The organism is Bradyrhizobium sp. Rc2d (assembly GCF_900099855.1).
Taxonomy (GTDB): domain Bacteria; phylum Pseudomonadota; class Alphaproteobacteria; order Rhizobiales; family Xanthobacteraceae; genus Bradyrhizobium.
On sequence record NZ_FNCU01000008.1, the window covers coordinates 1 to 55,757 of the forward strand.

Genomic DNA, 55,757 nt, shown 5'->3' on the forward strand with positions numbered 1-55,757 from the left:
AGACCGCCCGGATCATCTGGGCCATGCTGGTCAAAGGAGAAACCTACCGAGACCGCGCGAGCGCGCCGGCTGCGGCCTAGTTGAGGGGCAACAGCCGCCGCGCTCGCGCTCCATGCCTATCGGAAGGGCACTAAAGGTGTGATGGCAAATGGTCTGGAAACCGGGATCGAAACACTCCGCATCGTCATCGCGCGTCACAGCGCGCCGCAATGATTGGAATTCGATCAGCGATCTCCATCAGGGCCCGCGGTCAATGGCCGCTTCTCGAGGCCGTATACATGACCGCTCCCCGATTCATTTGCTGAAGCACCAAAAAGCCCTTGCCGAGAGGGGGCCGTCCATACATGACGACGGAGAGAGCGGGTGTCTGCCACATCCCCCAATCACTCCCCCAGCGTCGCCTCCACGAACCCGCGCGGATCGTCGCAAAATTCACGCATGACCCGATAATGATCGGTCTGCTCCACCGTAACAGGCTCAAGTCCATATTTTCCCAGCCGCAGCAGCTGCGCGTTGGGATAGGCCATCAGCAGAGGCGCGTGGGTTGCCATGATCACCTGGCAATTGCCGGAGAGATCCATGCGATGCAGGAGCTTGAGGAAGTCCATCTGCCGCGCCGGCGACAGTGCCGATTCCGGCTCATCGAAGATGTAGATGCCCTGCTTCTGGCAGCGCTCCTCGAAGAAGACCAGAAAGCCCTCGCCATGGGAAAAGGAGAGATAGTCCGGAGCTTCCTGGACGCTCGCACCAAACACGCCTTCCATGGCTTGCGCGGCGCTCACGGCCGAGCGGTCGAGATAGCGGGCAACCGAAAAGAATGTCTCCGCGCGGAAGAACCAGCCGTCGGTCACCTTCGGGACCCACGCGGCCCGCAAGGCAGACGACAGCTCTTCGCCGGTGATTTCGATGCCGCCGCCGTCGATCTCCTGAAAGCCCTTGCGGCCGCCGGTGCTGGCAAAGCCGGCCATCCCCGCGATGCCTTCGAGAATGGTCGATTTCCCGGTTCCGTTCTCGCCGACGATGATCGTGACAGCGGACTCGAAGCTGTGATCGAACTCATCCCTGAAGACGGGAAGGCAGAACGGATAAGCCTCCCAGTCCTCGACCCGCGAGCGATCGAGCCAGACACGCCTGAGATAGGGCGCGCGCAGTGTGGTCTGTCGACGTCGTGTCCGGCTCATGCCCCTGCCCCGCTCCGTCCCCGCCGAAATCTTCAAAGGAACATACCAGGAACACAAAATGCATGGAAGTGGCATCTGCGGAAGGTCGCAAGCTTCGGTCGTGCCTTAGCCCAAGGATTAGCCCAAGGATTAGCCCATGGCCTCCAGAACCAGCTCCATCGTCATCAGCACGGGATTGTCGCCGCGCACCAAGCGGCCCTCGGCGAGGCCGCCGGTGTAGTCGATCAGGGCGACGTCGAGTGCTGCTTCGAGCGCGCCGGACGAACCGGCCTCGATCGCGCCGCACGCTATTGCCAGCTCAGTGGCGAACGGCTCGGTTACGCCGCCATGGGTGAAGCGCGCGCCGATGGTCGAGCCGACGCCGCCGTGGAGCTTGGCGCGGGCAATGCCGTGCGCGCGACAGAATGCTTCGAGACAACCGGCAAAATCCTGGTTCGGCCGCAGCCGCATCGCAAACGCTCGGCTCGTCGCCTGCGCACCGGTGCTCGCCGCCGCCACCGGACCGAACAGCTTGAAATTGGTCTCCGGATCAGGCTCGGCCGTGAACATCGCACCATCGAGACCGAACGCTTCGACGGCGAACGGCTCGGCGACAACAGTCTCGTCCGGCAGCATGTGGCCGCCGCTGGCGCGGCCATCGGCCTCGGTCCACAGCCCGTGGCAATGAAAGAACGGCGCGCCGTCACGCATGCCCAGCGTCATGCTGCCGAGCTTCGTGCGCGTCACGCCCTTGGGCCGGAACGTATCGCTGTAGAACGCAGCGTTCTCGCCAGTCTTCGACAGCGCCGGCATCACATAGGCGAACGGCCCAAGCGCGCCAGCGCCAAAATTGAGCACGCCGCCGGCAAAACCCTCCGCGGCAAAACCGCGGCGCGCTGCTTCCAGCAGCGGCAGGCCGGCTTCAAGCGTGAACGCGAAGGCGCGTCCCCTCGCCTCCACCCATTGGATGCGTTCTGCGCTAGGCGCGCCCGGCTGCTTGATGCTGCGCATGACGCCCGCTCAGCCTGCCTTCGTCTTGTCGAGATCGAGCAGGCCTCGCGCCTCGAGTTCATCACGGACCATGCGTTTTGGAATCTTGCCGTAGCCGGACTTCGGCAGCGCCTCCCAGAAGAAGAAGCGCTTCGGCATCTTGTAGCGCGGCACCTTCGGCGCGAGGAACGCCGCCATCTCCGCTTCACTCACCGGCTTCGCGCCCTCGCGCGCGACGCAGACGGCAACGCCGACCTCACCCCAGGTCGCATCGGGCACGCCGAGCACGGCAACCTCGCCGACGGCCGGATGCGTCAAGATCTTCTCCTCGATCTCGCGCGGATAGATGTTGGAGCCGCCGGAGATGTACATGTCGGAAGCGCGTCCCGTGATGTAGACAAAACCCTCCTCGTCCATGTGACCGAGATCGCCGGTGCGGAACCAGCCGTTGCGGAACGCCTTCGCATTGGCTTCAGGGTTGTCGTAGTAGCCGGCAAACACCGCGGGGCCGATCACGCAGATCTCGCCGCTCTGGTTGGCGGCAAGCTCGCGGCCGTCGTCGTCCTGAATCGAGACCTGCATGCCGGTGCGCTCGAAGCCGCACGTGCCGATCTTCGCATGCGGGCCGTCCTCGGGATCGTGCAGCGCGGCCGGCAGCACCGTGATGTTGCCGGTGACTTCGCCAAGGCCAAAATACTGCACGATCACCTTGCCGAGCTTCTTCAGCGCCGCCTTCTGGTCCTCGCGATACATCGGCGCGCCGGCATAGATGACGTGGCGCAGCGAGGAATGATCGTATTTGTCGGCGGCGGGATGCTCGACCATCATCTTCAAAATGGTCGGCACCGTGAAGAGATTGCTGACGCGATGCGCCTCGATCAGGCGGAACGCCTCGTTGATGTCGAACTTTTCGGTCGGCAGCAGCACGGTGCGTGCGCCGCGCGCGGTCTGCATCAGCTGATGCACGCCGGCACCGTGCGACAACGGCGCCACCACCAGCGAGGCATCCTGCTCCGTCGTGCCGGGCGTCAGATCGGCGAGATGATTGGTGACGACGAATCCCATCTGGCCGTGGGTCAGCACGGCGGCCTTGGAGCGGCCGGTGGTGCCGGAGGTGAAGAAGAACCAGCAGGGATCGTCGTGCTCGACCGCGACGTTCTCCACGGCAGCGCCGGCTTGCGAGACGATCGCGTCAGCCACCGAGCGCTCGCCGAACGCGGCCTTGCCTTCGATGCTCCAGGTGAATTCCAGCGCACCGCCGCTCACGGCCGCAGCGTGCTCGGGAAAATCGATATGGCACAGAAACGCCTTGGCGCCGGAGGCCTGCGCGAGATAGCTGACCTCATCCGGCATCAAGCGGAAATTGGTGGGCACCCAGACCGCACCGAGCCGGAACGCGGCGAACATCGAAAAGAACATCTCGTCGCCATTCTTGGAATGGACGAGGATGCGGTCGCCCTTGGTGATGCCGCGCGCGGCGAGCGCCGCCGCCAGCGCCGAGACCTGCGCATCGATCTCTCGCCAGGTCCAGGACTTGTCACCCCAGACAAAGCCAGGTCGCGATCCATGCCGCCGCGCATTCTGGGTCAGCATGTAAGCGAGATTCATGACGCGGCGGGACATGCGCAGGGGCTGCATCGGGTTTCCTCTTCGACGGCGGGCGGCACGCGAGCCACCCGCTTATTGCAGTCCATTTATCGCGACCGAACGCGCCCCCGCAAGGCCGCCGGCCGCGTGGCCTGCCCTACGGCTCCCTGAAGGCAAACGGCTTCGTCGTGATGGCCCTCTCCTTCACACAGGTCTGCGCACCAAAGCCGCCGCAATAGCTGCCATGCAGATCGAAGCGGATGACGCGCGAAGCGCCGTGCCTGGCCGAGTTCGGCTTGATCTCGTAGCTGCGGACACGACCGTCGAAGACGAGACGCACGTCCCCACCCGGCAACGCCACCAGGATGTTCATGGTGCAGCCGCCGGTTCCGCAATAGATGGTCTCGCGCTCGCCGCATTTGGCGCCGCTGAAATCGACGATGTAGTCGTCACGGCCGTCGCCGGTCAGGTCGATCTTGCGCACCGTGTCCGACGCGAAGGTCACGGTGCCGCCGTCCTGGCTGTCGCATTCCTCATTGGCGTAGCGCAGCGCCCTCTGCACGCCGGGCGGATAGTCGGACGGACTGAAGGGTCTTGCGTCTTCAGCGCGCGCGGCGGAGGCGAAGAGAGCGACCAGGAGGATCAGATAGCGCATACGCCTCTGTCGCCGGCGCGGGCGCAATCGTTCAGGGAATTTTAAACATGACCGGCGCAACCTCGTTCAGTTCTTGCGTTCAGAGTGTCACATCATGGTCAAAGCGCCCGCCGTCCTCCTGCTTACGCTCGCGCTTGCCGGATGTGCCGTGGCCCCGCAAGCGCATCTGGCCTCAGATCCCGCCTTCAAGCCCGCGCGCTATGCCTGGGATGGCGCCGGCGAAGATCCCAACCGGCCGTACGCAGCGTCCGGACCTGCGCGCACCGCAGCCCGATCCGAGCACGACCGATCGCACGGCGGACTTCAGCCCTCTTCGAAGGAATGGTGGCAGGCGCAGGACGGCACCGACGCCGAGCAGGACGCCAAGGTCAATCGCTCCCTGGTCATCTGTCAGGGTTGCCTCGGCCCGCAGCCGCAGCCCGAAGATTCCAGGCTCGCCAAAGCCGCCGATTGAACCGAACTGCCCTCGTGGATCGAGCGGCGTCCGGACTACTCAGATCTCGTCACGCGCTAAAGACACAGGCCCGCCACCCGCGGCCGGCGGGCCTGCCGATATCTACGGCCTATTGTCCGTGCCTGAGCATATCCTGGTCATTCAGATCCCAGTCCTGCCACAGCTGCAGTATGCCGAGCAGCACCACCACCGCACCGAGGCTCGTGTGGTAGATGCGGAGAAAGCCTTCACCGGAATAGCCGATCACGTAAGGCGAGGCGATGAGCCAAAGTCCGACCAGGATCGTCGTCACCTCTTGCCAGCGCTGCAAGGCAACATATTCGAGCTGGCTGATGCCAAACACGACCAGACCGACCGCGACGGCATTCAGGATCATCGTTTCGTGTCCAGTGACCGGCTGATCCTGGATGGGAAACCACGGCGAAGCCACGATCAGCGCGCCGAGCAGCATCCCGCACCAGTCTTCCCATGTTCGATGAGTACCCAAGAAACCAAAATCCGACATCGTACCCTCCTACAAGAGGCATACGTCTGCGGCTGGCAATCATGACACTCCGAATGTCTAGCGACCCTGCCGGCCGCATTCGGGCGTATGTCCTCTCAAGGACGTGGGAACCGCCGTGGGGCTTGCAAGGGCAATACCGAGGATTATTTGCACTCGCTGCATCATGCTCGCAGAGCGAGACTTCCATACTGCACTGCGGCCGCAAGGACGCGCGTTTGCAGATATCTCCCCTGCGGCAATCTCCCTTGGTCTCACCTTGGCAAGGGCGGGGTCAGCCTCCTAGATCAGGACGCAATCTGCACTTCGAAGGATCCCGCATGGCGGCTTCGGTACGCGACAACAAGGACAGGAGCCGCTTCGAGCTCGATGTCGGCGGCGACATCGCCTTCGCCAATTACCGGCTGACGCCGTCGGCCGTGATCATCACGCACACCGAAACGCCGCGCGCTCTGCGCGGCCGCGGTATCGGGTCCGAACTGGTCAAGGGCGCGCTGGACTTGATCCGCCGCGACGGCAAGAAGGTGATCGCCGGCTGTGGCTTCGTCGTCGACTATCTCGACAGGCATCCGGAAGATGCGGATCTCCTCGCCTGAACGTAAAAGGGCCCGCGAGATCGCGGGCCCTTGCGGTACGACCGAGCGATCGGTCAGTGCTTGATCTCCGGCGGCAGCTTACCGCCATTGGCGGCGAGCTTGGACATCACCTGCTTGTGCAGCCAGACGTTCATGCTCGCCGAGTCGTTCATATCGCCGGTGTAGCCCAGCTCCTTGGCGAGATCCTTGCGCGCAGCAAGGCTGGAATCGATGTCGAGCGCCTTCATGAGATCGACGATGGAGGTGCGCCATTCCAGCTTCTCGCCCTTGTGCGCAGCCACCGCCTTGTCGACGATCGCGGCGACGTCGACGGCTGCCATGGGCGCGGCAGCCGGCGCCGATGTGCCCGGTGCGGCCCCTGCGGGCGCGCTGCCGCCAGGCGCGACAGCAGCCGGCTGGCTGCCGAAGATCGCGCTCATGATTTTCCCGAAAATGCTCATGTCTGCTCCCCGAAAAGGATCCGTTGGAAGGGCCTTGAGTGGCACTATAGACGAGGTTCGTGCGTTACGCCCGCGAAGTTCTGCGAAGCAGCACGCAGCATCAGCTTATCTGCGGCGAAATGACGACCGAATGACATCGGCGAGGTTTGCACTGCGTCATCGAAATTCGCCCAAGCGTGAGGGACAGGACTCGGAATTGGGAGTACGCTTGCCGTTCAGCTCGCGATGCCATCCGGAATTCGCGTCTGGTCGGAATCGCGATCGTTCAAAGAAGGCGACCACTTGCGCCGTTGCCGGCGCGAGATCGACCGCATGGCAAGGGAGCAACCGACCATGGCCACACTCTACCAGGGCAATGTCCCCAGCATGGCCCGGACCGCGGAAGCGGCCGGACCGGTGATCCGAACCATCCGACTGTCCGACCTGCACGATGCGCTGAAGCGCGGCTGGGAGGACTTCAAGGCCGTTCCGAGCCACGCCATCATCCTCTGCGTGATCTATCCGGTGCTCGGCCTCGTGCTCGCCCGCGTGGTGATGGGCTATTCGGTGCTGCCGCTGCTGTTTCCGCTGGCCGCCGGCTTCGCGTTGATCGGGCCCTTCGCCGCGCTCGGTCTCTACGAGCTCTCCAGCCGGCGCGAACGCCATGAAGAAGCCACCGCCTGGGACGCCATGGAGGTGCTCCGCTCGTCCTCCTTCGGAGCGATGCTCGGCCTCGGCACGCTGCTGCTCGCTCTGTTCGTAACCTGGGTCGCGACCGCACAAGCGATCTATGTTGCGGCGTTCGGCTATGAGGGCGTGACCGGTATCTCAGATTTCATCACACGCGTGCTGACCACGCAGCAGGGCTGGTGGCTGATCGTGGTCGGCTGCGGCACCGGCTTCCTGTTCGCGCTCGCCGCGCTCTGCATCAGCGCCGTGTCGTTCCCCTTGATGCTGGACCGTCATGCCGGTGCATTCGAGGCGATGGTCACCTCGCTGCGCGTCGTCGCAAAGAACCCGGCGCCGATGGCGGCCTGGGGCTTGATCGTGGCGGTGCTGCTGGCGCTCGGCACGATCCCGGCGTTCCTCGGCCTCGCCGTGGTGATCCCCCTGCTCGGCCATGCCACCTGGCACCTCTACCGCAAGGTGATCGTGTCCGATCCAGGTGCACGTCCAGTGCCGCCTCCGCCGCATCGTCCGCGCAAGCCGGCCGCCGACTTCCCCGCCAACCTCTTCCCCTGGCGGAACAACACGGACGCCTGACGATATCGTGACGTGCGACCCTGCCCGGCTCGGGCAGGGTCGCACTGTCACAGCCTTGCTTTGGCCGCGGTTACAACCGAGATTGTGCTCGCCGGTCAGACCACTTCACGGAATCCATTTCATCTGATGACCACGACGATTTCTCGTCTCGCTCTTGCAGCCCTCGCCCTCTCCGCGTCCATCCTGTCAGTCCAGCCAGCGCTCGCCGCTGTTGCCTGCGGCTCGGGCAATTTCGACGCCTGGCTTGCGGACTTCAAAACCGACGCTGCGGCCAAAGGCATCTCGCAACAGGCCATTGCATCGGGGCTCGCCGGTGTGACGCTCGATCAGGGCGTGCTCAACCGCGATCGATCGCAAAAAGTCTTCACCCAGACCTTCGAGGAGTTTTCCGGCCGCATGGTGCCACCGCGCCTGCAGCGCGGCTCCAACATGATGAAGCAATACGGCTCGGTGCTGTCGCGCATCGAGCAGGCCTACGGTGTCCCTGGCGAGGTCTTGGTCGCAATCTGGGGCCTCGAGACCGATTTCGGCGTCAACACCGGCAAGTTCGCCACCATCCGCTCACTGGCGACACTGGCCTATGACTGTCGGCGCGCCGAGCAGTTTCGCGGCGAGCTGATGGATGCATTGCGCATCGTCCAGCGCGGCGATCTTGCACCCGCCGACATGAAGGGCGCCTGGGCCGGCGAGCTTGGCCAAACCCAGTTCATGCCGTCATCCTGGATGAAGTACGCGGTCGATTTCGACGGCAACGGCAAGCGCGATCTCCTGCACAACGCGCCCGACGTGCTCGCCTCCACCGCCAATTATCTCGCCGGCTATGGCTGGCAGCGCGGTAAGGATTGGCAGCCGGGCGGTCCGAACTTCGCGGTGCTCCAGCAGTGGAATAAGAGCGAGGTCTATTCCAAGACCGTCGCCTATTTCGCCACTCAGCTGGCCCGCGCGCCTTAAACCCTCGTTTTGCCGTTCAGCCAATTTCCGAAGCGAATCGGCAGATCTTATTATGAATTAATATTCATTTTTATGGCGACCGCCGTGCATGCGATTCGTGCATATCTAACTCGGGTCCAGACGCTGGATGAACTCCTTGCAGGTACGAGGAACTCCATCATGTATTAAACTGCATGATCCGCAATAACCCCGTGAATTCACGGGAATTTATGGCACCAAATTGCTTGTCTTGCCCGCGGCTTGAGCGGGAATGCCGTCGGGTTAATCGCCGGTTACCAGTGCTATGCATTCTTCGCTTAGCTGCATCGCAACATCGGAACTTTCGCACTGCACCACTCTCTCCTATATTCATTTCAACGATGAGGCCCGGGCAAGGGTTGAATCGAACTACAGGAGACTACCAATGCTGCTCTCGCTCATCCGCATGATCCAGGCTTTCCGGGACTATCAGCGCAATGTTGCCGAGCTGTCCCAGCTCAGCGATCGCGAACTGGCCGACATCGGCCTTGATCGCTCGGACATCCCGCGCGTTGCCGCCGGCCAGTATCAGGGCTGATATCGTTCAGCCCTTCACCGGACGAACCGATAGCGCCCGCCTCGTGCGGGCGTTGTCGTATCTGATGGCAGAAAACTCGATCTCGGCGATTCCACTGGACGCCGAAAAGCGCTACCTGTCCGCCCCATGACAGGATCCCAATCCAACATCGTGCACGTGATCGGCGCCGGCCTTGCCGGTTCCGAAGCCGCCTGGCAGGTAGCCAAATCCGGCGTGGCCGTGGTGCTGCACGAAATGCGGCCGACCCGCATGACCGAGGCGCACCGCACCGACGGGCTCGCCGAGCTCGTCTGCTCCAATTCGTTTCGCTCGGACGACGCCGCCAACAACGCCGTCGGCCTGCTCCATGCGGAGATGCGCCGGCTCGACTCGCTGATCATGCGCGCCGCCGATGCCAACCAGGTGCCCGCGGGCGGCGCCCTGGCCGTCGACCGCGACGGCTTCTCTGCGGCCGTCACCAAGGCGCTGAACGACCATCCCCTGATCGAGATCGCACGCGGCGAGATCGCAGGCCTGCCGCCGGCCGACTGGAGCAATGTCATCGTTGCGACCGGCCCCCTCACCTCTGCGCCGCTGGCTGATGCCATCCGCGAGCTGACGGACGAGAATGCGCTCGCCTTCTTCGACGCGATCGCGCCGATCGTGCATCGCGACTCCATCGACATGTCGGTGGCATGGTTCCAGTCGCGCTACGACAAGATCGGTCCTGGCGGCAACGGCGCCGACTACATCAACTGCCCGATGACCAAGGAGCAGTATGACGGCTTCGTCGCGGCACTGATCGCCGGCGAGAAGACCGAGTTCAAGGCGTGGGAGACCAACACGCCCTATTTCGACGGTTGCCTGCCGATCGAGGTCATGGCGGAACGCGGCCTCGAGACGCTGCGCCACGGTCCGATGAAGCCGGTCGGCCTCACCAATCCGAACGATCCGACCACAAAGCCTTACGCGATCGTACAGCTGCGCCAGGACAACAAGCTCGGCACGCTCTACAACATCGTCGGCTTCCAGACGAAGCTGAAATACGGCGAGCAGCAGCGCATCTTCCGCACCATTCCGGGATTGGAGAAGGCCGAGTTCGCCCGCCTCGGCGGCCTGCATCGCAACACCTTCCTCAATTCGCCAAAGCTGCTCGATGGCCAGTTGCGCCTGCGCGCGCAGCCGCGGCTGCGCTTTGCTGGCCAAATGACGGGCTGTGAGGGCTATGTGGAATCCGCCAGCGTCGGCCTGATCGCGGGCCTCTACGCGGCCGCCGATGCGCGCGGCGAAACGCTGGCGAGTCCGCCGGGCACGACGGCGCTGGGATCGCTGCTCGGCCACATCACCGGCGGCCATATCGAAACCATCGAGCCCGGCACGCGCTCGTTCCAGCCGATGAACATCAATTTCGGCCTATTCCCGCCGCTCGCGACCGTGCCGACCAAGAAGCCCGACGGCACGCGGCTGCGCGGCAACGAGAAGACGGTGGCCAAGAAGCAGGCGATGAGCGCACGCGCGCTCGCCGATCTCGATCGCTGGATCGCCGATCACCTGCGCATTGCCGCCGCGGCGTGAGTTTTCGATGAGCCTCCCCCAAGACGACGCCGCGGCACTCTCGGCGCGCTGGACCGAGGGCGTGCTGCTCAAGCGCGACGTGTTCTCGACCGTCGAGCGCGGCCGCTTCCGCAGTGAGGACGGCGAGGTCGACGCGGTGCTGCGCCGGCTCGACGAGGTGCCGTGGTGGTCGTTCCTCCTGGCACGCCATCTGTTCGCCCGCGAGAAGCGCGCGCTGGCGCTCGCCAAAGGCCTCAACGTCGGTCCGAAGTTGCTGTGGGGCGGACGCCGCGCGCTGGTGCGCGGCTTCGTTGATGGCGTCGCGCTGCATCTGGCCAAGCCGCATGGCGACCTCGCCTATTTCCGCTCGGCCAAGGCCGCGCTGCGCCGGCTTCGCCGCGCCGGCATCTGCCACAACGATCTCGCCAAGGAACAGAACTGGTTGGTCGGACGCGACGGCCATGCCTATGTGACCGACTTCCAGCTCGCCGCCTGCTTTGCGCGGCGCGGCCGGCTCTACCGCATCCTTGCCTATGAAGACCTCCGGCATCTGCTCAAGCACAAGCGCTCCTACGCACCGGACGCACTGACGCCGCACGAGCGGAAGATCCTGGCGAAGAAATCGTTCGCGGCGAGCCTGTGGCTTGTCACCGGCAAGAAGGTCTATCGCGCCATCACCCGCGGCCTGTTCAACTTCACTGATCGCGAGGGTGGCGGCCGCCGGCTCGTCAACGACGCGCCGGTGCTGGCGGCACTGATCCGCAAGAACCCGGCCGTGCGCGACACCGCCATCGTCGCCTTTGCCGACCGCCGCTCCGGCGTCGGGCTCTATGCCTTCGTCGAAGCCGATCAGGCCGTGCTCGAAGGCGAGCTACGCAACGAGCTTGCGGCCGCCAAGGGCCCGAAGCCGCCGGAACACATCCAGGTCGTGCACGCCCTGCCCCGCGACACCAGCGGCAAACCGCGCACCGAGATCCTGCAACTGGTCGCCATGAACCAGCTCGACCTGATCGAGCCGATGATGAAGAACGATCAGGACCGCGCCTTCCTCAAGGCCATCCTCGAGCAGCGCAAGAACCTGCGCGACCGCTTCAATTTCGAGGCGGATCTACCAACGAGCTAGGGCCTGGCGCGCCTTGAAGCGTCCACATTGGCGATAGAGAAGCGGTCGGAAGGCAGAGTTGGTGGGGGTCATGGGCGCTCGGGGGACGGTGATGCATCGTGTGGTCGGCGGGGTGATCGCCGGCCTTCTACTGCTGGCCATCACACCCGCAATGGCCGAGTCCCCCGCCGAGCTGATCTCGAGCTTCCGCCTCAAGCACGGCGAAGTCCGTGTCGTCCGCGATTCAACCCTTGATCGCATCGCCATGGACCAGGCCCGCGCGATGGCGACGAAGGACGATCTCAGCCACGACGCACTCGGCCCGTTCAACCGCCGTGTGGCGCCAGCCGGCGCGGGCCGTGCCGCCGAGAACATCGCCTATGGCTACGACAATTTCGAGAAGACCCTGGGACAGTGGATCGACTCCTCCGGACACCGCAAGAACCTGTTGCTGCACAACGCCTCCCGCGTCGGCATCGCGAGCGCCAAGAATGCCAGCGGCAAGCGCACCTATTGGGCGATGGTGATCGCCGGCGATTATGAGCCGAAGGGCAAGAGAAAGAAGGACAAGGAGCCGCTGGTTGCCGTGAAGCGCGAGGCCGTGCCCACGAGCAAGCCCAAATCCAGCGGCTGCCACATCAAGCTGCTCAGCCTCTGCATCTGAGGCCTGACAATTTCAGCCGCGCCGCCTCGATCGCGGCCACGTCGATCTTGGTCATCCCCATCATTGCGTCGAAGGCGCGCTTGGCTTCAGGGCCGCCGGCCGCCAGCGCCTCGATCAATACGCGCGGCGTGATCTGCCAGGAAACGCCCCATCCGTCCTTGCACCAGCCGCAGGCGCTTTCCTGCCCGCCATTGCCGACGATTGCGCTCCAATAACGATCTGTCTCCTCCTGATCGTCGGTAGCGATCTGAAACGAGAAGGCCTCGTTGTGTTTGAACATGGGCCCGCCGTTGAGACCGAGACAAGCAACGCCAGCCACTGTGAATTCGACGGTCAGCACATCGCCGGCCTTGCCGGACGGGTAATCGCTGGGCGCGCGGTGAACGGCACTCACGGCGCTAGCGGGGAACGTCTCGGCGTAGAAGCGGGCCGCCGCCTCGGCGTCCTTGTCGTACCAGAGGCAAATCGTGTTCTTCGCCATCGCGGGTCCTTTCAAATTCCTACCAAATCACGCCCTCTATCATCATAACATCCGGATCGGCATGCTCCAGCCGCGGCATCTATTGTCCGACCTTGCTCGCGTGCGTCATTGTGTCAAACTCAGGGAACCCTAACGCAGAGGCTCTCACTTGATCGACATCGACCGGATACGCACCGACACACCAGCCGGCTCCCGGCTTGCGTATCTCCACAATGCGGGTGCTGCTCTCATGCCAACGCCCGTTGCCACAGCGATGAAGCGGCACATCGACCTCGAGAGCGAGATCGGAGGTTATGCCGCCGCTGATCGCGAGTCCGCCCGGCTCGACACGGTCTACGGTTCGGTCGCGCGGCTGCTGAATGCCGCGCCCGACGAGATCGCCCTCATGGAGAACGCGACGGTTGCCTGGCAGATGGCGTTTTATTCGCTTCCATTCGCCCAGGGCGATCGCATCCTGACCGCCGAGGCAGAGTACGCCGCCAACTATGTCGCGTTTCTTCAGGTGGCCAAGCGTACAGGCGCGATCATCGACGTCGTGCCGAGCGACTCGACGGGCGAACTAGATGTCGCTGCGCTCGAACGCATGATTGATGATCGCGTGAAGCTCATCGCCATCACCTGGGTTCCGACCAATGGCGGGCTGGTCAATCCCGCGGCGGCGATCGGCAGGATCGCGCGAGCGCACGGCATTCCCTATCTGCTCGATGCCTGCCAGGCGGTCGGCCAGATGGTGGTCGATGTCGAAGCCATCGGCTGTGACATGCTGTCGGCCACGGGGCGCAAATTCCTGCGCGGGCCGCGCGGCACCGGCTTTCTCTACGTCCGCCGAGCGATGCTGCAGCGGCTCGAGCCTCCGATGATCGACCATTTCGCCGCGCCCTGGGTCTCGCGCGATGAGTATCAGCTCCGCGATGATGCGCGCCGTTTCGAGACCTGGGAGAACAACTACGCGGCCCGGCTTGGCCTGGGAGCTGCCGTCGATTATGCCCTCGCGATCGGCCTTGGTCCTATTGAGCAGCGCTGCCGCTTGCTTGCGGACCGTCTTCGCAGCGGCCTCGCCTCCATTCGCGGCATCCAAATACGCGACCTCGGCCGCCGCCCGGGTGCCATCGTCAGCTTCACGGTGGACGGATATGACGCGAACGCCATTGTCAGCAGTGCCGCTGCGGCGGGCATCACGATCGGCACTTCGGATCCGTCGAGCACCCGCATCGATGCAGAACTTCGCGCGCTGCCGCCGGTCTTGCGCGCCTCGCCGCACTACTACAATACGGAAGCCGAGATCGATCGGCTGATCGGTCACCTCGCGGGTTTAACACCGCGATAAGTGACACGCTCTGCTCACGTGCAGCGCGCCGTCAATCCGGATGCGCTGAGCCGTGCCATGACCTCGTCGAGATGGGCGCTGTCGCGGGTCTCGATGACCAGTTGCAGCAGCGTCGCCTTGGCCGGCAGGTCGGAGAAAGTCCGCTGGTGCGAGACCTCGATGATGTTGGCGCCGGCTTCGGCCAAAAGCGCCGCGACCGCGGCCAATTGCCCGGGGCGGTCAGGAATATCGAGCGAGAGTTGGGTCAGTCGCCCCTCGCGTGCCAGCTCGCGGGTCAGGACCGAGGCGATCAGTCTCGTATCGATGTTGCCGCCGCTCAGCACTAGGCCCACTTTCTGGCCGGCGAAGCGGGATGGATCGGACATCAGCGCGGCAAGGCCGGCGGCACCGGCGCCCTCGACCACCGTCTTCTCGATCGAGATCAGGGTCGCAACCGCACGCTCGAGCTCGGCTTCGTTCACGAGCGCGATGTCATCGACGAGGCGGCGGACGATTTCGGTGGTGATCTTGCCGGGCGATTTGACCGCGATGCCTTCGGCGAGCGTGTCACCGCGCGCCGGCAGATTCCCGTCATGGATGGCATTGTACATCGAGGGATAGAGCCAGGCCTCGACGCCGAGCATCCGTAGCGACGGTTTGATCGACTTGGCGGCAATGGCGATGCCGCTGATCAGCCCGCCGCCGCCGATCGGGACGACCAGCGTATCGAGCTCCGGCACCGCCTTCAGCATCTCCAGTCCGACGGTACCCTGCCCGGCGATCACCAGCGGATCGTCATAAGGATGGACGAAGATCATGCCGCGAGCCTCACCGTGGCTCCGCGCGAACGCGGCCGCCTCCTCCAGCGTCGCGCCCGTAACCACTACCTCCGCGCCGTGATGCCTGGTGTTCTCGATCTTCACCATGGGCGTGCCGACCGGCATGACGATGGTGGCGGGAATGTTGAGCCTTCTTGCGTGATAGGCGACGCCCTGCGCGTGGTTACCCGCCGACATCGCGATGACGCCGCGCGCACGCTCCTCCGGCGTCAGCGCGGTCAGCCTATTGAGGGCGCCGCGTTCCTTGAACGAGGACGTGAACTGGAGGTTCTCGAATTTCAGCCAGATGTCGCAGCCGCAGATGCTGCTCAGCGTCCGGCTGTAGCTACAGGGCGTTTCGACGACGGCACCCCGGATGGTCTCGGCGGCCGCATGGATGTCGCTTGGTGCGACCGGGAAGTCGCCGAGATCGGAGGTCGCGCTTTGGGACAAGTCAGCCATAGGCCAGCATAGAGCATTTGGCCGCCACAGGCGATAAGCCGACCCCTATTTGGTAAATTCCCTGGAGCGTGAAGCCCGCCACAGCGTCCACAGCGTGCGCAGCCGCGAGGCCGGCTGCGGCGCGAACGGATTGCGGCCTGGTTTCGACAGGCGCTTCAGATCGGCCCGGGTCTGGCTCAGTGGCAAAAACGCGAGCCGCACGGATGGCGGCAACTGCGGCAGCAGCGAGGAGGCCGTGGTCAGATGCTGCCGCGCTTCGCCCGCGAGCTGGTCCAGTACGGCGCGCAGGCTCGGCGTCTCCTTGCCGGCGAACACATCCTCCATATTGCAGTTGTGGCTCGCCAGCACTTGCTGCGGCAGGAACAATTGCCGGTGCGCCGCATCACGCGGCAGGTTGGCAACGACCTGGACGATTCCCTGGGCAAGCCCAGCATGACGGCCGAGATGCTCGGCCGCCTCCGACGGCGGCGCCATGATCCGGGCTGCAAGGGCAAACAACGCCGATGAGGTCGCCGCCAGATAGCCTTCCAGTGCCGCCATGGTCGGCATCGGATCGTTGTAGAGATCGAACTGGTGCTCGTCGGCGAGCAGCGACAGCGGCTCGACCGGCAGGTCGTAATCGCGGATCGCGCGGAGCAGCTCCGCCGCCACCGGATTGCCCTCGGCGCTGCCATGGACATGGCCTGACAGCATGTCGGTCCACCATTGCAGGCGAATCTCGCCGGGCAAGGGCTGGCTCACCTGGTCGCGAACGCGCACGATCTCCGCATTGAAGGCATAGAGCGCCAGCAGCGCGCGGCGCTCTGCGGCGGGTACGAACAGCGTCGCGACGTAACGCGGAAAGTCGTGGCTGCGCACGAGATCGGCGCAGAAGGTAGCCGAATCGGGTGGCGGCGCGGTGCTGCTCATGGCACCGCGATCAGCGCGGCTGCCACGCGGCGCCGCTCGCCGATCATGATGTTGTAGGTGCGCACGGCGGGGCCGGTCTGCATCGTATCCAGTACCACCCTCACCGCCTTCAAGGCCTGGCGGAGTTCCGGCGGCGGAAGCCAAACCCCGGTTCCAGTGCCGACCAGAAGCGTGTCGATGCTGTTGGCGGCCGTGAACACGCGATCGAGCGAGTAGCGGTCGATCTTGGTGGGGTCCGTCACGTCCCAGGCCCAGATCGCGTCGGGCAGGCACAGCAACGATCCTCGATGCGACATGCCGGCGAAGGCGAAGCCGCCCTTGCCATAGGCTTCGATCGGCGCCGAGCGCGGGAAATGGGGTGCGTTGGGGTCGCCAGCCATGAGCCAGGTCCGAATGAGCTTACTACCCCCGCAAACGCGTGCGGGGGCATGCGGTTCGGATCATGCCTTGTTTTTCTTCGCCGGCGTAGCCGTGTCCGGCGCATCTTCGCGATGCTCGCCGACGCCGAGATAGATCAGGATCGGGGCCGCAATGAAAATCGAGGTGTAGGTGCCGACCAGCACCACGCCGAACATCATCACCGCGGTGAAGCTGTGGATGGCGTGGCCGCCGAACAAGAGCAGCGCGAGCAGTGCCAGCGTCACCGTGACGTGGGTGATGATGGAGCGCGACAGCGTCGAGTTGATGGACTCGTTGAGCAGCTGCGGCATCGGCATCTTCTTGTAGCGCCGCAGCATTTCGCGGATACGGTCGTAGATGACGACGGTGTCGTTGAGCGAATAGCCGAGAATCGTCAGCAGCGCGGCGATGCTGGTCAGGTCGAAATCGACCTGGCTGATCGACATGAAGCCGATCGTGAGCACGATGTCGTGCACGTTGGCGATCATGGCGCCGAGCGCGAACTGCCATTCGAAACGGAACCAGAGATAGATCAGGATCGCCACGATCGCGAGCATCAGGCCGAGCATGCCGTAGGCCAAGAGCTCACCGGAGACGCGCGGGCCGACCACCTCGACACGGCGATACTCGACGGAATCGCCGAGCGCTGCGCGGACCTTCTGCACGGCCTCCTGCTGCGCGGCGTCGCCGCCGGGCTGCTCTGCAACGCGGATCAGGACGTCCGCGGGGCCGCCGAACTGCTGGAGCTGGACTTCGCCGAGACGCAGGGAATCCAACGTCGTGCGCATCGCCGCGATGTCGGCGGTGCCGGACTTGGCCTGCACCTCGAGCAAGGTGCCGCCGCGGAAGTCGATGCCGAAATTCAGCCCGTGGGTGAAGAACAGCGTGATCGCGACGATCGACAGCGCCGCCGAGATCGGGAAGCTGACGCGGCGAAAGCGCGTGAAGTCGAAATGCGTATTGTCCGGGACGATACGCAGCGACGGCAAGAGGCCGAGGGCCGCGACCACGGTGAGAATGGCGATGAGGACGCCGAGCCCGATGAGAACGGTGTGAGTCACGATCAGGCTCCTAGATCGGCACGCTCTGCGGCCGCTTCCACCGCACCCACCCGGCGACGATCAGCCGCGTCAGAGTGAAGGCGGTGAACACCGTGGTGATGATGCCGATGCCGAGCGTCACGGCAAAGCCGCGCACCGGGCCGGTGCCGATGTAGAACAGCACGGCGGCAGCAATGAAGGTGGTGATGTTGGAATCGAGGATGGTCGCCAGCGCCCGCTTGAAGCCGGCGTCGATCGCCGAGATCGCGTTGCGGCCGCCGCGCAGCTCCTCGCGGATGCGCTCGTAGATCAGCACATTGGAATCGACCGCGATGCCGACGGTGAGCACGATGCCGGCGATGCCGGGCAGCGTCAGCGTGGCGTTGAGCAGCGACAGCAGGCCGAAGATCATCGCGACGTTGATTGCCACCGCGACGTTCGCGAACACGCCGAACAGGCGGTAGGTCGCGAGCATGAACACGATGACGAGGATCGAGCCGACATAGGCCGCAAGCTCGCCCTTCTCGATCGAATCCTGGCCGAGACCCGGACCGACGGTGCGTTCCTCGACCACCGTGAGCGGCGCCGGCAGCGCGCCGGCGCGCAGGAGGATCGCGAGATCGTTGGCCGATTGCACGGTGAAATTGCCGGAGATTTGGCCTTGGCCGCCGGTGATCGGCTCGCGGATGACGGGCGCCGAGATCACCTTGTTGTCGAGCACGATCGCGAACGGCAGTCCCACATTCTCTTGCGTCGCCTGCGAGAATTTGCGCGCGCCCGACGTATTGAACTTGAAGCTGACGACCGGCTCACCCGTGCGCTGGTCGAAGCTCGCCTGGGCATCGGTCAGATCGCCGCCGGCGACCAGCACCTGCTTCTTGACCACGTAAGGTGTCGGCGGCGGCGAGGCGCTCATCAAGAGTTCGGATTCCGGCGGCAACCTGCCCTGCTGCGCCTGATCCGGCGGCACGGAGGTATCGACCATGCGGAATTCCATCTTCGCGGTCTTGCCCAGGAGTTCCTTCAGGCGCGTCGGGTCCTGGAGGCCGGGGACCTGCACCAGGATGCGGTCGTTGCCCTGGCGCTGAATCACGGGCTCGACGGTGCCGAGCTCGTTGACGCGGCGTTCGACGATCTGGATCGACTGCTCGATGGTCTTGCGCATGCGGTCGAGCATCGCGGCCTGCGGGATGCTCAGGCGGATCACACCGCCACCGGCATCGGTGACCTCAAGGTCGCGCTGACCGCCGGATCCCATGAGGCCGCCCAGCGGCTGCGACAGCTCGCGCAGCTTGGCGAGTGCGGCCTGCGCATCGGATTCCTTACTGATGCGAACTTCGACCGCGTCGTTGCGCACGGTAACGCCACCGGTGAAACCGATCTTGGCATCGCGCAGCGTCCGGCGAACGTCGTCACGGATCTGGTCGAGCCTCTCCTTCCTCACATAGGCGGAATCGACCTCAAGCAGCAGATAGGATCCGCCCTGCAGGTCGAGGCCGAGCACGAGCCGGCGCTGCGCCCAGGCGGGCCAGGTCTTGACCTGCGCCTCGGGGAAGAAGTTGGGGACCGCGCAGAGGCACACGATCAGCGCCGTCAGGATAATCCCGAGCGCCCTCCACCGCGTGAAATACAACATCGACTAGACCTGTCAGATCAGGAGACTTGCAGGAGACTTATAGTGACTCGCGGGGAAGCACTCACTTCGCCGCGCTGTCGTCCTTGGCGCTTTCCTTGGATTCTTTGGCCGGTTCGCCCTTGGCGCGCACGCCTGAGATCATCTGGCGCATCTGCCGCACGCGCACGCCGTCGGAGATCTCGAACTCGATCTGGTCGTCGTCGACGACCTTGGTGACCTTGCCGACGAGGCCGCCCGAGGTCACCACCGTGTCGCCGCGGCGGATGTTCTTCACGAGGTCGGCATGATCGCGGACCTTCTTCTGCTGCGGACGCAGAATCAGGAAGTACATGATCACGAAGATCAGGGCGAACGGCAGCAGCGACATCAACATGCTGTTGGTGTCGCCGGCGCCCGCGGCCTGGGCATACGCAGGGGTAATCAGCATTCGGACGATCCTCGTGACAACGGGGGAAAGCCGGTCAGGCCCTCAAAGGCGACCGGTTCGGTCAAATTCGCGCGGACTATAGCGGCCATTGCCCCAATTGCAACGCTGCCAGACTGCCCTTTTGGCCCACCTTGCGGCGCGTCCTCAGGCCCGATAAGGCTGCATTCTCAGGAACTTCGGACATGCCCAAAAAACCCAGCAAAAGCCCGGCCGGCAAAGGCCCCAATACCCCTGCCAAGAAGCCCGCCCGCGTCGCGGCAAAACGTCCCAAGGGCGCCCCTCAGGCAGCCCCGGTCGATCCCTCCCAGGAGCGCATCGTCCGCGCGCTGGAGACCATTGCGGCGCACCTGTCGGCCCAGGGCAACCCGGCCCTCGAACCCGAGTCGTTCGAACGGGCCGACGCGTTCGTCTGGCATCCGGACGGCCGCCTTGCGGCAGTGCCGCGGGTCAGCCGCGTCGAGCTATTCCTGCTGAAGGGCGTCGACCGGATGCGCGACATCCTGATGGAGAACACCGAGCGCTTCGCCAATGGCCTGCCCGCCAACAACGCCCTGCTCTGGGGCGCGCGCGGCATGGGCAAGTCATCGCTGGTGAAGGCGGCGCATGCCAGCCTCAACGCGGAGCGCAAACCGGCCGACAAGCTGAAGCTGATCGAGATCCATCGCGAGGACATCGAAAGCCTGCCCGCGCTGATGGAGTGCTTGCGCGCCTCGTCCTTCCGCTTCATCGTGTTCTGCGACGATCTCTCCTTCGACGGCAATGATGCGTCCTACAAATCGCTCAAGGCCGTACTCGAAGGCGGCATCGAAGGCCGGCCCGAGAACGTCATCCTCTACGCCACCTCCAACCGCCGCCATCTGCTGGCGCGCGAGATGATCGAGAACGAGCGTTCGACCGCGATCAATCCCGGCGAAGCGGTCGAGGAGAAGGTCTCGCTGTCGGATCGCTTCGGCCTCTGGCTCGGCTTTCACCGCTGCAGCCAGGACGAGTACCTCGCCATGGTGCGCGGCTATTGCAGCCATTTCGGCATCAAGATCGACGACGAGGCGCTGGAGCGCGAGGCGCTGGAATGGTCGACCACGCGCGGCTCCCGCTCGGGCCGCGTCGCCTGGCAGTTCGTGCAGGAGCTGGCGGGACGGCTCGGCGTGAAGCTGACGATGAAGTAGCGGACAGTTTCGCCTCACCTACACCTGTCATTCCCCGCGCAGGCGGGGAATCCAGTACGCCGCGGCCTATCGGCTGAACAATTGCTGTCTCTGGAATACTGGATCTTCCGCCTTCGCGGACGATGACAGTGAGCGCGCGATGTGCACATGACTGAAGCGTCCGCCTCACGCTCCGTTCAGGAATTGAAGCGGGTCAACCGGGCTCGATCCCTTGCGGATCTCGAAGTGGAGCTGCGGCGACGCCACTTCCCCGGATTGACCCGACTTGGCAATGACCTGACCGCGCTTGATGGTATCGCCGCGCTTCACCAACAGCTCACTCGCATGGGCATATGCGGTGACGTAGCCGTTGGAGTGCCGAACCAGGACCAGATTGCCGTAACCTTTCAGCTCGTTGCCGGAATAGGCGACGACGCCGTCTTCAGCCGCTTTGACCGGCGTCCCCTCGGGCACCGCGAGATTGATGCCGTCATTGGACTTGCCGTTGGTCTTGGCGCCGTAGCTCGTGACCACCTTGCCGCGCACCGGCCAGCGGAAGGTCGGCAGCGCGCCGGTGGCCTCCGCAGCCTTCGCCGGCGTCTCGGCGGGCTTCTCTTCAACATTGGCCGTGGCTTGCGCCAGACGCGCGCTCTGCACCGGCGCGGCGGCAGCGGCCATCTTGGTAGCAGGCGCCGGAGCGGCCGCCACGGGCTGGAGCGTTCCCACAACCGGAGCAGCCGCGACCGGAGCCGCGGCAACCGGCGCCGCGACGGCGGCGGTCTTGGCACCGGGCACGGTCAGCTTGGTGCCGAGCTTGAGCTTGGCCGAGGGGGCGAGGCCGTTGGCACGGGCGAGCTCGGCCGCCGAGATGTGGTTCTTGCGCGCGATGCTGGCGAGCGTGTCGCCGTGGTTGACGAAGTGCGTGCTCGGCGGCGCAGCGACGGCTGCAACCGACTTCGCCGCAGGCACAGCCGCGACGGGAGCCATCGCCGGCGCGGGCGCAGCGGCCGTGGCCGGATGCGGGATGATGAGCTGCTGGCCGGGCGAGAGCGTGCGCGGGCCCTTGTAGCCGTTGGCGGCGAGGATCGCTTGCGGCGTGACATGATAGCGCTTGGCGAGCACGTCGAGCGTGTCGCTGGTGCCGACGATGATCTTGGTGCCGCCGGCCGGCTGGGCTGCAGCAACCGAGCGTGGCGGCACGGTCGCCGTGGTCTCGATGTGCGGCTGCGTCGGGGGCGCATAGGAGCCGACGCCGCGCCCGCCACCGGACACTCCGCCGCCAGAGGCAACGGGATAGGATTGCGGGGTGGACACCGCGGGCGGAGGCAGGGGCTGGGACTGATAGGAACCAGGCTGCGTCTGCGGCCGCGCATATTGCGGCAGCTCACGCTGCGGCGGTGGCGCCTGCTGCACCGAACCGGTGGATTCCGAGGCGAAGGGATTGGAGAAATTCGACTGGGACAGTCGCGACGACATGTCGGCGCTGCACCCTGCAAAACTGAAGGAGATCAGCGCCAGCACCGCGACTTGCGGCACGCGGCGCGAGTAAAGCAACTCGGCGACAGCGGACATGGTTACTCACTCGTACGCAACAGAACTGGTGTTTTAAGTAAACACGCGCCGAGTAAATAACGGCTTAACCCTCCCAATAAGATGTTGGCGGCACAGCTAATCCGGAGTTCTACAGCTCCCGCGCCACGCCAGGCAGCGCCGGCACGAAGCGGACATCGACGAGTTCCTTGCGCTCGATCCCCGCCTCGGTGCGGTTGAGGCGGGTCAGCGTCTGCACGCCCTGATGCGGGCCGACCGGTGCGATCAGGATGCCCCCGATCTCGAGCCGTTCGATCAGGTTCTCTGGAATCTGCTCCATCGCGGCGGTGACGATGATGCGGTCGAACGGGCCGATATTGGCCGGCAGATTGAGGCCATCACCGAGCATCACCTCGACATTGTGGCAGCCAAGCTCTTCGAGCCTGGCGCGTGCGGTGTCCGCGAGCTTGCGGTAGCGCTCGACCGTGAGCACCTGGCCTGCGAGCCGCGACAGCACGGCGGCCTGATAACCGGAGCCGGTGCCGATCTCGAGCACGCGGTGCCGCTTCTGGAGTTGGAGCTGCTCGGTCATGTAGGCGACGACGAAGGGCTGGCTGATGGTCTGCCCGCAGGCGATCGGCAGCGCACTGTCGCGATAGGCGCCGTCGCGGTTGGCGTCGTCGACGAACAGCTCGCGCGGCACCTCCTCCATCGTCCGCAGCACGGCCTGATCGCTAATGCCCCGGCGCCTCAGCGTGAGCTGAAACATCATCTTTTCGGGCGGGGGTTGATGGGAGGTCATTGCTGCCAATGCTGTGTTGTCAGGCCCGTTAAGTCGCCAACCCGGGCGCGAGAATCTTGTTCCTTGGTCGGGAACCCATGATACCATTCGGCTGGATATTTGAGCACAGATTGGCGTGCAACGGGCCAGTCGTGATCGCCATTTTCAGGCAGCCGTTCGTCAAAACGCGCATTGCGTCGATTCATGTTATCTGCGAACGTTTTTGGGAATGGGCAAGGACTCTACCATGACCGCGACGGGGCTTTCCGGCCGCTCTGTATTCCTCGTCGAAGACGAGGTGATGATCAGGATGATGGTTGCGGACATGCTCGAAGAGCTCGGCTACAAGGTCGCTGCCGAGGCCGGCGACATCACCGAGGCCATGCGGCTCGCCCAGGCGACCGAGTTCGACATCGCCATTCTCGACGTCAACGTCAACGGCAAGGTCATCTCGCCGGTGGCCGATGTTATCAGAGCGAAAGGCTGCCCCTTCATCTTCGCCACCGGCTACGGCTCCTCCGGCCTGCCCGAACAGTACCGCGATCGGCCGGCGCTCCAGAAGCCGTTCCAGCTCGACGCACTCGGCAAGACCATCGAAGCCGCGCTTCGCAGCGGCTAGAGCGTTTTCGAGCGAAGTGGATACCGGTTCGCGTGAAGAAAACGCGTCAAAACAAGAATCTAGAGCTTCGGTTCTGATTCGATCAGAACCGATAATGCTCTAAGCGCTACTTCAGCGTCGCGCTCAATTCTTCTGAAAACGCTTCATTGGTGCGGTCGAGCCTGAGCGGCGTCACCGAGACGTAGCGCTCGCGAAGCGCCGCGAGATCGGTGCCGTCGGCGGGCGTGTCCATCATCGCCGTGCGCTCGAACCCGATCCAGAAATAGGGATTGCCGCGGCCGTCCCTGCGCTCGTCGATCCTGAGGAAGCCGAGATTGCGCTTGCCCTGGCGCGTGACGCGGATGCCGAGCACATCCTCCGGCGCACACGACGGGAAGTTGATGTTGATCACCGTGTCTTTCGGGACGCCGGCGGCGATCACCTTGCGCAGGATGTCAGGCCCAAACTTGCGCGCGGTGTCCCACGGCGGCCGCTCGCGGGTCTCGACGCTGAATTCCTGCGACAGCGCGAACGACGGCAGCCCCAGGATGGTGCCTTCCAGCGCGCCAGCGATGGTGCCGGAATAAACCACGTCCTCGGCGACGTTGCGCCCCTTGTTGACGCCCGACAGCACGACGTCCGGCAGCTTGGGCCCGAGGATGTGGCGCGCGCCCATGATGACGCAGTCGGTCGGCGTGCCGCGCACGGCGAAGTGCCGCGGGCCGACCTCGCGCAGGCGCAACGGATCGTTCAGCGACAGCGAATGCGACACGCCGGACTGGTCGAGCTCCGGTGCCACCACCCAGACGTCGTCGGACAAGGCACGCGCGATCTCCTCCACGACCTTGAGGCCGGGGGCGTGGATGCCGTCGTCATTGGTGCAGAGAATACGCATGCGAAATATCGATTCCAGAAAGCGGGTCTGAGCCGTCTTATCCGGCTCTGCCCAATCAGGCAAACCGGCCGATTGGGTCCGGCGCCCAGGTTCCCGGCTTGATCATGTTACCGGCGGATGCGCCATTGCGGCAGGAAGCGCGCCAGCCGACCCTCGGCATGCAGCTGCATCGCCGGCACGACCGGGCTCTCGACGGGATTTTCGATCACGCCGAGCGCCTCCAGCTGCGCGACGAACGGGTCGGACACCGGCGCCTGCGGAAAGCGTTCGCGCGCGACCGTCAGCGCCTTGTCGAAATCCGCTGCATTGACTCCGGGCTTGGCCCGCCTACTCCGCACGAGATCGTCATCCCAGAGCCGCGCGATCTCGATGTCGAGCACGCCGCGCAGGCGCTGATCGACGGCCTGGATGCCGGCCCCCGTCACCGCCCATTGTCGGCCGACCCAGAAGATGTCGCGGTGCAAGGCCATGAATGGTGGGTTCGCGTTGAGGGGCCGGCAGGATAGCCGGCCGCCCGATCTTCGCAACCCTACTCGCGCGCGACCACCTTCAGCCCGCCCATATAGGGCTGGAGCACGCTGGGAACCGCGATCGAGCCATCCTCCTGCTGATAGGTCTCCATCACCGCAATGAGCGCGCGGCCGACCGCGGTGCCGGAGCCGTTCAGCGTGTGCACGAAGCGCGGCTTGCCGTCCGGCCCGCGCGAGCGCGCATCCATGCGCCTTGCCTGGAAGTCGCCGCAGACCGAGCAGCTCGATATCTCGCGGAACATGCCGCCGTCGCCCTGCCCGGGCATCCAGACCTCGATGTCGTAGGTTTTTTGCGACGAGAAACCCATATCGCCTGCGCAGAGCGTCATCACGCGGTAATGCAGGTCGAGCTTCTGCAACACCTGCTCGGCGCAGGACAGCATCCGCTCCAGCTCGTCCTTGCTCGCTTCCGGCGTCGTGATCGAGACCAGCTCGACCTTGGTGAACTGGTGCTGGCGGATCATGCCGCGCGTGTCGCGCCCCGCAGCGCCGGCCTCGGCGCGGAAACACGGCGTCAGCGCGGTAAGGCGCATCGGCAATTGCTTCTCGTCGAGAATGGATTCGCGCGCGAGGTTGGTGAGCGACACTTCTGCGGTCGGGATCAGGCCGAGGCGCTCGGTCTTTAGCCGCTCATGGTCGGGCGCAGCCAGCAGCTCGCCCTTGATCGCCCAGAACTGGTCGTCCTCGAATTTCGGCAGTTGCCCCGTACCGAACATCACCTCGTTGCGTACGAGCAGCGGCGGATTGATTTCGGTGTAGCCGTGCTCGGTGGTGTGCAGGTCGAGCATGAACTGACCGATGGCGCGCTCGAGCCGCGCCAGCCCCTTCTTCAGCACGACAAAGCGCGCACCGGAGAGCTTTGCCGCGGCCTCGAAATCCATGTAGCCGAGCGCGGTGCCGAGATCGTCATGCAACTTCGGCGCAAAGCTGTAGTTGCGCTTGTTGCCGAACACGTGGTGCTGCACATTACCGTGCTCGTCGACGCCGTCGGGCACTTCGTCGAACGGAATGTTTGGGATCGCGGACAGCTCTTTCGTCAACTCCTCGTCGGCGGCCTTCGCGGCAGCTTCGAGCTGCGGCATCGTGGTCTTCAGTTCGGCGACCTCGGCCATCAGCTTGGCGGCGCGCGCCTCGTCCTTGGCCTTCTTGGCATCGCCGATTTCTTTCGATGCCGCGTTGCGCCGCGCCTGCGCCTGCTCGGAGGCCAGAATCGCCGCACGCCGCTTCTCGTCGATCGCGAGCAGCGAGGCCGACATCGGCTTGAGGCCGCGCCGCGCGAGGCCGGCGTCGAAGGCTTGCGGATTGTCGCGGATCGATTTGATGTCGTGCATGACTGTGGTCCTGGGGCAGCGTGCAAACGGTCAACGTTCATGTTGGCAGTTTACGCTGGCGCGCCTCCCCCTAGCACAGCTGTCATCGCCCGCGAAAGCGGGCGATCCAGTATCCCAGAGACGCTAGTGATTCCCCGAGGGGCCGCGGCGTACTGGATTCCCCGCTGGAGCCTGTCATCGGGCTCGCCGAAGGCGAGACCCGGTGGCGGGGAATGACGGCGGAGATCGGAGCGCCTTACTCCGCCGGCTTGGCCGGCGTCGACACGTCGGTACCGGTGGCCTGCGAGGCCGCCGCCTTCTTTTCCACCATCGCCACCGCGATGATCGAACCCTCGTAGAGCGCCAGCAAGGGAATCGCCAGGGAGCACTGGCTGAGCACGTCAGGCGGCGTCAGCACGGCCGCGATGACGAAGGCGATGACGATGAAATAGCGGCGCTTCTCGCGCAGCATCTTCGATGTGATGATGCCGATCCGCCCGAGCAGTGTCAGGATCACCGGAAGCTGGAAGGCGATGCCGAAGGCGAAGATCAGCGACATCATCAGCGACAGATATTCGCCGACCTTGGGCAAGAGCTGGATCTGCGCGGTCTCGTCGCTGCCGGCCTGCTGCATGCCGAGCGAGAAGCGGACCAGCATCGGCAGCACGACGAAATAGACCAGCGCCGCGCCCAGCACGAAGAAGAATGGGGTCGCGACCAGGTACGGCAGGAAGGCCTGCTTCTCGTGCTTGTAGAGACCGGGCGCCACGAACTTGTAGATTTGCGTCGCGACGATAGGGAACGAGATGAAGCCGGCGCCGAACAGCGCGAGCTTGAGCTGAGTGATGAAATATTCCAGCAGCGCCGTGTAGATGAACTTGGAATTCTCAGGACCCGCGACCCACACGAACGGCCAGACCAGCACGTTGTAGATCTGCTTGGCGAAGAAGAAGCAGAAGATGAAGGCAACGCCAAAGCCAAGCAGCGCCTTGATCAGCCGCGACCGCAGCTCGATCAAATGGTCCATCAAGGGGGCTTTGCTGGCCTCGATATCGGCGTCGGTCATGACGCTTTGGCATCCTTGATCGCTTCGGATGGCGCGGTGTCTTGCGCGACGTGGGCCTGCTCGACCTCACGGGTGATCGCCAGCGGCTCGTTCGCGGCTGCATGCGCCTCGGCTTCCATGAAGGTCGCGGGCGTCGGGGCTTCCGGAGTCGTTGGCGTTACCGGCGCTTCATTTGAAGTCGCCGGTGCTTCGCTCGAAGTCGCCAGCGCTTCGCTTGAAGTCGCCGGCGGTTCGGCGGCGCTGATGGCTGGCGTCTCGGCCGGCTTGTCGAGCGCATCGACGCGGAGCGCGTCGCTGACGTCCTTCTGAAGCGAAGTCAGCGGATTGAAGCCGGTCGCTGCTTCCTTGACCTCGTCAAAGCTCTTCTTGAGGTCGGCCATCTCGGCCTCGCGCATCGCTTCCTGGAACTGGCCCTGGAATTCGGCGGCCATCTTGCGGGCCTTGCCCATCCACTGCCCGACCATGCGCAGCACGCCCGGCAGCTCCTTCGGGCCGATGGCGATGAGGGCCACGACCCCGATGAGGACCAGTTCACTCCAGCCGATGTCGAACATGAGGTCTTCCGTTCACGCCAGCCGCAAGCCGGCCCAATCCCTCGCGCGCAGGATCGGGGCTACCCGCGTCTCGCATGCTCTCTGGCTCAGACGGCCTTGCTGCCGACGTCGGACCGTGCCGCGGTCGGCGCGGCGTTGTTGTGCTCGATGGACTTGTTCGGCTCGGGCTTTTCAGCGGGCTTGTCGTCGTCCTGCATGCCCTTCTTGAACGCCTTGATGCCCTGCGCCACGTCGCCCATCAGATCCGAAATCTTGCCGCGGCCGAACAGCAGCAGGACCACTGCGATCACCAAGATCCAGTGCCAAATGCTGAGTGAACCCATCCTGCAACCCTCCAAACGCGCATGGCCGGGGACCGGCCGATCTTCATCCAAAACTAGGCTTGGCGGGTCTCAAAAACAAGGACCAAGGCAGCGCCAATTCGCTGTTGGCACTACGCAATCTTGCTAGTGTTAACCGGTCGCAGTGGCCCGTGAACGGACCGGCGTCACTCTTCAGTGCCGCCTTCGCCGCCACCCTCATTGCCGCCTTCCGGCGCCTCGGGCTCGACCGCCGGCGCCAGCGCCAGATCGAGGTCCTCGCCCGGTTCCAACGGATCTTCGTCCTCACGCAGCGCCGGATCATCCGACGGCGTCGGCACGCTGAATCCGGTCGGCAGGCGCGAATCCAACAGGCCCGTGCCCTTCAGCTCTTCGAGGCCCGGCAGGTCGCCGAGTTGTTCCAGGGTGAACTGCGACAGGAAGTCCTCGGTGGTTCCGAAGGTCAATGGGCGCCCGGGCGTCTTGCGCCGTCCGCGCGGCTTGATCCAGCCGGTCTCCAGCAGCACGTCCAGCGTGCCCTTCGAGGTGACGACGCCGCGGATCTCCTCGATCTCGGCGCGTGTCACCGGCTGGTGATAGGCGATGATCGCCAGTACCTCGATTGCCGCACGCGACAGGCGGCGGGTCTCGGTGCTCTCCCGCGTCATCAGCCAGGCGAGATCGCCGGCCGTGCGGAAGGTCCATTTGTTGGCGACGCGCACGAGGTTCACGCCGCGCGAGGCATAATCGGCCTGGAGCTGCTCGAGCGCCGCCTTGACGTCGACGCCATCCGGCATCCGCTTGGCCAGCGTCGCGGTATCCAGCGGTTCACTCGAAGCGAACAGCAGCGCTTCCAGCAGCCGCAATTCCTCGGGACGTGCCTGGGATTCGTTGTCCATCGGCTCGGCCTCTTCTACCCGCACTTCAGCCAGGCTTGCCATGGCAGATTCTCCTTCTTGCACTTAACCGACCGGCGCATCGGGCGCAGGAGCTGCGTCCGGAACCGGTTTAGAACGCCCCTTCCGGAAATAGATGGGCGCAAACGCCTCTTTCTGGTTCAGCTCGAGCTGGCCTTCACGCACCAGTTCGAGCGCGGCGGCAAAGCTAGAGGCGAACACCGTCGCGCGCTGCGTGGGATCGGCGACATGCCGGATCAGGAAGTCGTCGAGAACGCCCCAGTCATCCTGTTCGCTGATGCTGCCGACCAGCCGCTCCAGCGTGGCGCGCGCCTCGGCGAGCGACCACACCGTACGCTTGGCCAGATGCACGCTCGCCAGCACGCGCGACTGGCGCTGCGCAGCATAGGCGGTGAGCAGGTCGTACAGCGTCGCCGTGTACTTCGGATGCTTGATCTCGGCGATCTGCTCGGGCTCGCCGCGCGGGAAGATATCGCGCTGCAATTGCGGCCTGTTCATCAGCCGATTGGCGGCTTCGCGAATGGCTTCCAGCCGGCGCAGCCGGTTGGCGAGCGCAGTCGCCATCTGCTCGGCGCTCGGGCCTTCCGCGCTCGGCGGCTCCGGCAGCAGCAGGCGCGACTTCAGGAAGGCGAGCCAGGCCGCCATCACGAGATAATCAGCAGCGAGCTCCAGTCGGATCTTCCGCGCAGCCTCGATGAAGTGGAGGTACTGGTCGGCCAGCGCCAGGATCGAAATCTTGGCAAGGTCGACCTTCTGCTGCCGTGCCAGTGCGAGCAACAGGTCGAGCGGGCCCTCATAGCCTTCGACGTCCACGACCAACGCCGGCTCACCCTCGGCGAGCTCTGCGGGCCGCCCGGTTTCGAACGATAGGATTTCTGCGGTCATGCGGATGCCGTGTTTGCCCGTGCGATCAATGCGTCCAGTTCCGCGCGTGCGGCCGCCCGGTCGAACGGCTGCGGCGGCTTGCGTGCGGCGAGCGCGGCTTTCGCCCGCTCCAGTGCCCTGCCGGACAGTTCGGGTGTCTGCCCAGCGACGTCGCGCATCTCCGCGATATTGCCGTTGCAATGCAGGGCCACGTCGCAACCGGCCGCAAAGATAGCGCGGGTCCGCTCGGCGATATTCCCCGACAGCGCGTTCATCGACACGTCATCACTCATTAACAAACCCTGGAACCCGATTGCGCCGCGAATCACGTCAGCAATCATTGTCGCAGATGTCGTCGCCGGATGGGCGGGGTCGACCGCGCTAAACACAACATGTGCAGTCATGGCCATCGGCAGGTCCGAAAGCGGCTTGAACGCGGCAAAATCGGTCCGCTCCAGCTCGTCCCGGGGCGTATCGACCGTCGGCAGCTTGAAATGGGTGTCGGCGGTGGCCCGGCCATGACCGGGGATGTGCTTCAGAACCGGCAGAACGCCGCCCTGCTCCAGGCCTTCGGTGACCGCACGGGCAATCGCCGCGACCTTGCCCGGCTCCGTGCCGTAGGCCCGGTTGCCGATGACGGCATCGGCACCCGGCACCGGCACGTCAGCGAGCGGCAGGCAATCCACGGTAATGCCGAGATCGGCGAGATCGGCCGCGATCAGGCGGGCACTCAGGCGCGCCGCAGTGAGCCCGAGCGCCGAATCAGTGTCGTACAAAGTCGCGAATACGGCCCCCGGCGGATAGACCGGCCAGTGCGGCGGCCCCAGCCGCTGCACCCGACCGCCCTCTTGATCAATCAGGACGGGTGCCTCGGCAGCATTCGCAACCGTCCGCAATTCCGCAACCAATGCAGCAACTTGCGCCGGTGTCGCGACATTGCGCTTGAACAGGATGAAGCCCCATGGGCGTTCGGCACGGATAAACTTCCGCTCGGCGGCGGTCAGTTCCGTTCCGGATACGCCGGTAATGAAGGCCCGCGTGCTCATAACGGCCGATTAACCCTGCCCCGCGAGGGGGTCAAGGAAACGGCCGTTAATTCCTCTGGACGAAGCAGGCGGACAGGCCTGCGGACTTGAGGCTGTTGCATGCCTGCGTCGCCTCCTCGGCCGAACCATAGGGACCGGCGAAGGCGCGGTAAACGATACCCTTGCCCTTGTCGGTGAGGTCGACGCGCTTGATCACCGGCGAGCGAGATCCGAGCACGCTGCCATACTTGCTCTGAAGCACCCGATAGGATGCGGCGGCGCTGTCCTCGCTCTGCTGCGAGGAGACCTGCACGATGTAGCCGCCGCTGCTGGTGGGGGCGAGTTGCGTCGGATTGGTCGCAGCCATCCGCTGCGGAGGCTCGGCCGTCGGTCCCGATTGCGGCGCGAGCGACATAGGCTGGTTGGCGCTGGCATTGGCCGAGGTCGGCGGATTGCGCGACGCGATTGGTGCAGGCGGCGCGACAACAGGTTTTGGCGCAGCTGCCGGCTTCGCAGCGGCGGATTGCGGTGTGGCGCTATCGGTCTGATCGCCTTTCACGGCCACTGTCCTGATCGAACGCGGCGAATTGTTCGGCAGTGTGCCGTTGCTCGGAGTCGGCCCTGCGCTCGGCGGCGGCACCATCGACGGCGACACACTCGCTACCGACGGCGGGTTCGCATTCTGGTTCAGCGGCGGGAACACCACACGGGGTCCACCCGCCCTGGCGTTGACGTCGACAGGCGCCTCCTCGCGCGGCACAATCTTCTCAGTGCCGTCACCGCTCACCATGCGATCCGGCACCTTGGCCGTGGAGTCCGTCGGCGCCGGCACGATCTTGGTCGGCGTGTTGTCGGCCTTGATGATCGGCGGCTCGCCGCTGCGAGGCGAACCCACATAGGTCTTGTAGGCAAAGGCAGCGCCAGTCCCGACCACGGCAAGCGCGAGGATCGCCGCGACCGTCATCATGCCGCCGCGCCGCTTCTTCGGCTCGTCAAGTTCGGCCTCGGGATAGTCGTTCTGGTACGCGTAGGGATCGTCGGGGTAGGCCGGATCGCGCTGGTAGTCCTGCTCGCCGGTCTCGAGCCGACCATAGAGCGCATCATCGTAGCGCGACGGATCGGGCTGCGCGTACGGCTCCTGATAGGCCTGCTCCTGATAAGCCTGTCCGTGCTGCTGATAGGCCTGATCCTGATACGCTTGAGCTTGATAAGCGTGATCCTGATGGGTCTGCGGCTGATGAAAATCCGGCTCTGGGGCAGGCGCAGTCGGCTGGACCGAATAGCGATGCAACGGATGAACCGGGTTTACGGAGACGGGATAGTCAGGCTCCGGCGCGGGTGCCGGCTGCGGCTGCACGTTAGCGCGCCGCATCCATGAGGGTGGCCCGGGCGGCGGCGGAGGCTGCTCAGCATAGTCCTGCTGATCATCGTCCTGGCGATGGTCGTCTTCCCGATAGCTCTGGGCAGGCGCCGCCGTCGGGCGCACAGTTGGCCGCGACTGCGCTGCGAACGGATCGGTCTGTCCGATCAGACGGGCGAGCTCGGCCAAGGGATCATTTTCCGCCTTCCCATGCTGATCGCTACCGCGACCATAGTCATCGGAGGGAAACGGTCTGTCCTGATATCGTTCGGCCATCGTGATGATGCGTCCCTTCGGGAAAGCCGCGCGCCCCTCGACCAAGGCACGGCTTTCGACCCACAAGGCTTTCAACCAAGTCTAAGCGATCCGGCTTCTGCCGGTTACCCCCCGAATTTCCATTAGGTAGTTCGCCCCAAACTACCGCATCTCGTCCGGGGCATGGACGCCGAGGATGGCGAGGCCCGATGCCAGGACAGAGACGACGCCCTGGACCATGGCCAGTCGCGCTTTTGTAAGATCTGCATCATTATTGATAATGAAGCGTAAATAGGGCAAATCGCGCCCCTTCGTCCAAAGTGCATGAAATTCGCTGGCTAAATCATAGAGATAAAAGGCAATTCGGTGCGGCTCGTGGGCCGCGGCGGCAGCTTCCATCACCCGCGGATAAATTGCGAGGCGCTTGAGAAGATCGAGTTCGACCGGATCCGACAACCGTTCCACCGCCGACTCACTCAGCCAGGCGATCCGTTGAACGGTCTCCCCGGGCAGTTCCGGGAACACCTCGGCCCGCGCGTTGCGGAAGATCGAGTGACCGCGGGCGTGACCATACTGGACGTAGAACACCGGGTTGTCGCGCGACTGCTCCATCACCTTGGCGAGGTCGAAGTCGAGCACCGCATCGTTTTTGCGGTAGAGCATCATGAAGCGGACGGCGTCCTGGCCGACCTCATCCACCACCTCACGCAAGGTAACGAAGTCCCCGCTCCGCTTGGACATTTTGACGGGCTCGCCATTGCGCAGCAGCTTCACGAGCTGCACGATCTTGACGTCGAGCGCGCCCTTGCCTGACGTCGTCGCCTTCACCGCCGCCTGCATGCGCTTGATGTAGCCGCCATGGTCGGCGCCCCAGACGTCGATCATCTCCGCAAAACCACGGTCGAACTTGTTCTTGTGGTAGGCGATGTCGGAGGCGAAGTAGGTGTATGAATTGTCCGACTTGATCAGCGGACGGTCGACATCGTCGCCGTAGGCGGTCGCCTTGAACAGCAGTTGTTCGCGGTCTTCCCAATCCTCGACCGGCGCGCCCTTTGGCGGCGGCAGGCGACCTTCGTAGATGTCTCCCTTGGCCTGCAGGAAATCGATGGTCTCGGCAACCTTGTTGTTGCCGGTCTCGATCAGCGAGCGCTCCGAGAAGAACACGTCGTGGCGAATGTTGAGGGCGGCGAGATCGTCCTTGATCTCGTCCATCATCATCGCGATCGCCTTGGCGCGCACTGTCGGTAGCCAATCGGCCTCGCTCATCCCGCGGAGCTTGTCGCCATGCTCCTTGGCCAGCGCCGCGCCGACCGGCTTCAGATAGTCACCGGGATAGAGTCCTTCCGGGATCGCGCCGATGTCCTCGCCGAGCGCCTCGCGATACCTCAGGAAGGCGGAGCGTGCGAGCACGTCGACCTGGGCGCCGGCGTCGTTGATGTAGTATTCGCGCGTGACGTCGTGGCCCGCGAACTGAAGCAGGCTCGCCAACGCGTCGCCAAACACGGCGCCGCGACAGTGACCGACATGCATCGGCCCGGTCGGATTGGCCGAGACGTATTCGACGTTGACCTTGGAGCCGCCGCGGACGCGGCCGTAATCGGCGCCCTCGCGCAGCACCGTGCGCAGCGCCTCGGCCCAGGCGGCCGGCTTCAGCGTCAGGTTGATGAAGCCGGGGCCGGCGACGTCGACCTTGGCGATCAGCGCATCCGTGCGCAGCCGCTCGGCGATCTGCTCGGCGAGATCGCGGGGCTTTGCCTTTGCCTCTTTCGCAAGCACCATGGCGGCGTTGGTCGCCATGTCGCCATGGGAGGCATCGCGCGGCGGCTCGACCACCACGCGCGAGAAATCGATGCCCTCAGGCCAGTTGGCGTCCACGGCCAGCGTACGGCAGGCGGCGTGCACACGCGCGAGCACGTCGGCGAACAGGTGCAGGGATGAGGATGTGTCGGGCATGGCCGCCGCCTAACGCAAATCCGGGGTCGAGTCAAAGAGCCGCTGGTGCTCGGTCAGGGCGAAACGATCGGTCATTCCGGCAATGAAATTGCCGATCCGGCGGGCCCGGTCGCCCTCATTGTCCGCCCCCGCCCCCAACAGCCATTCCGGCGGCAGTTCAGACGGCTCCTTCAGGTACTTTGCGAACAGCTCGAACAGGATCTGCTCCGCCTCCCCCATCACCCGCATCACCCGCTTGTGGCGGTACATGTGCTGGTACAGGAAGCGCTTGATGGCGGCCTCTTCCTCGGCGACCTCGGCTGGGAACGCGACCAGCGCCCGGCTCTGCTGGCGCACATCCTGAGCCGATTGCGGTTTGACCGCCGCAAGGCTCTTCTGCGCCTCGGCGAACACCGCACCGATTAGGTGCGAGATCAGCTCGCGCACCAGCTCTGCGCCGCGCCTGACATCTTCGAGATCGGGATACTGCGCCGAGGTCTCGGCGATGATCTCCGCGGTCAGCGGCATCACCTTGAGATCGTCGAGTTGGAACAGGCCGGCGCGCAGGCCGTCATCGATATCGTGGGCGTCATAGGCGATGTCGTCGGCGATCGCGGCGACCTGCGCCTCGAGCGAGGCAAAGCTCCATAATTCGAGGTCATAGGTCTTGATATAGTCGGCGATGCCGACGGGAACGCCATACCCGCGGTAGCGCTCGGTTGGCGCGCCGCTGCGGTCGGTCAGCGGGCCGTTGTGCTTGACGATGCCCTCCAGCGATTCCCAGGTCAGATTCAGCCCATCGAAGTCGGGATAGCGGTGCTCCAGCGCGGTGACGACCCGGAGCGTCTGGGCGTTGTGGTCGAAGCCGCCAAACTCCTTCAGGCAGGCGTCCAGGGCCCGCTCGCCGGCATGGCCGAACGGCGGATGACCGAGATCATGGGCGAGCGCCAGCGTTTCGGTGAGATCCTCGTCCAGCCCGAGTTGCCGGGCCAGCGCGCGGGCGATCTGCGCCACCTCCAGCGAATGGGTCAGCCGGGTGCGGTAGTGGTCGCCCTCGTGGAACACGAACACCTGGGTCTTGTACTTCAGGCGGCGGAACGCGGTGGAATGGATCACGCGGTCGCAATCGCGCCGGAACGGGCTGCGGGTCCGGCTCGGGGGCTCGGCGACCAGCCGGCCGCGGCTGCGATCGGGGTCGCAGGCATAGGGCGCGCGGGGGGCAGCCATTCCGACGGACACGGCGAATTTTGTCCCTATCCATTTGATTCTGCGTATGGTGGCACTTAACTATGTCGGACGCGGGATACCAAATGAATTGGGCAAATGAATTTGGTATGACCGCGGGGACTATTGGAGACCAGTAATGACGACTGCCGTGACCATCAGCGACCGGGCCGCACGCCGGATTGGGGAGATCCTCAAGGGCGAAGGTTCTGGCGCGATGCTGCGCATTTCCGTCGAAGGCGGCGGCTGCTCGGGTTTCCAGTACAAGTTCGACATCGACCGCGCCCGCACCGACGACGACCTCGTGATCGAACAGGACAATGCGGTGGTGCTGGTAGACTCCGCCTCGCAACCGTTCCTTGCGGGATCGCAGGTCGATTTCGTCGACGATTTGATCGGCGCCTCGTTCCGCGTCAACAACCCCAACGCGACGGCCTCGTGCGGCTGCGGGACCAGCTTCTCGGTCTGAGCGCTTACGCGCCGGTGATCTGCCTTTCCTCGTCCGTCCACTCCACCTCGGCCGGCATCAGCTGCGGCTGAAGCGGCGCGTCCTCCGACATGACGTGGCCGTCCAATGCTCGTAGCAAGGCCGCGACGAGCGCAGGCTTGCGCAGCGGCTTGGCCAGGAAGTCCGACATGCCCGCTTCGCGGCAGATCCTGACGTCCTCAGGGAAGGCGTTGGCGGTCAGCGCGATGATCGGCAACGCGTCGAAGCGCCCGCCTTGTGCGCGGATCGCACGGGTTGCGGCCAGGCCGTCCATGTCGGGCATGCGCACATCCATCAGCACGACATCGTAGTCGCCGTCAGAGGCTGCCGCGACGGCGTCGACGCCGTCGGCGACGACGCGCAGCTCGACATCGAATCCGCCGAGCATCTTGCTCACGACCATGCGGTTGACGGCGTCGTCCTCGGCGACCAGCACCCTCAGCGGCCGATCGAGGCCGGCGATACGGGCCTTGAGATCCTCGGCATCATCGCGGCCGGCATCCTGATCGGACGCCTGCGCCTGGCTCCAGGGCAACACCAGCGTGAAGCGGAAGGTCGAGCCCTTGCCCGCGGTCGAGGTGACGCCGATGGTGCCACCCATCTGTTCGATGATGCGCCGGGAGATCGCAAGGCCGAGGCCAGTGCCGCCGAAGCGGCGGCTGATCGAGGCGTCGGCCTGGGCGAAGTCGCTGAACAGCTGGCCTAGTTTTTCGGGGGCGATGCCGATGCCACTATCGGTCACCGTCCATTCGACGGTCGCCAGCAGATCGCGCCGCGCCTGGCAGGTGGCCGAAATCGTCACCTCGCCTTCGTCGGTGAACTTCACCGCATTCGACACGAGGTTGAGCAGCACCTGGCGGATGCGCGCGACGTCGCCGCGCAGCGTCGGCGGCAGGTTCGGATCGAGCTCGACCTTGACCGCAAGACCCTTGCTCTTGGCGCTCGCGCGTCCCACGGTCGCGGCGGTCTCGACCAGCGCCTGCGGCGCAAAGTCGATCGCCTCGAACACGAAGCGGCCGGCCTCGAGCTTGGACAGATCGAGGATGTCATTGAGGATGCGCTGGAGATTGTCGCCGGACTCGCGGATCGTGGTCACGGCCTCGCGCTGCTCCGGATCGAGTTTTGTCTCCAGCAGCATGCTGGCGAGCCCAAGCACGCCGTTCATGGGCGTGCGGATCTCGTGGCTCATCACCGCGAGGAAGTCGGACTTGGCGCGGCTCTCGGCCTCGGCCTTTTCCGCGCGCCAGCGCTCGGTCACGTCGCGGCCGAAGCCGCGATAACCGAGGAACTGGCCGTCGCGATCGTAGGCCGGCTTCGCCGTCAGCGACCACAGCCGCGCCTCACCGCCGGCGACGACCTTGATATTCATCTCATGCAGCGGCTCGGCCTGCTCCATCAGGCCGACAATGTTGTAGGCCGCGCTCTTGTCCTCGGGGCACAGCATGTCGAGCACGTCGGCGAAATGCGATCCCTTCAGCAGCGGAAGCGGCAGCTGCGCGACGTCGGCGAAGCGCTGGGGCACGTCGACCAGATGCCCTTCGGCATCGGTCTGCCACAGCCAGTCGCTGGCGTTCTCCTGAAAGTCCTTCAGCAGCAGCGAGATGATTTCGGTCTGCCGCTCGAGCTCGAGCTGGGCCTTGAGATTGCCGAGGAACAGGTTGCCCTGGCAGACGATGTTGCGCGCCATGAAGAATGCGAACAGCAGCAGGAATACCGCTGTCACCAGATACGGCCCGGTGCCGCACAAGAGCAGCGCGCCGACGCAGGCGATCGTCATGGTGGCGAGATAGACGAGGCCGGCACGAGGGAAGGTCGACAGCGTGAACGCACCGCCCGACATCATGCCGACCATCAGGCAGGCCAGGATGAGTTGGCTGGTTGGTCCGATGCGGCTGAACAGCGCCAGCGGCAGCATGCCCCAGATCGCGGCGAGGAGGAACGCCTGTCGCAGCACCTTCCGCGCGGCGCGGCTTGAGGCCTCCTGCAGCGGATTTCGACGCGACCGCCGCCACGAACGCACCGCAAGCGAGGCGGTGGCGGCGAACGCCATGCCCCAGACCGCGAGGAAGTCGTTCCAGCCCCTGCCCCAGAACAGGATCAGCACGATGGCGACGTTGAGCATGGTCACGGCCATCGTCACCGGGATCAGCCGCGTCACCGCGTCGATCTGCTTGGCGCGGATGCGCCGCAGCTCCCGCTCGCTGAGATCGGCGGTCAGGCCGTCCTCGATCTCGAAGCCGCCGAGCCAGTACAGGAACGCGCCGATCACGCCATCGCGCGGCTCAGTTCGCTTCATGGATTTGTCCGGCCATCCCATCCGAGGAACCTTTTGGGCATCAATGACCCGACGCGCGCTTAAGCCGGGTTAATTTTGTGGGAGATTCTGCGGCCGCCTTGACGGGTGCGTTTGCATTTTGTTCTAACGGTGGCTCCCGCCTGGAGCCCTCCCAATGCCTATCAGAGTAGCCACCTGGAACGTGAACTCGGTCCGGCAGCGCATCGACCTGCTGCTGACCTGGCTGAAGGAGTGCCAGCCGGACATCGTCTGCCTTCAGGAGATCAAGTGCGTCGACGAAGCCTTCCCGCGGCTGGAGATCGAGGCGCTCGGCTACAACGTGGTCACGCACGGGCAGAAGACGTTCAACGGCGTCGCCCTGCTCTCCAAGCTCCGGTTCGACGAGACCAAGTCGGGCCTCGCCGGCGACGACGAGGATGCGCATGCCCGCTTCCTCGAAGGCGTGGTGACGCTCAAGCAGGGGGTGTTGCGCATTGCCTGCCTCTATCTGCCCAACGGCAATCCGGTCGGCACCGACAAATATCCCTACAAGCTCAAATGGATGTCGCGGCTTCTTGAGTATTCGAAGGAGCGCCTCAAGGAGGAGGTTCCGCTGATCCTCGCCGGCGATTTCAACGTCATCCCGCATGGGCGCGACGTGCACAATCCCGCCGCCTGGACCGAGGACGCCCTGTTCAAGGCCGAGACACGGGAGAGCTTTCAGTCCCTGCTCGGGATCGGCCTGACCGACGCCTTGCGGGCGGTCACAGATGAGCCCGGGCTCTACACCTTCTGGGACTATCAGGCCGGGGCCTGGCAGAAGAACCAGGGCCTGCGCATCGACCATTTGCTGCTGTCGCCGCAGGCCAGCGACCGGCTCGCCAATCTCGGCATCGACAGCTATGTGCGCGGCTGGGAGAAGCCGTCGGACCACGTGCCGGTGTGGGCGGATCTCGATCTCGAGGCGGCGTAAGCGCCGGTCAGGTGGTGGGCACGCTGCACTTTGCCCACCCTACGGGACCGAGCTACTCCCGGCGGCCCTGCACCCACTGCTCCAGCATTTGCAGGCACATGGCGCGGTCGTCGTCGGAGGCCTTGGCGAAGGCGCGGTTGTAGCTTTCCTTGATCCAGGTCTCCTCGGCCCCGGCGCTGTCCCGGGCCAGCGTCAGCCACATCAGGCCGCGCGCGGCCTGTCGCGGCAGGCGGTCGCCATTGAACAGCATCTGGCCGAGCAGCGCCTGGGCCTGATGCTGGCCCTTCTGGGCAGCGAGGCCGAGCCAGCGCGCGCCGTAGCGGAAATCCTCGCGCGAGGCGTCCGGCGTCTTCAGGTACAGGCGGGCCAGATCGTACTGCGCGTCCGCGTTGCCGAAATAGGACGCGGCATAGGAGAACATCTCCCGCGCCCGCTCCGGATCCGACTTGATCTTCGAGTTCGGAATGCCGCTGAGATAGTAGCGGCCGAGCGCGACGAAGGCGTTGGCCACGATCTGCGCTTGCGGCGCCGAGGGGCTGTCCTCGGCATGCGCGTTGGCGATGCGGCTGAAATATTCGAAGGCGCGCAGATCGTCCTGGGCGACGCCGTCGCCATTGGCGTACATGCGGCCGAGCTTCCACTGCGCGATGGGGTGACCGCCCTCGGCGGCATATTGCAGGGCGCTGAGCGAGGTTTCCTGGGATGCGACCGCCGGCGGAACTCTGGTGCGAACCGTATTCGCAGCCCCCGGCAAGGTGGTCACGACCGGGATGGTCGCATCCTTGTTGACCGGCGCGCCGTCGAAGGCGAGCGCCGGCGCGGCCAGCGCAGCAGCCCCCAACATAAACGCAACTATCGCACGCCTAGATGTCCGCATAGCACTGTTTCTCGTGCGCGCCGCCCGGATGGGTCACCGCCCCCCCGAGCGCTGGTCCAACCTGCTGAGCATACTTCCAGAGCGCACCCGACGTGTGGTTAGTCGCGCGAGCCGCCCATTTGGTCTTGCGCTGGGCGAGCTCCTGGTCGCTCAATTTTACGTTAAGGCTACCGGCGACGGCGTCGATCTCGATGATGTCGCCGTCCTCGAGCAGCCCGATCGGGCCGCCAATCGCGGCCTCGGGCCCGACATGGCCGATGCAGAAACCCCGGGTGGCGCCGGAAAAGCGGCCGTCGGTGATGAGGGCGATCTTGCCGCCCATGCCCTGGCCGGTCAGCGCCGCGGTGGTCTGGAGCATTTCCCGCATGCCGGGGCCGCCCTTCGGCCCCTCGTAGCGGATCACGATGACTTCGCCTTCGCGGTAGGTGCGCTTCTGAACCGCCTCGAAAGCGTCCTCCTCACGGTCGAAGCACCTGGCCGGACCGGTAAACCTGAGGTTGGACATTCCCGCGACTTTCACGATCGCACCTTCTGGCGCCAAATTGCCCTTCAGACCGACCACACCGCCCGTAACGGTGATGGGTTTGTCTGCCGGGTGCACCACGTCTTGGTGCGGATTCCACTTCACGCTCTTGAGGTTTTCGGCGATCGTGCGGCCCGTGACAGTGAGGCAATCACCGTGCAGGAAGCCGTTGTCGAGCAGCGTCTTCATCAGAAGCGGTATGCCACCTACTTCAAACATGTCTTTGGCGACATAACGGCCACCCGGCTTCAAATCAGCGATATATGGTGTCTTTTTGAAGATTTCGGCGACGTCGAATAAGTCAAACTTTATGCCCGCCTCGTGCGCGATCGCCGGCAGGTGCAGCGCAGCATTGGTCGAGCCGCCGGATGCGGCGACCACGGCAGCGGCATTCTCCAACGCCTTGCGGGTGACGATGTCGCGCGGCCGGATGTTGGAGGCGATCAGGTCCATCACCTTCTCGCCCGCGGTCATGCAGAAGGCGTCGCGGATTTCATAAGGTGCGGGGGCACCGGCCGAGTAAGGCAGCGCAAGGCCGATCGCCTCAGAGACGGTCGCCATGGTGTTGGCGGTGAACTGCGCGCCGCAGGCGCCCGCCGAGGGGCAGGCCACGCGCTCGATCTCGTCGAGGTCCTCGTCCGACATGGCGCCGACCGAATGCTTGCCGACGGCCTCGAACATGTCCTGCACGGTGACCTGCTGTCCGCGGAAATTGCCGGGCAGGATCGAGCCGCCGTAAATGAAAATCGACGGCACGTTGAGACGGACCATCGCCATCATCATGCCCGGCAGCGACTTGTCGCAGCCGGCCAGGCCGACCAGGGCGTCGTAGGCGTGACCGCGGACCGTCAGCTCGACCGAGTCGGCGATGCATTCACGCGACGGCAGCGAGGAGCGCATACCGTCATGGCCCATGGCGATGCCGTCCGTGACGGTGATGGTGCAGAATTCGCGGGGGGTGCCGCCGGCCGACGCCACACCTTTCTTCACCGCCTGCGCCTGGCGCATCAGGGCGATGTTGCAGGGAGCGGCTTCATTCCAGCACGAGGCGACGCCGACGAAGGGCTGGTGGATCTGCTCGGTGGTCAGACCCATGGCGTAGAAGTAGGATCGATGCGGCGCGCGCGCAGGGCCTTCCGTCACGTGACGGCTCGGCAGCCTCTGCTTGTCAATCTTCGCGCTCATCGCAAACCAGTTTCCCCGGTCAACCCTTTCAGACCCGAAAAATCAGAGCCAAGATTTGAATCGACCTTGGGATTTTCCGTCGCCGTCGAAGACTGCCGCTGCCCTTAAATCATTAGAGTGATTTTATTCATGTTCGGGTGTGGCCAAAAAGCGGCGCTGATGCGAACGGCCGGGGATGAGGGTTAAAACGCCAATCACTGTTGCTTGAACACAACAATCGTGGCGTGGAAGACACGGATTGTCCTACTAAGATACCCTCGCGGGATGATGATCCACAACTTCCGATTTCACGGCACGGGCAACGCGCCCCGTTTGACGATGAGGCAGTCGGCTGAGTCGACGCCGCCCTGCTGCACCACCGAGCCCCTCTCATGTCCCGGACGCGCAGCGGTTGCGGCGCAGAGCCGGGATCCAGGGCCACACGGCACGACGCAGCGACGTGGGCTCCGGCTCTGCAGCGCATCGTCGCTGGACGATGCTTCGCATCGCCAGGGTGACGCTGCGCTGCGTCCGGGGCACGAGGCGCAGTGTGGCGCATGCTGCCTCCACAGCGTCATTGCGAGCGCAGCGAAGCAATCCAGAATCCCTCCGCGGCAAAATTCTGGATTGCTTCGTCGCAAGGGCTCCTCGCAATGACAGAGCAAGGGGCATCGCCGTCATCCTCCAAATGCCACTGTCATTCCCCGCCACCAGGTCTCGCCTTCGGCGAGCCCGATGACAGGCTCCGGCGGGGAATCTAGGACGCCGCGGCCTCTCGGTTCAATCACAAGCGTCTCGGAGTACTGGATCGCCCGGTCAAGCCGGGCGATGACGGCGCGCGTGTGGTCGCAGACATACGTCCCCATTCTCGCGGCGCGTTTCGCCCGAGCTTTGCTTCGTCACTCGACCCTCTAGATCCAAGAGGGCGCAGGGAAGGCCGGGTGCCGGCTGGCACCCGCGGTCCGCTGCGCGAAAAGCACACGCAGAGAAGACCGCACAGCAGCATACAGGTGAAGCCCAACACACGGCCTTCCCTGCGCAGTGGTTGGACGGCTTATGCCGCGCTCTCCCGGGAGCCGAATTCCTTCTGGCCTCCCTCACCCCAGCGAAAGTCACCGACACCGCGCCGGTTGACGCCAATGCCGCATCCGCCAGGGCTTGACCGTAGCAACGACGGCCAGGACCACACGGTTTTGCCGTACGCGCGGTTCGCCTGCGCCACAGGGTTCGACGGCGTTGTGCACGTTGCCATCGAAATGCTGGCGCGACGAACCTGACAGCGCCGTCCGTCTGCGCGAAACTTTAGGGCTCACGGAGAGCAATCCGCCCTGCCCGCAGCTTTCGCGCCCGACGCTGCCGCGTCCACCGCAAGCCCGGCTCTGCGATCATCACGACACATGATCGCCCCTCAAGGATGAGCCGGGATGGGCGACACATACGCCAATTCCGAATTTCGGTAAAGCGGAATATTTTCGCGAGCTAGGATTGACAGAGGAGCGACACAGCAAAATCCCGTAGCCCGGATGGCGCCACGTCGAACGCAGCGGCGCTCAGGCCGACATCGCTCCCTTGCGCCCGAACGGATCGAGCAGACGGACGATCTCGCAGGCGGCGACGAGACCGACGAGCCAGGCGGCACTGGTCAGCCCAAGGCACGTCACGATGACTGCGGTGAAGGCGCCCTCTCCGCCCAGGAACGGCGTCGCGGCGAGCAGCGCGAGCTCATAGGCCGCATAGGCGGCGACGAGCGTGACGGCCAGCGGCGTGCGGCCCTGCGGCAGCATACGCAGCACCGCGGACGAAATGGCGGTCGACAGCAGCGCGGCCGCGCCGATCGCAAAACCCCAGGCGACGGTGCTGCCGTCGACGGGATAATGCAGCGCGCCGAAGCCGATGGTCTGGTTGACGAGCCAGGAGCCGGTGACGACGAGCAGCGCCGGGCGTAGCGGCAGCATCGCCGCCGCGACGACGGCAAAGGCCGCGAACGGTGTTGCACAGGCGAGCGCGAAGCTTGCGAGCGCGCATGACGCCGTCAGCAGCGCAAAGCAGACCATCGGCGCAAGGCGCGGCGTCACCGGATGAAGCAGCAGGCGATCGGCGTGAGACGGCTGGATGCTGAGAGCCATAAGTGATCTCCTTCTATTCGAATTCTAGACCATTTGGGGACGTGTGACAGCCCTATCGACGTCAGAACGTGGCGCCGGCCTTGAGCAGATAGCTGCGGCCGGGCAGCGGATAGGCGCTGAAGCGACCGTCGGTAAAGGTGCTTGCGACTGCATAGTCGTAGTAGAGCGCGTTCAGCAAATTGTTGACGCTGAGCGACCAGAAGTACCGTTCATATTGACCACTGAGCTTGAGGTCGATCGTGCCATTGGCAGGGATCGGCTTCTGAGTTCCCGCCTGGTCGTTGTCCATGCGACGCTCGCTCCAGAACCGCGCGGTGGCGTCGAGCACGACATAGTTCTGCCAGATGTTCCAGGTGAGGCCCGCACTCGCGGTGTAGCGCGAGACCAGCGGCACGTCATTGCCGGCCCAGATGCCCTCTCGGAAGACAGCCCTCGTATAAGCCGCGCCGGCGCGCAAGAGCAGAGCGTCGTTGACGCGATAGGAGACACTGGTCTCCGAGCCGAAACGGCGGGTCGGATCGAGATTGGTGTTGTAGAACAGGATTGGATTGAAATGGATCTCGTTGGTGAGGTCCATCAGATAGAGACTGCTCTGCATCTGAAGACCGCCTCCCTTGATACGCAGCCCAGCCTCGGCATCCTGCGAGGTCTGGGTCTTGAGCTGGAACGTTTGCGGCAGCGGATTGAAGAAGGGGTCGAATGAGGGTCCCGACGACACCCGCTCGTCGACGTCAGGCGTGCGAAACGCCCGCGCGGCGCGGCCGAACAGCGAGACCATGTCGCTGAGGCGATGCTCGGCACCGAGGTGCAGTGCATATTGAGTCTCGTCGCTCCTGAGCGGGAGCGCGCCGATGTCGGCGTTGAACGGAGCCGTCGGATCAAAATTGTCACGTGCCGACAGACTGATGGTCTGCACCCGCGCGCCATAGGAAACGTCGGTCGCCGACGTCACACCCAATGTGTGCTGAAGATAGCCTGCAACCGTCTGCTGCCTGAGGTCGTAATTGTGCCAGGCGGCGAGACCCTGGCCGGCGCCGCGGTTCTGCTGAAAGCTCGAATCGTAATAGTCGATGCCGGTCAAGAGCTGCGACGGCATTCCGAGCAGAAGGCTCTTCACGCTGAGCCGCGGCGTGATCGACCACGTCGTCAGATCGGCGTCGACATAGGTCGAGGTGAAGAAGGCGGGCACCGGCGTCGGACTGGAGAAGAATGCACTCTGCTGCCTCTTGTCGCGCATGCCGCCGTCGACGATGAGATCGACGCCGTTCACCAGGGTTTTTGTGAAACCCGCTGTCGCGCCAAAACCTTGCTGGTTGGCATAGTTGAAGGGCGTGCTGGTCGCTCGCCGGTTGGTCGCGAGCTCATCGAGGCCGATCGAGGGATCGACGGTGCGGCCGCCCGGCAGTCGCAGTTCCTGATTGTCGCCGGTCACGGTCAGGAAAGCAGTCAACCCCGGCGTCGTGTAGTTCAGATTGCCGACACCGTTCTCCTGGGAATAGCGATTGTTGTCGCGATAGCCATCGGTCTTGACGGTATTGCCGTAAAACGAGGTCGACCACGGACCGGAATTGAGCGATGTCGAGACGTTGCCGAGCCTGGTGTTGAACGAGCCGAAGCCGGCCTCGATGCGCGCGGCCATGGGCGGTCTGCCGACGCCGTTCTTGGTGATGATGTTGATGACGCCGCCGACCGCATTGTCCCCATAGAGCACCGCACCGGAATTGCCGCGCGTGATCTCGATACGCTCGATGGAATTGAGCGGGATGGTAGCAAGGTCCACCTGCGCCATGTCGATGTCGTTCAGCCGTCGTCCGTTGACCAGCACCAGCGTGTTGGCGGTTGCGAACGCGCCGAAGCCGCGCAGGTCGACACTGGTCTTGGCGCCGATCGGACCGCCATAGAACGTCGTGATCTGGGCGCCCGGTACTTGCGTCGAGATGATCTCGGCAAGCGTCTGCGACGGCGCATGGGCGATGTCGGCGGCCGTGATGACGCTCGTGGCGGCGCCGACGATGCCTCCATTGTTGCTGGCCGCCTCGCCGCCAGAGCCGGACGAGCCGGCCCCTGTCGGCGCGCCGTTCGGCATCGCCCGGCGCCTCCCCGTGTCGCCATCGCTGCTCGCCCTGGCACGCGTGCGGTTCTGATCGTCGGGCCTGGTCACTTCGACCGGTGGCAACTGCTCGGCGGCAGTCTGGGCGCGGGCGCCCCTCATATTGAGGACAACAACGGGAATGATGAAGCTGGACGCCAGCCAGGCCGTGCGACGGCACCGGACGGCGGCGGAAACGGAAGACATGCGAATAAAACCTCGGCAGGACGTCAGTGGCACGTCACAGCGAACGAGGTTTCACGACGGAGCGATCGATCGCTCCGGTGAAGCTAATGTCTGTACTCCCCGACCGACATCTTCGCGTGTGACCACGGCTGACGGCAGGTCTCCTGGCTCGCGGGTCGTGACCTCTCCGTCGCCTTCCCAGGACCGAGATTCCCAGTGGCATAGGACGAGAGATTCGCCGCTTACAGTTGCGGGGGCAGCCATGGCATTGAGAAGATCCCGGCGTTGGGAAAATCTCGCACCACGTTCCCTTTTGATCTCCGTGAGGAGAACCGTCGTGGATCTTTTACGAGTCGTGCAGCCCGGGAGTCAATCGGCCGGTTGCATCTGGCAGCGACAACTCGCCGCTACCGGTGCGTCCCGCAAGCAGCGGCCCAGCAGCTACGTCCGCCCTCGCGGGCGCTGGGCCTGCGCCCAAGCGACGGCGACGTCGCGTGGCGGAACATCGATGCGCTTGATCGGCGTCAGTTCGCCGGAGGCAGAGACGATCGCGGTCTCCTCGCGGCGGCAGCGCCGACACACGAAACGGACCTCACGCGGGAATGCCGACCAGGTTGAACGTTTGACGTTGGCAGCCATCGGCCAAGCGTCGCAATGCGAGCACGACACCAGGAGGCGGCCGGGATCGAGCATACCCATTCAATCGGACTCCACGTCCTGCCCGCTTCCTTCAATGATTGATCCAAGTGAATCGTTCCGGTGCCTGGGCACCGCCGACGGCCTCCTGTCTTTTGGCGCGTCGTCAGCGACTTTGGGTGCGTCGCTCCCGACCTTCGCACGCATCAAGAACTCAGCGAGCCCCCTTGAGGGTGCAGGAGGTCGTGCAGGTGACCGTGGTGCCGTGATCGCATGACTTGCAGGCGCTGACGCACTGGTTCATGTCGCGAGGATTGTAGCTGTAGTTTCGCATCGGGCAGGTCGACGTCGAGCCGGTGATGTCCTGCTCCTGATCGCAGGCCGCCGTCATGAGCGCGAATATGATCACTGCAACGAGGCGCATGGGATTGCCCGTCAAACATGGCAAGTGACACTCGCGAGGCGCGCTGCATCGCAACGAGCCCCGGCCTTCCCACCGCGAGCCATCGCCAATCAGTGACGCCCGCATGCGTCTGAGAATGCGCGCCAAATGTTAAGAACGGATTGCAGTCGGCCTCAAGCAGCAGCGCTGGTCGCGATCGCCTGCCGCATATCCACTGCCAGCTGGCGGTACTGCTCGGCGAGCTTCAGATAGAACTCGCGCTTGGTGCTGTCGGTGGCGAGCTTGGCGATCAGCTCGCACTCGGCGGAGAGCGTCTCGAACCGTTCGAGCCTGTCCTCAAGGTGTGTCATCGGCGTGTCCCCATCTGACGCCTCAGGGGCGTCGAGCCTAAGCCCGGGAAATAGGTCACGGCGAACATCGTTATGGAGTAGAATCGTTTTTTCCGTTCGGCGACGCCGGACGGCAGGCAATGCTATTTCTGCTCCAGCCGCCAGGCGCCGTCCCAACCCTCGTCCGGTGGGTTGACCTCGAACTGCGCGATGCGGCCGAGCAGCGTGCGCGAGGGACCGTCGCCGGGGACCGCTTCGAGCGCGGCGTTGAAGGCGGCGCGGGCATCGTCGAAATGCCCGGCGCGATAGGCATCGAGACCTTCGGCATAGAGCGTGCGCAGGCGCGCTTGCGCATCGGTGAGTGCGCCGGCCCTGCCCATCACCTCGAAGACGGCCTGCGGTGCGCGCTGGCCCGCGACCGCGAGCCGATCGATCTCGCGCAGTTCGAGGTGTGAGCCGATCGCATCCGCCGTTGCTTGCGAGATCAGGATGCGGGTGCCGTAGGCCTTGTTGGCGGCCTCCAGCCGCGAGGCGAGGTTCACGGCGTCACCCATCACGGTAAAGCTCATCATCAGCTCGGAGCCGATGCTGCCGGTCAGGACCTCGCCGGTGGCGATGCCGATGCGCAGATCGCACAGCGCCGGCATGGCACGGATGCCGAGCAGATCCGGCAGCTGCTTCTGGAGCGCGGGCACCTGATCGGCCATCTCGATGGCGGCAAGGCCGGCGAGCATCGCCTGCTCGTCCTCCTCGATGAAGGGCGGGCCCCAATAGCACATGATGGCATCGCCGATATATTTGTCGATGATGCCGCGATTGCTGCGGATGGGGCCGGACATCACCGTGAAATAGTGGTTCATCACCTTGACGAGGCCGCGCGGGGTCACGCCCTCGCTCATCGAGGTGAAGCCGCTCATGTCGCAGAACATGATGGTCATGACCCGGCGCTGGCCGTCGATGGCGACCTCCGGCCGGTCAATCAGGCCCTGCACCACCTTCGGGTCGATGTAGCGGCCGAAGGTCTCACGGATGCGCTCGTTGTGCCGGAGCTGCTCGATCATGCGGTTGAAGGCCGCGGCAAGCTCGCCGATCTCATCCTGGGTGGAGACGGTAATGGGCTTGTCGAACCGGCCCGCCTCGACCTCGCGGGTGCCGGCGAGCAGCAGCCGCACCGGGCGCGTGATGCCGCCACTCACCAGGAGCGCAAAGGCAAATCCAACGATCGCTGCGAGCAAGGTCACGATGCCCGATACGATGATCGCCTGGTGCTGGTGGCTGATCACCTGCGACGTGCTGAAGAAAACCTGCGCCAGCATGTCGGCGCGGATCGCATCGATCTTCTGATTGAACTGGTCGCGCAGCACGTCGATGTGCTCCAGCGTGCCGCGGGCCTCCGTCATCTGTCTGGCATCGACCTGCTTGACCAGCTTTGCGTGGTCCTCGGTCAGATCGCGGCGCAGCTCAGTGACGGCGGTCTCGATGCGGAGCTCGATCCGTGCCAGGGCGGCATTGTCGGACGGCGTCCTGGGATCGTTGATGATGGCGTTGATGAGCGTGCGTGCGCTCTCGGCCTCCTCCTCGATCCTGCGGTCGGTCTGCTCGAACTCGCGCACGCGCGCCGCATAGGCCTCCTCGTCCGACGGCGACTGCATCTTGGTCATGACCATGCGCCGCAGCGCCAGCGCACGCTCCAGCGAGCGGATGTTGGCGCGCGCCAGATGGCCGTAGGCCGGGATGTAGCGGTTGGTCAGCTCATCCAGGAGGACGCCGACCTTGCTCGACATCACCATCGACAGGATCGAGGTGACCAGCATCAGGACGATCAATCCGAGGGCGATACCGACAATCTTGCGCCGGATCGACTGGTTGAAAATCGGCATAGGTGCAGGGCAAAGGCTGAAAGGATGAAGCGAGGGAACTCAATACACCGGATTTAGCCATGGGAACACGCGCAATCTCGCCTTTCTGACGCCGTGAGCCGTACGCAACCGTCGCGCGAGCCCCAATCGTTAACAAAGGTTAAACACGCTGCCTTTTCCGCTATTTCGGAAGTTCCCGAGTTCCCATCCGTATTTTGCCGCATTGTTGCGAGAGCGTGAGGAATGCGAAACGATGTCATGACATCGTTTGGTGTTCTCAAGCCGCATGTCGTCGCGGACCTTGGTTTGTAGTGGTTTCGCAGGGGGACCATGGAATGAACCAGTGCCTACGCTCGCTCGCGTGTGTCGTTGCCGTGGCCACAATGGCCCTCCTTCCCACCGAGTTGGCGGCGAAGAGCAATCATAAATCATCCGCGCCGAAGAAGACGCATGAGGCGAAAGCCGGCAAGCAGCGCCATGCCTCCGCCGGCAAAGCGCGGCACGGCAAGCACGCCGAGGCCAAACGCAAGCCGAAGAAAGCGGTCGACGAGCCCTCGGACAAGCCGGCACCGCCGCCGCTGACCGGCGATCTCGCCGCGCTGAAGGATGCGATCGACCTCGCACGCCAGGGCAAGACCGAGGATGCGGGCGCCGCGCGCGACCGCATCACCGATCCCGCCGGACAGAAGCTTGCGGACTGGTTCATGCTGCGCCGCTCCGAGAGCACGGCGAATTTCAAGCGCTACGCCGCCTTCCTCACCGCCAATCCGGACTGGCCGAGCAGCGCCCTGCTCCGCCGCCGCGCCGAGGCACGGCTGTGGCAGGAGAAGAGCGACGCGGCCATTGTGCACAAATTCACCATGGACCGGCCGACCAGTGCCAAGGGCAAGTTCGCGCTGGCCCGCGTACTGCTCACTGAAGGCGAGACCGACAGGGCTGCGCGTCTCGTGCGCGAGGCCTGGCGCACGGACGAATTGTCCGAGCGGAGCGAAGAAGACTCCTACGCGGCGTTCAGCGATCTTCTATCCGCTGACGATCACCGCGCGCGCATGGACAAGCGCCTCGGCGCCAAGGACTATGCAGGCGCACGGCGCGCGGCCAAACGTCTCGGCGAGGATGCGCTCGCGATCGTGAAGGCCTGCGCCGCCGTCACCGGCAAGGCGAGCAAGGCCAAGGACTATCTCGAGGACGTCTCGACCGAGGCGCGGCGCGATCTCGGCTATGTGCTGTGCCGCGCCCAGTGGCATCTTCAGAACGACCGCATCGACGACGCAGCCGAGGTGATCCTCGCCGCCCGGCCCGACACGATGGCCGCGCAGGACACCGATGCCTGGTGGCGCGAGCGCCGCCTGCTGGCGCGCAAGCTGCTCGACCAGGGCAAGTTCAAGACCGCCTATGACGTGGTGCGCACGGCCGCGGTACCGGAAAAGGAAGTCTATCGGGTCGACTACCACTTCATGTGCGGCTGGATCGCGCTGCGCTATCTCGACGATCCCAAGACGGCGATGGTGCACTTCGCCGCGATCGACGCAGGCTCGGCCAATCCGATCGCGCTGTCGCGCGCCCATTACTGGCGCGGCCGCGCCGCCGAGGCGATGGGTGCTACAGCCGACGCGCGCATGAGCTATCGGGCGGCAGCGCGCTATCAGACCGCCTATTACGGTCAGCTCGCCCGCGCAAAGCTCGGCCTGGACCGGATCGAACTGCGCGCGCCCTCGCCCGTGCTGGCCGCCGCCGACACGCAGTTGGCCGACGAGCGCGTGCGCGCGGCCAACATGCTCTACGATATCGGCGAGCGCGACGTCGTGTTCTATTATGCCGAGGATTTTGCCAAGGAGAGCTCCGACGCCGCGGCGCTCGAAGCGCTCGCCGCGCTCGCCGGACAGCGCAACGACGCACGCGTGATGCTGGAGGTCGGCAAGTCGGCCCTGGCGCGCGGGCTCGCGCTCGACCACTACGCCTTCCCCACCATCGGCATTCCCGAGCACAAGCAGGTCGCACCCGCGATCGAAACCAGCGTGATCTATTCGGTGGCGCGCACCGAAAGCTCGTTCGACCAGCGCGACAAGTCGCCTGCCAATGCGGTCGGGCTGATGCAGGTGACCCCGGAAGCGGGCCGCGACACCGCCAAACGCTTCGGCCTGACCTATGACTGGGACAGGATGGTGTCCGATCCCGTCTACAACACGCAGATGGGCGCGGCCGAGCTCAGCGCGCTCTTATCGGAATATCGCGGCAACCAGATCATGACGTTCGCCGGCTACAATGCCGGCCGCGGCCGTGTGCGCGAATGGGTGCAGGCGCGTGGCGATCCCAGAGATCCCAAGGTCGATCCGGTCGACTGGGTGGAGCGCATCCCGCTGTCGGAGACGCGCAACTACGTCCAACGCGTGATCGAGAACGTCCTGGTCTACCGTGCGCGGTTCGAAGACAGCAGCATGATCGCCGGCAAGAGCGACCAGCGCGTCGTCACGCACGAGGTCAGCGCAACCGCACCCGTGGCGGCCGCAGCACCCGCTCCCTAGTCAACGCCGCCGGGGCTGGACGCGGCGCCTGCGGGTCACGGTGCTGCGGCTTCCACGCGCGTATAGTCGCGCAGCCAGGTGTCACCTCCTTCCATCGATCAGATCGCCACCGCCCAAATATGCGCCGGTCAGCGCTCTTGCGAAGGTCCAGGCGTGTATCGTGCAGCTCCAGCACGAGACGGCACTCAGGACCGCCAACGTCTCGATCATGTTGCCAGCGGCGAGCTCGACGTTACCCGCGGCCGGTTCTGTGCGCCCGGGCATCGACCATTGCATGAAGTACGTGACGAGTTCGCCGCGCCGGTAGCAATCGGTGTCACAGTAGCAGCGCTGTGTCCGCACATGCCTGACATAGCCGATCCCGATTGACCGCGAGCATGCGCTGCACGTGGCGGCGCGCAACGGGGGCTCGTGATTGACCACCACGAATTTCATGAAGCCGCCCTCACGCGATCTTTCGCGAGCGCCTCGCAGAACAATGCGTAACACTGATAGTCGCAGTAAGGCAGACGGGTCGCGATCTCGCGGAGATAGCTGCCGCCGATCGGCTCGCAGCACTGCATGCACCAGGTCTTCCGGAACGGGGTCCGGCCGTTCACCAGTACGAACGCGAATCTCATGTGGCACCTCCCAAAGCGAAGCAGTAAACGCTGTCCATCGGAGACAGTGCGGGCGGTGGAGCGCAAAGATGGTTTCGGCCGTCCGGATTATCCCTGTTTCGCTCCACTTTTTGCGGTGGGATCAGAATGAATCTCCCGTCCTCCCTGCGCCGTGCATAGAGCCGGCCGTCGATGTACTTGATATCGGTCGGATAGCAGTCCGCGTTGCTGCAGCAACTGAGGCTCGGATTATCCGGCATGTGCCAGGTCGAATAGAATTTTTCGTGCAGCGCCTGGTCCTGGGGTGGGTGCTGGCGATGAACGGTGCCGTGTCCCGTCTCCTGCGCCTGGGCCGTCGCAGCGGCGCCGAGGAGAACCATCGCGCACAAGAGCTTGCATGAACGGATCAACGCACGGGCTCCCGGATTAGATATCAGCTCTCCAATTCAGCCCTCACGCGACCTGCGCCCGAAACAGCCACCGGCGGTCGCGTTCGCGGCGTGTGCGGAAGCGATCAACGCATTTCTTGGAGCAGAGCGCAGTGCGCCAGGAATAGTAGCGGATCAGACCAAACTTGCCGCCACACACCGCACAGCCCTTGACTGAAGAGCAACGTTCGAACTCGGATAGGCGACGCTCAGGAAGTTGCGACGTATCGCACATTGTTCTCTCCCTCTTTCGGCTGCTTGCGCTCTTGCCTATTGGTTTCCTTCGAATTCACGCGGGTCGTGAGTTGCGGAGATCGCGGCTGCGTGTCGAGAAATGCAGCTGCCTCGTCGCTGGTCGCCTGCCTGTCGGTGAAAGCGTCCGGGGCTATATGCTTCAGACCCGGTTCTCGTGCGAACACTGCGATTGGCTGGTCGACACTCCCGATTGGCCGTGAGATTAGTCCCCCCAGAACAAGACGCTCAATTGTACGGAGGTAATTGGCCGACATGACTAGGAATGGAGGAGCTATACTTAGGTTTGTCCCGTAGTCGCCCGGGACTCTCGCGATGGCCCATGTTCAACGAGACGGCGAACGACGCACGAGCTGCACGGCGACCGTGAAAAACTTGCCTAGCACGACGTGCTTGATGCGCTGCGGCGAACAGGGCGGCGAGCAGCCAACTCCAAGGCCAACGTCGCAGTCGCCATCCGACTTTGGCCGGAATTGCTCCTCCGGCGGCAACGTGCTCTACTTGCGTTCACGCAGAGAGCGCCGGGAGCGTCTGCGATGAAGCCGGGCCGGGCAGCCACGTTCGGGAAGTCAGCCGCGCAATTCCTCGCCGGCTGTGTCAGGCAAGTTGTCACCCCCAAGCCGCGCACTGAGACCGGTGACGCCGGTCTGCTGGAGGCGGTCAAGCAGTGGCAGCAAGTCTTCGAGCACAACCCGGTCATGTATTTCATGGTCGACCCAAGCGGAACCGTGATCAACGTGAACACGTTCGGCGCGGCGCAACTGGGCTATACGGCCGCGGAGTTGATCGGCCGATCGGTGCTGGATGTCTTTTTCGAGGAAGATCGCGACTTCGTCCGCGCGTGTGTCGCGCTGTGCCTTGAGACCATCGATCAGTCACACACCTGGGAAATCCGGAAGGTTCGCAAGGACGGCTCGGTGCTATGGGTGCGCGAGAACGCCAAGACCATGCTGCGGGCCAATGGCGGGCCAATCGTGCTGGTCGCCTGCGAGAACATCACCGAGCGCAAGGAAGCGGAGAATGCGCTGCGACAGAGCGAAGCTTACCTCGCCCAGGCGCAGGAATTGAGCCACACCGGCAGTTTCGGCTGGAGGGCCGCAACCGGCGAGATCACCTGGTCCAAGGAGACCTATCGCATCTTCCAATGCGACGAAGGGACCAAGCCAGAGATCCCGTTCATGCTCCAGCGGATCCATCCGGAGGACCGGCTCGCAGTGCAGAAGACCACGGGCCGGGCGGCGCGCGAGGGGAAAGACTACGATCACGAATACCGGCTGGTGATGCCCGACGGTTCCATCAAGTACGTCCGAGCGGTCGCCCGGGCGACGCGAGATGCCAGCGGTCACGTGGAGTTCGTGGGATCGGTGACCGACATCACGGCGACCAAGGAGGCAGAACGCAGGCTTCGTGACAGCGAGCAGCGCTTTCGCGACTATGCCGAAACCGCCTCCGACTGGTTCTGGGAGACGGGGCCAGACCATCGCGTCACTCAAGTATCGGAACATTCAGATACCGTCACCCCCCCCGCCGGCCTGATCGGGCTCACGCGTTGGGACATTGCTCCGGACTCCGATCTCGAGCCCGAAAAATGGCGACAACATCGGGCGGCGCTCGACGCCCACATCCCGTTCCGCGATCTGGTGTACCGCAGCAAGGACCGCAACGGACACGCGATCTATGTCCGGACCAGCGGCAAGCCATTTTTCGACGCCAACGGGGCCTTTCTGGGTTATCGGGGCGTCTGCACCGACGTGACCGCGGCCATCCGGGCCGACCAGGCCGAAGACGCGCTGCGCAAGGCCCAAGCCGAGCTCGCCCATGTCACGCGCGT

At 64.6% G+C, this 55,757-nt stretch carries 56 protein-coding genes and 1 riboswitch (1 of these 57 running past the window's edge); of the genes, 15 read left to right on the forward strand and 41 right to left on the reverse strand.

Annotation, left to right across the window (positions count from 1 at the left end; genetic code table 11):
* Positions 1-383 precede the first annotated feature (383 nt).
* The 4 genes from BLV07_RS12595 to BLV07_RS12610 all read right to left on the reverse strand — a co-directional run bounded on the left by BLV07_RS12595 (position 384) and on the right by BLV07_RS12610 (position 4,392).
* Complete coding sequence (locus BLV07_RS12595; RefSeq protein WP_091885450.1) at positions 384-1,181, reverse strand: AAA family ATPase; 798 nt, start codon at positions 1,179-1,181, stop codon at positions 384-386.
* 129 nt (positions 1,182-1,310) lie between these two features.
* Positions 1,311-2,171, reverse strand: coding sequence for a PCC domain-containing protein (locus BLV07_RS12600; RefSeq protein WP_091885452.1), 861 nt, complete (start codon positions 2,169-2,171; stop codon positions 1,311-1,313).
* A 9-nt stretch (positions 2,172-2,180) separates the two neighbouring features.
* Positions 2,181-3,788 (reverse strand): acyl-CoA synthetase, encoded by a 1,608-nt coding sequence (locus BLV07_RS12605; protein ID WP_091885455.1) that lies wholly within the window; start codon positions 3,786-3,788, stop codon positions 2,181-2,183.
* 106 nt (positions 3,789-3,894) lie between these two features.
* Positions 3,895-4,392, reverse strand: a complete 498-nt coding sequence (locus BLV07_RS12610) for a hypothetical protein (RefSeq protein WP_176945499.1) — start codon at positions 4,390-4,392, stop codon at positions 3,895-3,897.
* Between the two features lie 94 nt (positions 4,393-4,486).
* On the opposite strand from BLV07_RS12610, the gene BLV07_RS12615 reads away from it, so the two are divergent.
* A complete protein-coding gene (locus BLV07_RS12615; protein ID WP_091885459.1) occupies positions 4,487-4,846 on the forward strand; it encodes a hypothetical protein in 360 nt (119 codons plus the stop codon).
* 109 nt (positions 4,847-4,955) lie between these two features.
* Here BLV07_RS12615 and BLV07_RS12620 read toward each other — a convergent pair whose 3' ends face one another.
* Entirely contained in the window at positions 4,956-5,351 is a 396-nt protein-coding gene (locus BLV07_RS12620; protein WP_091885462.1) for an SPW repeat protein, read from the reverse strand.
* 317 nt (positions 5,352-5,668) lie between these two features.
* On the opposite strand from BLV07_RS12620, the gene BLV07_RS12625 reads away from it, so the two are divergent.
* On the forward strand, positions 5,669-5,944 hold the full coding sequence (locus BLV07_RS12625) for a GNAT family N-acetyltransferase (protein WP_091885465.1): 276 nt from the start codon (positions 5,669-5,671) through the stop codon (positions 5,942-5,944).
* A gap of 53 nt (positions 5,945-5,997) precedes the next feature.
* Here the strand turns inward: BLV07_RS12625 and BLV07_RS12630 are convergent, their stop codons facing one another.
* Positions 5,998-6,384, reverse strand: coding sequence for a DUF3597 domain-containing protein (locus BLV07_RS12630; protein WP_176945500.1), 387 nt, complete (start codon positions 6,382-6,384; stop codon positions 5,998-6,000).
* A 333-nt stretch (positions 6,385-6,717) separates the two neighbouring features.
* On the opposite strand from BLV07_RS12630, the gene BLV07_RS12635 reads away from it, so the two are divergent.
* The 6 genes from BLV07_RS12635 to BLV07_RS12660 all read left to right on the forward strand — a co-directional run bounded on the left by BLV07_RS12635 (position 6,718) and on the right by BLV07_RS12660 (position 12,432).
* A complete protein-coding gene (locus BLV07_RS12635; protein WP_176945501.1) occupies positions 6,718-7,626 on the forward strand; it encodes a DUF2189 domain-containing protein in 909 nt (302 codons plus the stop codon).
* A gap of 126 nt (positions 7,627-7,752) precedes the next feature.
* Positions 7,753-8,577 carry a lytic murein transglycosylase gene (locus tag BLV07_RS12640; protein WP_091885472.1) on the forward strand — a complete coding sequence of 275 codons (825 nt, stop codon included), beginning with the start codon at positions 7,753-7,755 and terminating at the stop codon, positions 8,575-8,577.
* Positions 8,578-8,980: 403 nt separating this feature from the next.
* Positions 8,981-9,133: a DUF1127 domain-containing protein gene (locus BLV07_RS12645; protein WP_007590701.1), complete on the forward strand. Its 153-nt coding sequence runs from the start codon at positions 8,981-8,983 to the stop codon at positions 9,131-9,133.
* A gap of 126 nt (positions 9,134-9,259) precedes the next feature.
* A complete protein-coding gene (gene trmFO, locus BLV07_RS12650; protein WP_091885475.1) occupies positions 9,260-10,687 on the forward strand; it encodes a methylenetetrahydrofolate--tRNA-(uracil(54)-C(5))-methyltransferase (FADH(2)-oxidizing) TrmFO in 1,428 nt (475 codons plus the stop codon).
* Positions 10,688-10,694: 7 nt separating this feature from the next.
* Positions 10,695-11,789: an AMP-binding enzyme gene (locus BLV07_RS12655; RefSeq protein ID WP_176945502.1), complete on the forward strand. Its 1,095-nt coding sequence runs from the start codon at positions 10,695-10,697 to the stop codon at positions 11,787-11,789.
* Between the two features lie 70 nt (positions 11,790-11,859).
* Entirely contained in the window at positions 11,860-12,432 is a 573-nt protein-coding gene (locus BLV07_RS12660; protein WP_091885480.1) for a CAP domain-containing protein, read from the forward strand.
* Here BLV07_RS12660 and BLV07_RS12665 read toward each other — a convergent pair.
* Complete coding sequence (locus tag BLV07_RS12665; RefSeq protein ID WP_091885483.1) at positions 12,416-12,913, reverse strand: VOC family protein; 498 nt, start codon at positions 12,911-12,913, stop codon at positions 12,416-12,418. The two genes, BLV07_RS12660 and BLV07_RS12665, sit on opposite strands and share 17 nt — an antisense overlap.
* A gap of 148 nt (positions 12,914-13,061) precedes the next feature.
* Between BLV07_RS12665 and BLV07_RS12670 the strand changes: the two genes are divergently transcribed.
* Positions 13,062-14,240, forward strand: coding sequence for an aminotransferase class V-fold PLP-dependent enzyme (locus BLV07_RS12670; RefSeq protein ID WP_091885486.1), 1,179 nt, complete (start codon positions 13,062-13,064; stop codon positions 14,238-14,240).
* A 14-nt stretch (positions 14,241-14,254) separates the two neighbouring features.
* Here the strand turns inward: BLV07_RS12670 and BLV07_RS12675 are convergent, their stop codons facing one another.
* The 6 genes from BLV07_RS12675 to yajC form a co-directional block, all read right to left on the reverse strand.
* Positions 14,255-15,499 (reverse strand): threonine ammonia-lyase, encoded by a 1,245-nt coding sequence (locus BLV07_RS12675; RefSeq protein WP_091885488.1) that lies wholly within the window; start codon positions 15,497-15,499, stop codon positions 14,255-14,257.
* Positions 15,500-15,544: 45 nt separating this feature from the next.
* Complete coding sequence (locus BLV07_RS12680) at positions 15,545-16,408, reverse strand: phytoene/squalene synthase family protein (RefSeq protein WP_091885491.1); 864 nt, start codon at positions 16,406-16,408, stop codon at positions 15,545-15,547.
* Positions 16,405-16,788 carry an Mth938-like domain-containing protein gene (locus BLV07_RS12685; protein ID WP_091885494.1) on the reverse strand — a complete coding sequence of 128 codons (384 nt, stop codon included), beginning with the start codon at positions 16,786-16,788 and terminating at the stop codon, positions 16,405-16,407. Before BLV07_RS12685 ends, BLV07_RS12680 begins: the two co-directional genes overlap by 4 nt.
* 60 nt (positions 16,789-16,848) lie before the next feature.
* Complete coding sequence (secF, locus tag BLV07_RS12690) at positions 16,849-17,868, reverse strand: protein translocase subunit SecF (protein WP_091885497.1); 1,020 nt, start codon at positions 17,866-17,868, stop codon at positions 16,849-16,851.
* A gap of 10 nt (positions 17,869-17,878) precedes the next feature.
* A complete protein-coding gene (gene secD / locus BLV07_RS12695; protein WP_091885500.1) occupies positions 17,879-19,483 on the reverse strand; it encodes a protein translocase subunit SecD in 1,605 nt (534 codons plus the stop codon).
* A 61-nt stretch (positions 19,484-19,544) separates the two neighbouring features.
* Positions 19,545-19,910: a preprotein translocase subunit YajC gene (gene yajC, locus BLV07_RS12700; RefSeq protein WP_091885503.1), complete on the reverse strand. Its 366-nt coding sequence runs from the start codon at positions 19,908-19,910 to the stop codon at positions 19,545-19,547.
* 182 nt (positions 19,911-20,092) lie between these two features.
* Between yajC and BLV07_RS12705 the strand changes: the two genes are divergently transcribed.
* Positions 20,093-21,076, forward strand: a complete 984-nt coding sequence (locus tag BLV07_RS12705) for an ATP-binding protein (protein ID WP_091885506.1) — start codon at positions 20,093-20,095, stop codon at positions 21,074-21,076.
* Between the two features lie 165 nt (positions 21,077-21,241).
* On the opposite strand, the gene BLV07_RS12710 is transcribed toward BLV07_RS12705, so the two are convergent.
* The 3 genes from BLV07_RS12710 to BLV07_RS46105 all read right to left on the reverse strand — a co-directional run bounded on the left by BLV07_RS12710 (position 21,242) and on the right by BLV07_RS46105 (position 23,572).
* On the reverse strand, positions 21,242-22,627 hold the full coding sequence (locus tag BLV07_RS12710) for a LysM peptidoglycan-binding domain-containing M23 family metallopeptidase (protein WP_091885509.1): 1,386 nt from the start codon (positions 22,625-22,627) through the stop codon (positions 21,242-21,244).
* Between the two features lie 109 nt (positions 22,628-22,736).
* Complete coding sequence (locus BLV07_RS12715) at positions 22,737-23,387, reverse strand: protein-L-isoaspartate(D-aspartate) O-methyltransferase (protein WP_091885512.1); 651 nt, start codon at positions 23,385-23,387, stop codon at positions 22,737-22,739.
* Positions 23,384-23,572, reverse strand: a complete 189-nt coding sequence (locus BLV07_RS46105) for a hypothetical protein (RefSeq protein ID WP_128933609.1) — start codon at positions 23,570-23,572, stop codon at positions 23,384-23,386. The genes BLV07_RS12715 and BLV07_RS46105 overlap by 4 nt, the downstream gene beginning before the upstream one ends.
* 41 nt (positions 23,573-23,613) lie before the next feature.
* Here BLV07_RS46105 and BLV07_RS12720 point away from each other — a divergent pair, with 41 nt between their 5' ends.
* Complete coding sequence (locus tag BLV07_RS12720; protein WP_091886060.1) at positions 23,614-23,985, forward strand: response regulator; 372 nt, start codon at positions 23,614-23,616, stop codon at positions 23,983-23,985.
* Positions 23,986-24,091: 106 nt separating this feature from the next.
* On the opposite strand, the gene surE is transcribed toward BLV07_RS12720, so the two are convergent.
* The 12 genes from surE to BLV07_RS12780 form a co-directional block, all read right to left on the reverse strand.
* The gene (gene surE, locus BLV07_RS12725) at positions 24,092-24,859 is read right to left on the reverse strand and encodes a 5'/3'-nucleotidase SurE (RefSeq protein WP_091885515.1); all 768 of its coding nucleotides are present in this window, start codon (positions 24,857-24,859) and stop codon (positions 24,092-24,094) included.
* 107 nt (positions 24,860-24,966) lie between these two features.
* Positions 24,967-25,329 (reverse strand): hypothetical protein, encoded by a 363-nt coding sequence (locus BLV07_RS12730; protein WP_091885518.1) that lies wholly within the window; start codon positions 25,327-25,329, stop codon positions 24,967-24,969.
* Between the two features lie 59 nt (positions 25,330-25,388).
* Positions 25,389-26,720, reverse strand: coding sequence for a serine--tRNA ligase (serS, locus tag BLV07_RS12735; RefSeq protein ID WP_091885528.1), 1,332 nt, complete (start codon positions 26,718-26,720; stop codon positions 25,389-25,391).
* 235 nt (positions 26,721-26,955) lie between these two features.
* Entirely contained in the window at positions 26,956-27,765 is an 810-nt protein-coding gene (gene tatC, locus BLV07_RS12740) for a twin-arginine translocase subunit TatC (protein WP_091885532.1), read from the reverse strand.
* The gene (gene tatB / locus BLV07_RS12745; protein ID WP_091885535.1) at positions 27,762-28,319 is read right to left on the reverse strand and encodes a Sec-independent protein translocase protein TatB; all 558 of its coding nucleotides are present in this window, start codon (positions 28,317-28,319) and stop codon (positions 27,762-27,764) included. The genes tatC and tatB overlap by 4 nt, the downstream gene beginning before the upstream one ends.
* An 86-nt stretch (positions 28,320-28,405) precedes the next feature.
* Complete coding sequence (locus tag BLV07_RS12750; RefSeq protein WP_091885538.1) at positions 28,406-28,642, reverse strand: twin-arginine translocase TatA/TatE family subunit; 237 nt, start codon at positions 28,640-28,642, stop codon at positions 28,406-28,408.
* Between the two features lie 164 nt (positions 28,643-28,806).
* Positions 28,807-29,559, reverse strand: a complete 753-nt coding sequence (gene scpB / locus BLV07_RS12755) for an SMC-Scp complex subunit ScpB (RefSeq protein WP_165405914.1) — start codon at positions 29,557-29,559, stop codon at positions 28,807-28,809.
* 21 nt (positions 29,560-29,580) lie between these two features.
* Positions 29,581-30,420: a segregation and condensation protein A gene (locus BLV07_RS12760; protein WP_091885545.1), complete on the reverse strand. Its 840-nt coding sequence runs from the start codon at positions 30,418-30,420 to the stop codon at positions 29,581-29,583.
* Positions 30,417-31,445 carry a beta-N-acetylhexosaminidase gene (gene nagZ / locus BLV07_RS12765; RefSeq protein ID WP_091885548.1) on the reverse strand — a complete coding sequence of 343 codons (1,029 nt, stop codon included), beginning with the start codon at positions 31,443-31,445 and terminating at the stop codon, positions 30,417-30,419. The genes BLV07_RS12760 and nagZ overlap by 4 nt, the downstream gene beginning before the upstream one ends.
* Before the next feature lie 46 nt (positions 31,446-31,491).
* On the reverse strand, positions 31,492-33,060 hold the full coding sequence (locus BLV07_RS12770; RefSeq protein WP_091886063.1) for an SPOR domain-containing protein: 1,569 nt from the start codon (positions 33,058-33,060) through the stop codon (positions 31,492-31,494).
* A gap of 141 nt (positions 33,061-33,201) precedes the next feature.
* A complete protein-coding gene (argS, locus tag BLV07_RS12775) occupies positions 33,202-34,992 on the reverse strand; it encodes an arginine--tRNA ligase (protein WP_091885550.1) in 1,791 nt (596 codons plus the stop codon).
* Between the two features lie 9 nt (positions 34,993-35,001).
* A complete protein-coding gene (locus BLV07_RS12780) occupies positions 35,002-36,198 on the reverse strand; it encodes a deoxyguanosinetriphosphate triphosphohydrolase (RefSeq protein ID WP_244551074.1) in 1,197 nt (398 codons plus the stop codon).
* Between the two features lie 136 nt (positions 36,199-36,334).
* Here BLV07_RS12780 and erpA point away from each other — a divergent pair, with 136 nt between their 5' ends.
* Entirely contained in the window at positions 36,335-36,664 is a 330-nt protein-coding gene (gene erpA / locus BLV07_RS12785; RefSeq protein WP_024342679.1) for an iron-sulfur cluster insertion protein ErpA, read from the forward strand.
* A gap of 4 nt (positions 36,665-36,668) precedes the next feature.
* On the opposite strand, the gene BLV07_RS12790 is transcribed toward erpA, so the two are convergent.
* Positions 36,669-38,999: a hybrid sensor histidine kinase/response regulator gene (locus tag BLV07_RS12790; RefSeq protein ID WP_091885556.1), complete on the reverse strand. Its 2,331-nt coding sequence runs from the start codon at positions 38,997-38,999 to the stop codon at positions 36,669-36,671.
* Between the two features lie 133 nt (positions 39,000-39,132).
* Here BLV07_RS12790 and xth point away from each other — a divergent pair, with 133 nt between their 5' ends.
* Positions 39,133-39,930 carry an exodeoxyribonuclease III gene (xth, locus tag BLV07_RS12795; protein WP_091885559.1) on the forward strand — a complete coding sequence of 266 codons (798 nt, stop codon included), beginning with the start codon at positions 39,133-39,135 and terminating at the stop codon, positions 39,928-39,930.
* A 52-nt stretch (positions 39,931-39,982) separates the two neighbouring features.
* Here the strand turns inward: xth and BLV07_RS12800 are convergent, their stop codons facing one another.
* The 8 genes from BLV07_RS12800 to BLV07_RS12840 all read right to left on the reverse strand — a co-directional run bounded on the left by BLV07_RS12800 (position 39,983) and on the right by BLV07_RS12840 (position 50,143).
* Entirely contained in the window at positions 39,983-40,807 is an 825-nt protein-coding gene (locus BLV07_RS12800) for a tetratricopeptide repeat protein (protein ID WP_091885564.1), read from the reverse strand.
* Positions 40,794-42,515 carry a dihydroxy-acid dehydratase gene (gene ilvD / locus BLV07_RS12805; protein ID WP_091885569.1) on the reverse strand — a complete coding sequence of 574 codons (1,722 nt, stop codon included), beginning with the start codon at positions 42,513-42,515 and terminating at the stop codon, positions 40,794-40,796. The genes BLV07_RS12800 and ilvD overlap by 14 nt, the downstream gene beginning before the upstream one ends.
* A 1,529-nt stretch (positions 42,516-44,044) precedes the next feature.
* The gene (locus BLV07_RS12820) at positions 44,045-44,620 is read right to left on the reverse strand and encodes a hypothetical protein (RefSeq protein WP_091885577.1); all 576 of its coding nucleotides are present in this window, start codon (positions 44,618-44,620) and stop codon (positions 44,045-44,047) included.
* Between the two features lie 61 nt (positions 44,621-44,681).
* The gene (locus tag BLV07_RS12825) at positions 44,682-46,916 is read right to left on the reverse strand and encodes a TonB-dependent receptor (RefSeq protein ID WP_091885582.1); all 2,235 of its coding nucleotides are present in this window, start codon (positions 46,914-46,916) and stop codon (positions 44,682-44,684) included.
* 116 nt (positions 46,917-47,032) lie between these two features.
* Positions 47,033-47,247, reverse strand: a riboswitch (cobalamin riboswitch).
* An 89-nt stretch (positions 47,248-47,336) separates the two neighbouring features.
* Positions 47,337-47,594, reverse strand: a complete 258-nt coding sequence (locus BLV07_RS12830) for a hypothetical protein (protein WP_091885584.1) — start codon at positions 47,592-47,594, stop codon at positions 47,337-47,339.
* 151 nt (positions 47,595-47,745) lie between these two features.
* The gene (locus BLV07_RS12835; RefSeq protein WP_091885589.1) at positions 47,746-47,955 is read right to left on the reverse strand and encodes a hypothetical protein; all 210 of its coding nucleotides are present in this window, start codon (positions 47,953-47,955) and stop codon (positions 47,746-47,748) included.
* 152 nt (positions 47,956-48,107) lie between these two features.
* A complete protein-coding gene (locus tag BLV07_RS47480; RefSeq protein WP_164934897.1) occupies positions 48,108-48,284 on the reverse strand; it encodes a hypothetical protein in 177 nt (58 codons plus the stop codon).
* A gap of 122 nt (positions 48,285-48,406) precedes the next feature.
* Positions 48,407-50,143, reverse strand: coding sequence for an adenylate/guanylate cyclase domain-containing protein (locus BLV07_RS12840; protein WP_091885592.1), 1,737 nt, complete (start codon positions 50,141-50,143; stop codon positions 48,407-48,409).
* A 314-nt stretch (positions 50,144-50,457) separates the two neighbouring features.
* Between BLV07_RS12840 and BLV07_RS12845 the strand changes: the two genes are divergently transcribed.
* The gene (locus tag BLV07_RS12845; protein ID WP_091885596.1) at positions 50,458-52,647 is read left to right on the forward strand and encodes a transglycosylase SLT domain-containing protein; all 2,190 of its coding nucleotides are present in this window, start codon (positions 50,458-50,460) and stop codon (positions 52,645-52,647) included.
* Positions 52,648-52,728: 81 nt separating this feature from the next.
* On the opposite strand, the gene BLV07_RS12850 is transcribed toward BLV07_RS12845, so the two are convergent.
* The 4 genes from BLV07_RS12850 to BLV07_RS46115 are packed head-to-tail and all read right to left on the reverse strand — an operon-like array spanning position 52,729 to position 53,909.
* Positions 52,729-53,082, reverse strand: a complete 354-nt coding sequence (locus BLV07_RS12850; protein ID WP_091885599.1) for a hypothetical protein — start codon at positions 53,080-53,082, stop codon at positions 52,729-52,731.
* Positions 53,079-53,267, reverse strand: coding sequence for a hypothetical protein (locus BLV07_RS12855; protein ID WP_091885602.1), 189 nt, complete (start codon positions 53,265-53,267; stop codon positions 53,079-53,081). Before BLV07_RS12855 ends, BLV07_RS12850 begins: the two co-directional genes overlap by 4 nt.
* Positions 53,264-53,656: a hypothetical protein gene (locus BLV07_RS12860; RefSeq protein WP_091885606.1), complete on the reverse strand. Its 393-nt coding sequence runs from the start codon at positions 53,654-53,656 to the stop codon at positions 53,264-53,266. The genes BLV07_RS12855 and BLV07_RS12860 overlap by 4 nt, the downstream gene beginning before the upstream one ends.
* 43 nt (positions 53,657-53,699) lie before the next feature.
* Entirely contained in the window at positions 53,700-53,909 is a 210-nt protein-coding gene (locus tag BLV07_RS46115; protein ID WP_143035399.1) for a hypothetical protein, read from the reverse strand.
* A gap of 553 nt (positions 53,910-54,462) precedes the next feature.
* On the opposite strand from BLV07_RS46115, the gene BLV07_RS12865 reads away from it, so the two are divergent.
* On the forward strand, positions 54,463-55,757 hold the 5' portion of the coding sequence (locus BLV07_RS12865; protein ID WP_091885610.1) for a PAS domain S-box protein. The gene runs 691 nt beyond the window's last position; the window shows 1,295 of its 1,986 coding nt (coding positions 1-1,295); the start codon lies at positions 54,463-54,465; its stop codon lies beyond the right edge, outside the window.

Coding starts and splice junctions, on each gene's coding strand:
- BLV07_RS12595 (WP_091885450.1), bottom strand. CDS start 1,181: ATGAGCCGGACACGACGTCGACAGACCACACTGCGCGCGCCCTATCTC.
- BLV07_RS12600 (WP_091885452.1), bottom strand. CDS start 2,171: ATGCGCAGCATCAAGCAGCCGGGCGCGCCTAGCGCAGAACGCATCCAA.
- BLV07_RS12605 (WP_091885455.1), bottom strand. CDS start 3,788: ATGCAGCCCCTGCGCATGTCCCGCCGCGTCATGAATCTCGCTTACATG.
- BLV07_RS12610 (WP_176945499.1), bottom strand. CDS start 4,392: ATGCGCTATCTGATCCTCCTGGTCGCTCTCTTCGCCTCCGCCGCGCGC.
- BLV07_RS12615 (WP_091885459.1), top strand. CDS start 4,487: ATGGTCAAAGCGCCCGCCGTCCTCCTGCTTACGCTCGCGCTTGCCGGA.
- BLV07_RS12620 (WP_091885462.1), bottom strand. CDS start 5,351: ATGTCGGATTTTGGTTTCTTGGGTACTCATCGAACATGGGAAGACTGG.
- BLV07_RS12625 (WP_091885465.1), top strand. CDS start 5,669: ATGGCGGCTTCGGTACGCGACAACAAGGACAGGAGCCGCTTCGAGCTC.
- BLV07_RS12630 (WP_176945500.1), bottom strand. CDS start 6,384: ATGAGCATTTTCGGGAAAATCATGAGCGCGATCTTCGGCAGCCAGCCG.
- BLV07_RS12635 (WP_176945501.1), top strand. CDS start 6,718: ATGGCCACACTCTACCAGGGCAATGTCCCCAGCATGGCCCGGACCGCG.
- BLV07_RS12640 (WP_091885472.1), top strand. CDS start 7,753: ATGACCACGACGATTTCTCGTCTCGCTCTTGCAGCCCTCGCCCTCTCC.
- BLV07_RS12645 (WP_007590701.1), top strand. CDS start 8,981: ATGCTGCTCTCGCTCATCCGCATGATCCAGGCTTTCCGGGACTATCAG.
- trmFO (WP_091885475.1), top strand. CDS start 9,260: ATGACAGGATCCCAATCCAACATCGTGCACGTGATCGGCGCCGGCCTT.
- BLV07_RS12655 (WP_176945502.1), top strand. CDS start 10,695: ATGAGCCTCCCCCAAGACGACGCCGCGGCACTCTCGGCGCGCTGGACC.
- BLV07_RS12660 (WP_091885480.1), top strand. CDS start 11,860: ATGGGCGCTCGGGGGACGGTGATGCATCGTGTGGTCGGCGGGGTGATC.
- BLV07_RS12665 (WP_091885483.1), bottom strand. CDS start 12,913: ATGGCGAAGAACACGATTTGCCTCTGGTACGACAAGGACGCCGAGGCG.
- BLV07_RS12675 (WP_091885488.1), bottom strand. CDS start 15,499: ATGGCTGACTTGTCCCAAAGCGCGACCTCCGATCTCGGCGACTTCCCG.
- BLV07_RS12680 (WP_091885491.1), bottom strand. CDS start 16,408: ATGAGCAGCACCGCGCCGCCACCCGATTCGGCTACCTTCTGCGCCGAT.
- BLV07_RS12685 (WP_091885494.1), bottom strand. CDS start 16,788: ATGGCTGGCGACCCCAACGCACCCCATTTCCCGCGCTCGGCGCCGATC.
- secD (WP_091885500.1), bottom strand. CDS start 19,483: ATGTTGTATTTCACGCGGTGGAGGGCGCTCGGGATTATCCTGACGGCG.
- yajC (WP_091885503.1), bottom strand. CDS start 19,910: ATGCTGATTACCCCTGCGTATGCCCAGGCCGCGGGCGCCGGCGACACC.
- BLV07_RS12705 (WP_091885506.1), top strand. CDS start 20,093: ATGCCCAAAAAACCCAGCAAAAGCCCGGCCGGCAAAGGCCCCAATACC.
- BLV07_RS12710 (WP_091885509.1), bottom strand. CDS start 22,627: ATGTCCGCTGTCGCCGAGTTGCTTTACTCGCGCCGCGTGCCGCAAGTC.
- BLV07_RS12715 (WP_091885512.1), bottom strand. CDS start 23,387: ATGACCTCCCATCAACCCCCGCCCGAAAAGATGATGTTTCAGCTCACG.
- BLV07_RS46105 (WP_128933609.1), bottom strand. CDS start 23,572: ATGAATCGACGCAATGCGCGTTTTGACGAACGGCTGCCTGAAAATGGC.
- BLV07_RS12720 (WP_091886060.1), top strand. CDS start 23,614: ATGACCGCGACGGGGCTTTCCGGCCGCTCTGTATTCCTCGTCGAAGAC.
- surE (WP_091885515.1), bottom strand. CDS start 24,859: ATGCGTATTCTCTGCACCAATGACGACGGCATCCACGCCCCCGGCCTC.
- BLV07_RS12730 (WP_091885518.1), bottom strand. CDS start 25,329: ATGGCCTTGCACCGCGACATCTTCTGGGTCGGCCGACAATGGGCGGTG.
- serS (WP_091885528.1), bottom strand. CDS start 26,720: ATGCACGACATCAAATCGATCCGCGACAATCCGCAAGCCTTCGACGCC.
- tatC (WP_091885532.1), bottom strand. CDS start 27,765: ATGACCGACGCCGATATCGAGGCCAGCAAAGCCCCCTTGATGGACCAT.
- tatB (WP_091885535.1), bottom strand. CDS start 28,319: ATGTTCGACATCGGCTGGAGTGAACTGGTCCTCATCGGGGTCGTGGCC.
- BLV07_RS12750 (WP_091885538.1), bottom strand. CDS start 28,642: ATGGGTTCACTCAGCATTTGGCACTGGATCTTGGTGATCGCAGTGGTC.
- scpB (WP_165405914.1), bottom strand. CDS start 29,559: ATGGCAAGCCTGGCTGAAGTGCGGGTAGAAGAGGCCGAGCCGATGGAC.
- BLV07_RS12760 (WP_091885545.1), bottom strand. CDS start 30,420: ATGACCGCAGAAATCCTATCGTTCGAAACCGGGCGGCCCGCAGAGCTC.
- nagZ (WP_091885548.1), bottom strand. CDS start 31,445: ATGAGCACGCGGGCCTTCATTACCGGCGTATCCGGAACGGAACTGACC.
- BLV07_RS12770 (WP_091886063.1), bottom strand. CDS start 33,060: ATGGCCGAACGATATCAGGACAGACCGTTTCCCTCCGATGACTATGGT.
- argS (WP_091885550.1), bottom strand. CDS start 34,992: ATGCCCGACACATCCTCATCCCTGCACCTGTTCGCCGACGTGCTCGCG.
- BLV07_RS12780 (WP_244551074.1), bottom strand. CDS start 36,198: ATGGCTGCCCCCCGCGCGCCCTATGCCTGCGACCCCGATCGCAGCCGC.
- erpA (WP_024342679.1), top strand. CDS start 36,335: ATGACGACTGCCGTGACCATCAGCGACCGGGCCGCACGCCGGATTGGG.
- BLV07_RS12790 (WP_091885556.1), bottom strand. CDS start 38,999: ATGGGATGGCCGGACAAATCCATGAAGCGAACTGAGCCGCGCGATGGC.
- xth (WP_091885559.1), top strand. CDS start 39,133: ATGCCTATCAGAGTAGCCACCTGGAACGTGAACTCGGTCCGGCAGCGC.
- BLV07_RS12800 (WP_091885564.1), bottom strand. CDS start 40,807: ATGCGGACATCTAGGCGTGCGATAGTTGCGTTTATGTTGGGGGCTGCT.
- ilvD (WP_091885569.1), bottom strand. CDS start 42,515: ATGAGCGCGAAGATTGACAAGCAGAGGCTGCCGAGCCGTCACGTGACG.
- BLV07_RS12820 (WP_091885577.1), bottom strand. CDS start 44,620: ATGGCTCTCAGCATCCAGCCGTCTCACGCCGATCGCCTGCTGCTTCAT.
- BLV07_RS12825 (WP_091885582.1), bottom strand. CDS start 46,916: ATGTCTTCCGTTTCCGCCGCCGTCCGGTGCCGTCGCACGGCCTGGCTG.
- BLV07_RS12830 (WP_091885584.1), bottom strand. CDS start 47,594: ATGGGTATGCTCGATCCCGGCCGCCTCCTGGTGTCGTGCTCGCATTGC.
- BLV07_RS12835 (WP_091885589.1), bottom strand. CDS start 47,955: ATGCGCCTCGTTGCAGTGATCATATTCGCGCTCATGACGGCGGCCTGC.
- BLV07_RS47480 (WP_164934897.1), bottom strand. CDS start 48,284: ATGACACACCTTGAGGACAGGCTCGAACGGTTCGAGACGCTCTCCGCC.
- BLV07_RS12840 (WP_091885592.1), bottom strand. CDS start 50,143: ATGCCGATTTTCAACCAGTCGATCCGGCGCAAGATTGTCGGTATCGCC.
- BLV07_RS12845 (WP_091885596.1), top strand. CDS start 50,458: ATGAACCAGTGCCTACGCTCGCTCGCGTGTGTCGTTGCCGTGGCCACA.
- BLV07_RS12850 (WP_091885599.1), bottom strand. CDS start 53,082: ATGAAATTCGTGGTGGTCAATCACGAGCCCCCGTTGCGCGCCGCCACG.
- BLV07_RS12855 (WP_091885602.1), bottom strand. CDS start 53,267: ATGAGATTCGCGTTCGTACTGGTGAACGGCCGGACCCCGTTCCGGAAG.
- BLV07_RS46115 (WP_143035399.1), bottom strand. CDS start 53,909: ATGTGCGATACGTCGCAACTTCCTGAGCGTCGCCTATCCGAGTTCGAA.